Below are 53342 nucleotides of genomic sequence, written 5' to 3'. Positions count from 1 at the left end.
GCCGTCGACGATGTGCCCGCCCTCACAGCGGCAATACTGTGGCGCGGGCCACTTCCCCACCGTCTTCGATCTTGAAAAAACGGGCATTTGCCTTCAAAACCGCCCATTTCCTTGATCCTTACAGCCGGTAACACCACCCTGACGTGCCCAAACCTGCGAATCCTTGAAACCCCCACCACCACCCCCGTACCTTCGAACCCGTTGCACCGAGCACACCACCCCGGCCACACCGCCCAGGGCAGGAAGTGCCCCACCACACCAGCGACGCACCCCCGAAACCCACGGCCCCCCACGGCCTGGTTCCGCGCGCCCGCACCCCCTCCGAAAGGACCCCCATGACCTTCCGTCACGAGACCACCACCGCCACCACCGCCACCAAGCGCCGCAACCGCGTCCGGATGGCACTCATGGCCGGGGCCCTCACCGCCCTGCCGGTGGCCGGCCTCGTCACGGCCAACGCCGCCTCCGCCGCCCCCGCCACCGTCTGGGACAAGGTCGCCCAGTGCGAGGCCACCGGCAACTGGGCCATCAACTCCGGCAACGGCTTCTACGGCGGCCTCCAGTTCACCTCCAGCACCTGGGCCGCCTTCGGCGGCACCGCCTACGCCCCCCAGGCCCACCAGGCCACCAAGGCCCAGCAGATCGCCATCGGCGAGAAGGTCCTCGCCGCCCAGGGCCCCGGCGCCTGGCCCGTCTGCTCCGTCAAGGCCGGCCTCACCAAGTAACACCCCCAGAGGCGAGAACCCCCGGCAAACCACGCCCGGCACCCGCCACCACAACAACGCCGCCGCACCGACCGCCCCCACGGGCCGAGTCCGGCACGGCGGCGTCGTGGCATTCCCGGAGCCCGCCGCGAAACTCGTGGACGCTGCGGACGACCACCCCCTAGGGTGTCCCGATGATCATCTCTCATGACGTGACCGGCTCCGGCCCGGCGGTCCTCCTTCTGCACTCCACCGTGTGCGACCGGCGGATGTGGGACGCCCAGGTACCCGCCCTGGTCGCCGCCGGCCGTCGCGTGATCCGCTGCGACCTGCGCGGGTACGGCGAGACGCCGATGCCCGACGGCCCGCACAACAACGCCCAGGACGTCGTCGACCTCCTCGACCGGCTCGGGATCGAGCGGACGGCGCTGGTCGGCGCCTCCGGCGGCGGCCGGGTCGCCCTGGAGCTGGCCGCCCGGTGGCCGGACCGGGTCACCGCACTGGCTCTCCTCTGCACGGCCCTGGCCGGGCAGGAGACGAGCAGCGAGCTGAGGAAGTTCGGCGAGCTCGAGGACTCACTGCTGGAAGCCGGGGACATCGCCGGGGCGACCGACCTCAACGTCGACACCTGGCTCGGCCCCGACGCCACCCCCGCGGCGAGGGAGGCCGTACGTCGGATGCAGCGCCACGCCTTCGACGTCCAGCTCGCCGCCACCGAGGAGTACGAGCCGGTGCGGGTGGAGTTCGACCTCGCCGCGATCACCGCCCCGACCCTCCTGGTCTCCGGCAGCCACGACCTGCCGGACTTCCGCCGGATCGCCGACCACCTCGCCACCCGCCTCCCCGACGCCCGCCACCTCGAACTTCCCTGGGCCGGCCACCTCCCCAACCTCGAACGGCCCGACGCGGTCAACACGCTCCTCAGCGACTTCCTGCACGGCACGCCGGCCTGAGGCGGCGCGGCGCTCCGAGTCCGCCGGAGCACGTACGGGGCGCTGACGGCCCCGCAGCTGACGGAATTCGTGACCGGAGCCGGCTTCACCGACCTTCACCTGGCACAGTCCGGGCTCCAGCGGGTACTGCCAATCCGTGCTCACCGCACGGCGCGGTCCGCACTGCAGTCCGGACACCGGTTCCGCCCTGCCCGGCTTTCCGTTCAGAAGCCGCCCGTGTGCAGGTCGAGGGCGAGCGGCTCCGGCAGGCGCACCGGAGTACCGAACGGATGAGGGCCTTCGACCCGGGTGTATCCGAGTCGGCCCGGCCGGGAGAACAGGGTGCAGGTCCGTTCCTGCTGGTCCACCAGCAGGTAGACGGGAGCGCCGAACTGGGAGTAGCGCCTGCGCTTCGCCGTACGGTCGGTCTCCCCGTTCGAGGGCGACGTCACCTCCACCACCGGCACCGTCCGGTCCGGCAGGAGCGCCCCTTCGGTCTGCGCCAACCCGGCCGGCACCACTGCGAGGTCCGGCGCGTAGAGGTTCGACGTTCCCGGCAGGTCGAGGTACCCCGATCCCGCGCGCAGTCCGAGCTCCCGCACGCGGGGGCCGAGCTGCTCCCGGATCAGATCGATCGCGCTCTCATGGGCCCAGGACGGCGACACGGGGACGATGACGCCCTCGACGAGTTCGACGCGGTCAGCCGCAGTGTGCTGGACCGCGTACTTGAGCGCCCGCTCGGGATCGGCCTCCGGCATCGCCATACCCCCGCGAGTACCGGCGCGTCCGGCCTCGCCCGCCCCGCTGCGCCGGGCGGGCGAGGCGGGACGGCTACGGTGAGGTGTGGCCCGCTTCCTCCTGACCCGCTGTTCGCCCCTGCCCCCGGCCGTGTGCTGGGAGCGACTGACCGACTGGCCGCGGCACGGTGAGCGGGTGCCGTTCACCCGCGTGTCGGTCGGCTCGGGGACCGGGCTGCGGGTGGGTGACGTGATCGTGGCCCGGACCGCGCTCGGGCCGGTCCGGTTGTTCGACGATCCGATGGAGATCGTCGAGTTCGCCGCGCCCGCGCCGGGACGTGACGGGGTGTGCCGCCTCGAGAAGCGCGGCCGGCCGGTCCGCGGCGGAGCCGAGCTCCGGGTGCGGGCGGTGGGCGGCGCGCGGGGCGACCGGAGCGAGGTGACCTGGCAGGAGGAGGTGGTGCTCGCGGGGCTGCCGGGCGTGTTCGATCCGGTGGTGGCCGGCGTCGGGCGGTTCGTCTTCGGCCGGGTCCTGGACCGGCTGCTGGGCTGACCCGGCGTGGCCCGCCTCCCGTTTCGCGGGTCGCTCGTCGGTGGTGCCGGCGAGGATGCCGACCGTGACCGACGACTCCGCCGCCATCGCCGGCTACTGGGACGCTGCCGCGTCGACGTTCGAGGACGAGCCCGACCACGGGCTGAGGTCCGCGCCCACGCGGGCCGCGTGGGCGCGGCTGCTCGACGCGTGGATGCCGTCGGGTTCCGTCGACGTGCTCGACCTCGGGTGCGGGACGGGTTCGCTGTCGCTCCCCGTCTCGTCCACGATGCGTCCGCGCGTCTGAGCGTCTGCGCGTGAGTGCGGCCGCGTCCCGGCATTCTCCGCCCCCGCGGTGTCGGCGGGCGAGCCGGTTCCATTTCCCTTCGGCGCTTCCTCGGCCGTTCCTCGGCCCTTCCTCGGCCTCGCGTTCACCGGCCACCAGCCGCCGACCGGGACGCGGCCACCAAGGCCCTGGGGTCCCTGGCCGAGAAGGTCGCGGCCGAGCAGCAGGGCGACCTCTGCCACTGACCGGGCCGACCGGTCGCCCTGCCGGGGCGGTCCGGGCCCTGGTGCGACGGGCCAGCGGAAGCCACAATGCGGGCATGCGGAGACGGCTCGTGGTCGGTCTGGTCCTGGTCGCGTCGGCAGCCGGGTGCGCCGGCGGATCCACCGGCGGACCCACCGCCGCAGCACCGCGGACCGCCGTCACGACGACGCCGCCGACGACGATGCCCCAGAGCCCCTTGGCCGACTGCGTCCTGGCCCTCACACCCTGGCTGCAGACCTCCCTCGACGGCGGCACCGACCCCGGCGACTACCAGGAGATGGGCCTCTCCAGCGCCCAGGGCGGCGCGCTCCGCGAGCTCCAACGGCGGGCCGCCGCCCTCCGCGCCCAGGGGCCGCTGCCGTCCGGCTGGGTCGCCACGGAGGTGCAGCGCGCCTGCACCTCGATCATCGCCGCCAGGGCCACCGTCACAGCCGGACCGACCGGCTGGCCGTAGGGCGACCCGCCGCTCCGACCGCGCCGGGCCCGGGAACGCCGCCTCACCCGTGCTCGCCGGGTGGGGTGGCGTCGGGGCCGGGACGGTGTCCGCCCGGGGCACCCGGGCCCTCCGCGAGCAGCCGGGCGATGCAGTCGTCCCAGTCGAGGTGGCGGCCCTCGCTGCCGTACGGCACGGCCTGCTCGGTCCGGGTGAGGAAGTCGGCGAGGCGGCCGGTGGGGGCGGCGAGCAGGGCGACGTGCCCGTCGCCGTCCGACAGGGCGATGTAGGTGTGGCCCTGGCCAGCGGGGGTGATCCGGAGGTCCCCGTCGCCGACGCCGCGGGTCAGGCCCTCGGCGACGAGTTCCCGCCCGATCGTCCAGGTGGTGCCGGCGCCCGTGCCGCCGAAGACGAGGGTGACTTCCAGCGGACGTCGGCTGTCGTACCGGTACTCGACCGGGACGGGGATCTCGGTGTCCCCTCCGGTGATCAGGCGCATCGTCGTGCGGGTCATGATGGTGTCCACGCGTGGGCCTTCCCTGGTAGCGCTCTCCGGTGCTGTCGCGCCCTCGTCTGCCCGGCCGCGCGGAATCCATGTGCGGCGGTCGCCGGCCTGCCGGTGGCGCGCTCCACCGCCCTCCCGGCGGGTCGGGCGGCCGGCCCGCCACGAGCCGACCAGCGGTTCTCCACGAAAACACCACGTCACGGGGAGGCATCGGTCCGCCGGAAGCGGGTACCGGGGGACGGACCGGCCCGTACCGAGGAAAGGACCGCCGTGGCTGCGCCCAGTGATGAACTCCTCCGTTCCACGCACCCGTCCGCCGGCGGCGGGGTGTCCGCCGCCGCCCCCGGCTGGAGCCCGCCGACCGCGCCCGCGCCCGAGCCCCCGCCGACCGCGCCCTCGCCGACCGCGCCCGAGCCGATCGTGCCCGAGCTGACCGCCATCGAGGACCCCCGGGAGGTGGCGCCGGAGGACGCCCGCGCGCTCACCCGGGTCCTGCTGCGCCGACTGGCGGACCTGGAGGAGGGCACCCGCGAGTACTCCTACGTGCGGTCCACCCTGGTCGAGCTGAACGTCCCGCTGGTCCGGTACGCCGTCCGGCGTTTCGACACCCACCGGGAGCCCCAGGAGGACCTCATCCAGACCGGCGCCGTCGGCCTGATCAAGGCCATCGACCGGTTCGACCCCGAGCACGGCGTGGAGTTCACCAGCTTCGCCATGCCGACCGTCCTCGGCGAGATCCGCCGCCACTTCCGCGACACCACCTGGGCGGTGCACGTGCCGCGCAGGCTCCAGGAGCTGCGCATCACCCTCGCCCGGGCGCAGGAGCGGCTCGCCCAGCAGCTGGACCGGACGCCGACGGTGGCCGAGCTCGCCGACCACCTGTCGTTGCGGGAGGACGAGGTCCGCGAAGGGCTCGCCGCCGCCAACGGGCACGTCGCCGGCTCGCTCGACGCCGGCGGCCGCGCCGAGGAGGACGGCACCGGCCCGCTGGCCGCCCGGCTCGGCGCGGACGACCCGCTGCTGGAGCTGACCGAGGACATGGTGGTCCTCAAACCCCTGATCGCCGAACTCCCGGAACGCGACCGGCTCATCCTCTCCATGCGGTTCACCGAGGACCTGACGCAGTCCCAGATCGGCGCCCGGCTCGGACTGTCCCAGATGCACGTCTCGCGGCTGCTCGGCCGTACCCTGAAACGGCTGCGCGAGGGCCTCGCCGCGGCCTGACACGGGCCTGACCGAGGCCTGCGGGGGCCTGACCGAGGGCGCCTGGCCGAGGCCTCACCAGGGGCACCGGAGGAGTACGCACCGGAGGGGAACAGCACGATGCCGACCGACAACGAGCCGGGGACCGCCACCGCTCCGCCGTTCCCGCCGCCCGTGAGCGGGCTGACGGTGGAGACCCGGCGCCCGGACGCCCGGGCCGCCGTCTGCAGCCTCGCGGGAGACCTCGACATCGAGACCCTCGCGCCCGCCGAGGAGTCGCTCGCCGCGCTCGTCGGGCAGCGGCCGGCCGTCCTCGTGGTCGACCTCGCCGAGGTCGCCTTCTGCGACTCCTCCGGCCTGAACCTGCTGTTGAAGACCCGCCTGGCGGCCGCCGGAGCCGGCACCGAGCTCCGGCTCGCCGCGGTCCCACCGATGGTGATGCGCGTCCTGGAGCTGACCGGCGCCCACCTGGTGTTCTCGCTCCACAGCTCGGTCCGGGCCGCGCTCGCGGCCTGACACGGTCGGGGGAAGCGCGCTCCCACGAGCCCGGTTCCCCCGATCGGCGCAATACCGCCGGACAGACAGGCATGATCCGGCCAGGCCCGGGAACCCGGGCCTGGAACCGTCACCGCGTAGCCGAAGGGGTACCCGCACATGACGATCAGCCGGGGCACCCTGGGCGGTGACCGACCCGGAACCCGCGCCGCGCTGCCGCCCGGCGGCCAGCGGCGGCGCCTGCGCCTCGCCGGGCTGCCGGGGCCGGTCGCCCGTGCCCGGGCCTTCACCGCCGAGGCCCTCGGCGACTGGTCCTGGGACGCGTCCGCGCCCGGGGTCGACCCCGAGGTGGCGGACGACGTCGCCCTCCTCGTCGCCGAGCTCGTCGCCAACGCCATGCTGCACGGCGGCGGCCCGCTGGAGCTCGTGCTGGAGGTCTCCGAGTCCCGGCTGCGGATCGAGGTCAGCGACCCCAGCCCGACCCTGCCCGTGCCCCGCCACCCGCACGATCCGGGGCTGCCGGGCGGGCACGGTCTGTTCATCGTCCGGGGCACCGCCGACCGCTGGGGCGCCGAACCGCACGCCCTGGGCAAGACCATCTGGGCCGAGGTCGACGCGGCCCGGCTCGTCCCCGGCCGCTGACCGCGGACCCACTGCGGACCACGGACCCGGCCGCTGACCACGGACCCGGCCACTGACCCGCTGCGGACCGCGGCGCGCCCGGCATCGGTGCGAGCTGCCGCGCCGGCCTCGACGGCCTCGACGGCCCCGACGGCCCCGACCGCGCGGGGCTCGGTGATCCGGACCGGCTCCGGTACCCCGTTCGCGCGGGCGGCAGCGCTGGCGGGACCGTCACACCGGCCGGTGCATGACCACCCGCGGCCACCTGTCCAGGCCGTGGGCCGCCTCCCGCGTACGGATCTCCCGGAGTCCCGGGCTCAGCACCTCGTCGTCGAGCGGCTGGAAGCCGCAGCGTGCGTAGTAGGGGGCGTTCCACGGCACGCCGGCGAACGTCGTGAGGGTCAGCGCCGGAATGCCGTGGGCCGCCGCTCGACCGGCAAGGTGCTCCAGGAGCGACCGTCCGACGCCCCGGCGCGCGCTGTCCGGGTGCACCGAGACCTGTTCGACGTGCAGGTTGCCGTCGACGTGATCGGCGATGAGATAGGCCACCGGAGTGTCGGAACCGTCGACGGCCACCCAGGCCAGTCCCGCCCGCTCGTACCGGGCGAGTTCGTCCAGCGGCAGCGGCTCGTCGTCCGCGATCTCGGGCATGCCGATGTCGCGGAAGCACCGCCCGGCCGCCCGCTCGATCTCCTGGAGCAAGGGCAGTTCTTCGATCCGGACCTCTCGAATGCGCATGGGCCCCATTCTCCAGCGATCATGCTGCGGCTGGGGAGGTTTTCCCGGGGGGGCCGGACGCCGAAGGGGCTGGGCGCGATCGGGCAACGGCAGCCGGTCCGCCCCCGCGGGCCGCTTCAGTGCTGGGGTGTGCCGCCGACGAGCTCCTTCAGGGCGTCGAGGCGGGTCCGACGGTCGGGTGGGTACCGGCGCAGGGCGCGTTCGGCCTTGCGCGAGCCCGGGGCGTAGCGCCAACGCGCCCAGGGGGAGGTCGGTTTGGCCAGGCGCGCGCAGGCGACCGCCGAGACCAGGGGCACCAGCAGTCCGATCACGCCGAGGGCCGTCTTGCCCTTGAGGATGGCGCCGACGCACAACGCCAGGCTGACCAGCATGCCGGCGGCGAAGAGGACGCGGCCGGTGGCGCCCGGGCCGATGTCGGAGAACGGGTTGAACCCGGCGGCCAGCAGCAGGCCGACCGCCACCGCCAGGAACACCGCATCGACCGACTTGCGGCCCTCCTCCGCCCAGTAGACGTCCCTCAGGTGCAGCCAGAGCGCGAACTCGTCCAGGGTCAGCGCGGCACCCGCGCCGAACAGGACGGCCAGGATCTGCACCCCGGGGGTCCCCGGCCGGTAGGCGAACTCGAAGGCCCCCGCCACCAGCATCGCGAGGATGCCGTACACCTGGTGGTGGAGGTGGGTGCCGCCGACCTCGACGTTGCGGAAGGGGCCGCGGCCCGCCCGGATCAGTCTGGTGACCAGGCGGGTGCCCCCGAAGGTGAGCACGAAAGCGCCGACCATCCACAGGCCCACGCCGTGCTGCGGCCCGGTGACCACGATCTCGACCTCGGCTGCGACGTGGTCCACGGTCGCCCCGTTCCGTCAGGCCCGTTCCGACAGGCCCGCTCCGTCAGGCCCTCCACGCGGGCGGTACGAGCAGGTCGGGCATGGCCGAGGGCCTCGTGCCCAGCGTATCCGGATCCGCCGGCCGCGGCCGCGCGGACGCCAGGCACCGGGCGACGTGGGCCGCGCGCGGTGGCGGCGCTCCGTTATCCGTCGCGGCCGGCCGCCCAGGCGATGCCGATCACCACACAGAGCGCCAGGAGCACCAAACCGAGCCCGATGGACGTCCAGCCACCGCTGGTCAGGGCGTCCACCTGCTCCTGGTAGGTGGTGTCGCGCGGCGCCGGCATCCCGTCGGTGACCGGTCCGGTGACCCGGGCCTTGCAGACGTCGCCCGGGACCATCGGCCGGCCGTAGCAGGTGGGCACCTCGGCCTGCAGTTTGCCGACCCCGGACAGGACCAGACCGACGCCCGCGATCAGCAGCACCAGCAGAATCACCGCACCCATGACCGTGCAGACCCCCGTCCCCGACCCGACCGCCGCCCCTACCGCCAGGACGCCCGCCCCGCGACACACGGTTCCGGCCACGCTGCGCCCCGGCTCGGGGAACCGTGCTCGCGCCCGCCGGTGACCACCCGCCGACCGAACCGCCCACCGGGCGGTGGGGCGGGTTCGCCGGCCTTCGTTCCCGGGCAGCATGGTGGGCGTGACCCGGTCCGCGCCGAGCCTGCTCGCCGTCCACGGCCACCCGGACGACGAATCGCTGATGACCGGTGGTCTCCTCGCCCGGTCCCGGGCGGCCGGGGCGCGGACGGCCGTCGTCACGGCCACCTGGGCGCCGGGCACCGGGCGGGCCGCCGAGCTCGCCGAGGCGCTGCGGATCCTCGGCGCCGGGCCGCCGCGGCTGCTGGGGTACGCCGACGCCGGGGTCCCGGAGTCCGCGCCGGGGGCGCGCCGATGGTGTGACGTCCCGTTGGACGAGGCGGTCGGCCGCCTGGTGGCGCACCTGCGCGAGTTCCGGCCGGACATCGTGGTGGCACCCGACGCCTACGGCGGCCTGAGCGGTCACCCGGACCACGTGCGGACCCACCGCGTCACCGTCCTGGCGGTCCAGGCCGCCGCGCTCCCCGCCCTCTACCCGGACACCGGCGAGCCCTGGGGCCCGTCGGCGCTCTACCTGGCCACCCACCCGCACTCCTCGTTGCAGTCCGTCGCGGCGCGGTTGATCCGACCGGGGCGACCGGCGTTCACCGTGCCGGACGAGGCGGTCGACACGACCGTCGAGGTCACCCCCTGGCTGGACCGGAAGGTCGCGGCGATCCTCGCGCACCGCAGCGAGGTCACGCGCGGGGCCCTGCCGGGACGCCTCGCCGCCCTCCCGCCCGCCGCCCACGCGGAACTCCTCGGCACCGAGTGGTACGTCCGGCACCAACCCGGGCCGGGCCGGTTCGCTCTCTAGTCGACGAACGAACTCGCCGCCTCCTCGACCTCCGCCGGTGTCGGAACGGCCGTCGGCCCGGTGGGGGCGGGGTTGCTCCTCCACCACTTCTGGTGGGGGCTCGGTCGCCCTGGCCAATGTCCGGCGCGGTGGGGCCGGCGGAGGAGCCGCGTCAGCGGGGGCGCGCGGCGGCCGGGGTGAGGTGGCGGGCCAGGGTGTCGAGGGCGGCGGCCACCTCGTGGAGCAGTTGCGGGTCCGGGGCGGTGCCGTCGGGGGCGGTGAGGGCTGCGGCGAGGGCGTCGTCGATGGTGGTGGAGCGGACCTCCGCGACCCGGGCGGACGGGCTCGCGGCCGGGCGGACGAGCCGGCGGCGGCGGTCGGCCGGGTCGGGTTCGGTCTCGACCGAGCCCGCCTCGACCAGGCGGGCGACGGCGGTGGAGACCTGACTCTGCGGCAGGCCGGTGCGGGTGGCGATCTCCCCGACGGTCGCCCCCGGATGCGCGAGGACGTCGCCGAGCGTGACCAGGACCGAGCGGACGGAGCCGCGCGGGCCCGCGTCCGGCTGGTCGGAACGGTCCGACCGGTCCAACCGGTCCAACCGGTCCGGCTGGGGCATCGCCTGTTCGCCGATCTTCATGAGGGTGCGGCCCAGGAGGAAGAGCTCTACTCCGTTCATGCCCGAAAGAGTACATCGCGATAGATACATCGAGATTGATTCATCGAAAGAGATGCATCTATCTTGATGCATCCGTTTCGATGCTCTACGGTCGTAGGGCCGGACGGGAACCGCCGCCGGCAACCGATCGAGGGGGAACACACCATGAGCACCGACCCGACCGCAGCCACCGTCCGCACGCTCGCCGTCCCGGGCGCCACGCTCCACTACCGGTTCGAGGGCAGCGGGCCGGTGCTGCTGCTCTCGCAGAGCGGCGAGGGCGACGCGGACCGCACCGTCGACCTCGTTCCGCACCTGGTCGACAGCTACACCGTGGTCACCTACGACCGCCGGGGCCTGTCCCGCAGCACCCTCGACGACCCGGCCACCCCCGTCACCATGGCCGACCACGCCGACGACGTCGCCCGGCTGCTCGCCGAGGTGACCGACGAGCCGGCGCTGATGGCCGGATTCAGCATGGGCGCCGCGATCGGCCTCCAGGTCGCCGTCCGGCACCCGGGCGTGCTGGCCACGCTCATCGCGCACGAGCCCGTGGTGCCGAACCTGCTGCCGGCGGACGGACGGGCGGAGCACACCGGAGAGCTGATGCACATCCAGCAGACCTACACCGAAGGGGGCGCGGCGGCCGCCTTCCCGGCGATCGCCCGGCACCTCGGGATCGACCCGGCGCACGACCGCACCGAGGACGGCCTCACCCCGCAGCCGCTGACGCCCCGCCGACTGGCCAACTTCGGATTCTTCATCGGGACGGAGTTCACGGCGGTCACGACGGACGGCCTCGGCCCGGCGGAGATCGCCCGGGCCGCGGCAGCCGCCGGCGGCACCCGGATCGTCCCGGCGACGGGCGAGAGCACCCGGCCGACGGTGCACACCTACCGCTGCGCGCTCGCGCTGGCGGAGCTGCTGGAGACGGAGCCGGCCGTCTTCCCGGGCGGCCACAACGGGAACACCGCCTTCCCGCGCGCCACCGCGCGGACGCTGAAGGCCGTCCTGGCGCGGTGACCCCGGCGGCGGCGGGCGGTCGGCGACCGCTGCCGCCACCACCACCGCCACCCGCCGGGCACGCCGCCGGGTCAGCGCGGCCGCAGCCCGTCGAAGACGACCTCGAAGATCCGCTCCCGCGCCGCCGCGTCCGTCCCGAGCTGATCCATCGTCGCGCCGGTGCCGACCAGGAGGGCCACCAGCTCCGGCAGGCCCAGATCCGGGCGGACCACCCCGGCCCGCTGCGCCCCGGCCAGCAGCTCGGCCAGTCGCGCCCGGATCACCGCACTGGACTCCCGCAGGGCCTCGTGCGCGTCCACGCCGGCGGCAGCGAGTGCCTGGGTGAACTCGGTCTTGCCCGCGGACCGGTCGATCACCAGGCGGAAGCAGCCGAAGAAGGCCTCGGCGGGCTCGGCTTCGGCGGCGAGCCGGGTCACCTGCTCCGCGATCGTCTCCAGCCTGCGCACCAGCACCGCCTCCAGCAGCGCCTCCTTGGTCGGGAAGTGCCGGAAGAGCGTGCCGACCCCCACCCCGGCGGCCCGCGCGATCTCCTCGGTCGGCACACCGACGCCGCGCGTGGTGAACACCTCCGTGGCCACGTCCAGCAGCCTGGCCCGGTTCCGGGCCGCGTCCGCTCGCAACGGGCGCGCCTGAGCGCCGCTCATCCCTCCCACCCTTCCCCGCCGACGGCAGAGCAAGTAGCCCTGGACAACCGGAGTCGCCAGTCCGTATCGTTCAAAACCTGAGTCGCTAGTCCGATTCTAGCGACTGGACGGGTTGGGGGTTATTCATGCCTGAAGCACTGTCACCGCGCGAGGTCTTCCAGAAGCTGCTCGACGGGATCACCGCGGGGCGGTTCTCGGAGCTGGCCGAGCTCTACGCCGAGGACGCCGTGGTGGAGACCGTCCTCGCCCCCGTCGGACCGCGCCGGTTCGAGGGGCGGGCCGCGGTCGCCGAGCGCTTCGCGGAGGTCGCCGCGAACTCGCCCCTGAAGCTGACCGCGACGAACGTGGTGATCCGGGAGACCGACGACCCGGAGGTGATCGTCTCCGAATGGACCTACCAGGCGCACCACCGGGTGACCGGGCGGGACTTCGAGGCCGCGAACATCCAGGTCCTGCGGGCCCGCGACGGCCTGATCGTCAGCACCAGGGACTACCACGACCACCTGGCCCTCGCCGTGGCCGGCGGCAACCTGCCGGAGCTGGTCGAGGCGCTCAACGGCCAGTAGCAGCGGGTAACCGACCGCTGCGGGCCGGGGTTCCCCGTGGGGCCCCGGCCCGCAGCACGTCCTGCCGGCGGCGCGGACGCGACGTCCACTACCGGTCGAGCGGGACGGTCTCGATCGTGTCCCAGTCGACCGGCGCGGACGCGACGTCCACTACCGGTCGAGCGGGACGGTCTCGATCGTGTCCCAGTCGATCCGCCACACCGGCTCGTCCCCGCCGGACGGCACGACCCGCCGCCAGGACACCTCGACGAGCACGATCCGGCCCACCGTGAACGGGGCGTGGCCGGGCCGGACGCGGTGGACGATCTGCGCCAGTTCGTCGCTGTCGGTGTCGGCGATCGCGTACCCGGCGGTCATGTGCAGCACACCGAGCGGGTAGCCGGTGGACTCGGCGCCGCGGACCCGGTGGACGGCGGCGCGGACCCGGTGCTGGAGGACGGCGAGCCGGTCGTCGGGGTGGAGGTCGAGACGGACGCCGGTGCGGTAGGCGATCGGCGATCCGGCCTGGAGGGCGATCGGGCCGAGACCGGCCACCTCGGCCCGGAGCCGGTCGGCGAGTTCGGCCCGCTCGGCGGTGCCGATGGCGGCGGCCGGGGCGTCCGTGATCATGTCGAGGGTGATGTGGGCACGGTCGTCGGAGAGCGGCTCGACCGGCAGTCCGGCGAGGGCCTTGCGCAGGCCGACGAACAGGGTCCGCAGGGCCGAGCCCTCGGGCAGGTCCGGCAGGGCGTAGACCTGGAGGACCCGGAGGCCGTCGGGCCACGGCTTCGTGCCGAAGGTGGGGTGGAACGCTTTCACAGCGCCTCCTCGCTGACGGGCCGGACCCGGCTGGACCCGGGTGGACCGGGTGGACCGGGTGGACCCGGCTGGTTGGTCGGTTCGCCGGTCGGTCCGCCGATCCTGGCAGTCGGCAGGGCTTCGGGCGGGCGCATCTCCTCCGGATCACCCGTTCGGGAACGCGGCCGAGTCTCGTACCGCCGGCCAGGAGGAATCGCGGAACGTCGCACGGGCCTCGGCGGACGCGCCGTCCGTGTGCGCCCGTGCGCGGCTGCTGTGCTGACCGTGGCGGCTGGTGTCATAGGTGCCACGCCTGGCAACCGAGTCGCGGGGGGAACGGGTGGGAGCACGCAGGCCGCCGGCGCGGCGCAGGGGTTCGCGGAAGGGTGGCGGTGGGGAGGCCGCCGTCCTGGCGGTGGTCGGCACCGTGGTCGTGTTCGGCCTGGTGCTGACGCTGCTCCGCTGGCTGTTCGCCCACTGGTGGCTGCTGGTGCTTCTGCTCGCGGCCGGCGCCGGCGTCGCCGTGCTTCTGGTCAGGGCGCGGCTGGCCCGGGAGGCCGCGGCGCGCGAGCGGCAGCGCCGGCTGCGGCTGGCGCTGACCGGGCCCGGCGGCCTGGACCACCTGGGGCACCGGGACTTCGAGTACGCCGTGCGGGATCTGCTGCGCCGCGACGGCTGCCGCGCCGAGCAGGTCGGCGGCGGCGGGGACCAGAGCGCGGACGTCCTGGCGACGGACCCGATGGGCCGGCGCTGGGTGCTGCAGTGCAAGCACAAACAGGACCCGGCGGGCGGCGCGGCGGTCGGTGTCGGCGTGCTCTACGCGCTGGTGGGCACGAACGAACGGGTGCACCGGGCGCAGGTGCCGGTGGTCGTCACCAACGGCAAGTTCACCGGCCCGGCGGTGAAGTGGGGGCGGGAACAGGACGTCGTCCTGGTCGACCGCGAGCTCCTCGGCCGCTGGGCCTCGGGGGGTCGCCCGCTGTGGGAACTGCTCCCGCGCATCCCGGCGCCGCGCAGCGGCCGCGGCCACTGACCGTCCCCGTCGCTCGTCCCCGCCACTCGTCGCTGCCACTCGTCCCTGCCACTCGTCGCTGCCACTCGTCCCTGCCACTCCGTTCGCCCCCGGGCCGCCGCCGAACCTCCCGCCCCGAACCTCCCGCCCCGGACCGCCGCCCCATCTCCGACCCCATCGGCACACTCGACGCCACGTCAGACCACACCCAGGAACGGGGAATTCCGATGACCGTCAGCGCCTCGGCGGCCTTCGCCATCATCATCCTCATGCGGCTCGGCCGCCGTACCGAAGCCCGCAGCCGGACCGACGAGCGGTTCACCGCCCTCCTCTGCACCGTGTTCGGCGTTCTCATCGCCGCCACCCCCTGGGGTCAGGCGATCCTCCGCCTGGTCGGCGTGATCACGCAGGCGACCCACTGATGGCCGGCCCCTCGGGCCGCCCCCCGCCTGCTCAGATCGCGAGATCGCGGCGCTCCAGCAGGACGAAGGCGGCCGCCAGGCCGGCCAGGCCGACGGCGCAGAGGATCGCGAACGACGCCCAGGGAACACTGCCGTGGGCCAGGGCGTCGCCGGGCGTGTAGTAGTGGAAGGGGCTCAGGTAGCGCAGCGGTGCGGCGGGCGACCAGGCGAGGGCCACGAAGTTGAGGGCGAACCCGACCGCCCCGAAGGCGACCGTGGCACCGACCACGTGGGCCCGGCGCCGGCTCAGCGCCGAGACGGCCAGCACCGGACCGGTCACGCACAGGGTGAACGCGCACCCCAGCAGGCCCGCGGCGAACACCCCTCCGACGGGAACGGCGTCGCGCAGGTCCGGCGAGAGGGCGACACCGAGTGCGACCGTGACGGTGGCGGCGGCGTTGAGCAGGACGGACGCGGCGGCCAGCGCGGCCGCCCGCTCGGCCAGCAGCCGGCGGCGGGAGAGCGGACGGGTCATCAGCAGCTCGATGGTGCCGGACTCGACGTCGGCGGCGACAGCGGCCGCGCCCAGCGAGCCGATCGCGGTGAGCTGGAGGGCGATCCAGAACGGGTGCGTGAGTCCGGCACCGAGCAGCCCGGGGTAGCTGGCGATGGAGACGTCCCCGCTCGAACCGCTGAACGCCTTGAAGGCGCCCGGCGGCGTGCGGCCGCCGCCGAACAGCTCGGTGGGCGGGATGGTGCCGGTGATCACGACGATCAGCGTCTCGAAGACGACCATGCCGATCAGCAGCGCCGCCAGCATCCGGCGGCGGCGGTGCAGGGCGAGCCAGAGCAGCGGCAGACGGCGACTGACCGTGGCCTGGCTCATGAACCCTCCTCCGCTCCGTCGGCCGTCCCCGGTGCACCGGGGGGCGTCCCTGACGGACCGGGGGGCGTCCCCGATGGGCCGAGGACCGGCCCGGGGCCCGTCTCGGCGGCCGTCGGCCCGGTCGCGTAGGTGCGGTAGAGGTCGAGGAAGGCCTCGTCCAGGCCCGCCTCCTCGACCGTGAGGTCGCCGACCGGCAGCGCGGCGAGCAGTTCACGGACCGCCGCCACCACCTCGTCCGGCGGCACCAGCAGTTCCACCCGCGGACCGTCCCAGCGCGGCGACCAGCGCTCCGCCGCACCCAGGGACCGCGCGCCCCCGCCGTCCGCGAGGACGAGCCGGATCCGCCGGGCCCGGGCACGGCGCAGTCCGGCCACCGACTCGACGGTGACCAGCCGGCAGTCGCGGACGATCGCCACCCGGCCGCAGGCCCGCTGCACCTCGGGCAGGACATGGCTGGAGAGCAGCACCGTGCGGCCGGCCGCCGTCTCCTCGGCGAGGAGTTCGAAGAACGCCTCCTGGACCAACGGGTCCAGGCCCTCGGTCGGTTCGTCCAGCACCGTGAGCGCCGGCCGGTGCTGGAGGGCCTGGACGAGCCCGAGCTTCTGCTTCATGCCGCGCGAGTACTCCCCCACCGCCCGGTCCAGGTCGGCCGGCGAGAGGTCGAGCCGGTCGCAGAGTTCGGCCTGCCGCGGCACCGGTGCGCCCTGGAGGGCGGCGAGGAGGTCGAGCGTCTGGCGCCCGGTGAGTTCCGGGTAGAGCCGCAACTCGCCCGGGAGGTAGCCGATCGACGGCGCCAGCCGCCGGTGGTCGGCGACCGGGTCCAGCCCCAGGACGCGGACCTCCCCGGCACTCGGCCGCAGCAGCCCGACCAGGCAGCGCAGCGTGGTGGTCTTGCCCGCGCCGTTCGGGCCGAGCAGGCCGAAGACCTCCCCCGCACCGACCTCCAGGTCCAGACCGTCGATGCCGACGGTCCGCCCGTACCGCTTCGTCAGCGAGCTGAGCTCGACCACCGCCGCGCCGCTCTCGTGCATGCCGCACCTCCCGTGGTGACTGCTGCTCCATGGTGCCCGCACCGGACCACCGCGAACCTGCAGGCCCGTCGGTCGGGCCTCGCGCGGAACGACGGCTGCCGACGCCGGCCGGGAAGCCGGGTCGATCGGCCGATCCGTCGAACGGCCGAACGGTCGAACGAGCCTCGGTGATCGCTAGCATCGGGCCATGGAATCGATCGAACGCGCGGCCGGTGCCGTCATCGGGTCGGCGGTGGGCGACGCCCTCGGCGCGCCCTTCGAGTTCGGCCCCGCGGGCGCGTTCACCGCGCGGTTCCCGCCGTCCGCCGCCGGCGGCGAGATGTGCGGAGGCGGCGGCTGGGATCCGGGTGAGGCGACGGACGACACGCAGATGGCCGTGCTGGTCGCGGAGTCCCTGGTCGAGCGCGGCGGTCTCGACCTGCCGGACGTCTTCGCCCGCTTCCAGCGCTGGGCCGCCTCCCAGCCGAAGGACATCGGGCTGCAGACCGAGGACGTGCTGACCAACGGCCTGCCCTGGGACCTCGCGGCGGCCCTGCACTTCCGGACCAACCTCCGCGCCGCCGGGAACGGCTCGCTGATGCGGGCCTCGACCTCGGCGGTCCACTTCGCCGGGCAGGGCCGCGAGGCGACGATGGACGCGGCCCGTCGCATCGCCGCGCTCACCCACGGGGACCGCGCGGCCTGGGAGGGCACCGCCGTCTTCCACGAGCTGATCCGCCTCACCCTCGCCGGGGCCGATCCGCTCGACGCGCTCCCGGAGGTGCTGGACCTCGTGGCCCCGGACCACCGGCAGCGCTACGCCGCCGTGCTGTCCCCCGGCTGGCACCCCGACCGCGCCACCGAGGCCAACGGCGCGGTCTGGCCGTGCCTGGGCTCCGCGGTCTGGGCCCTGCGCACCACGGACGGCTACGAGGCGGCGGTGCGCGCCGCGATCGACCTCGGCGGCGACACGGACACCGTCGCCGCCGTCACCGGCGGTCTCGCCGGTGCCCGCTACGGCCTGGCCGCGGTCCCGGCCCGGTGGACGGAGCCACTGCACGTCCCGCTGCCGGGGCCCGGCAGCCGGGTCCTCCGTCTGCCCGACCTGCTCGCACTCGTGGAGCGGCTCGTCGGCTGACGCCTCCGGCGCGTCGTCACTTCGGCTCCGCCGCGGGCGCGGCCACGGCGACGCGCGGCGGCCGACGCCTACGGCGAGGCGGCGGCGACCAGCGCCGAGCGGCAGGTGGCACCGGGCCGACGTAGTGCCTGGAACTCATGGAGCGGGACCGCCCGCCCGTGCTCCGGCCGGTCCCGGCGCCGCCGCGGAACCGCCTTCCGTCCGGCCGCGACCGCGTGGCATGATCGGCCGCCGTGCCCAACTCCACCGCGACCGCCACCCGCCCGCGGACCTGCCCGCACTGCACGGCGTCCCTCGACCCCGACCCACGCTTCACCGTCTGGTGCCCGCAGTGCGAGTGGAACCTCGTACCGGAGCACGAGGCCGCCGGGCAGGCGGCCAAGGACGCGAGGACCACCGCACGCGAACGGGCCGCCGCCGAGCGGACCGAGCGGCTGTTCCGGGAGGTCGCCGCAGGATGCGCCGACACCACCCGCCAGGACTGGCTGGCTGCCTCCGCCGTCGCCACCGCCATCCACCTCAGCACCGCCGCGCTGGCCGGCTGGGGAGTCTGGCTGCTCGTCACGGGCAACACCCCGCTCCGTTGCCTCGGCGCCGTCGTCCTCACGGTCGTGTTCCTGCTGCGCCCCCGGCTCGGCCGGGCACCCCGCGGCACCGGGGTGCTGACTCGCGCCGAGGCCCCCGCCCTGTACGGGCTGACCGACCGGCTCGCCGAGCGGCTCGGGGCGCCGAAGACCGACGTCATCCAGGTCAACGGGGAGTTCAACGCGAGCATGGCGGTGGTCGGGCTGCGCCGCACGTCCGTCCTGACCATCGGACTGCCGCTCTGGGAGGCGGCGGACGACCGGCAACGCATCGCGCTGCTGGGGCACGAGCTCGCCCACCGCGTCAACGGCGACCAGCGCAGCGGCCTCTGGCTCGGCTCGGCGATCGGCGCGCTGGCGCACTGGTACGACCTCGCCGCGCCGCGGCGCCGCGCCGGGGGAGCCGGCATCGGCGTGATGAACCTGCTGTTCCTCTTCGCCGACTACCTCAGCAACGCCTTCCTGCACGTCGTCGCCTGGCTGCTGCTCCGGGTGCTCCGCCTGCTCCGGCGGCTCACGGCCCGGGCCGGTCAGCAGGCCGAGTACCGTGCCGACGAGCTCGCCGCCCGGGCGGCGTCCACCGAGGCGGCGAGCGGGATGCTCACGGCGTTGCTGTTCGACGAGGCCGTGGGCACGGCGGTGCTGCGGGTGCGCGCCAAGATCCAGTCCCGGCCCAGGAGCACCCGCCGCGAGCCCGCGTCCGCGCCGGACACCGACCTCCTCTGGCAGGAGCTGCGCGACCACCTGGCAGGCCTTCCGCCGCTGGAGCGCGACCGGCTGGTCAGCCGCTCCCGGGCCGAGGGGCATTGCGTGGACGCGACCCACCCGCCGACCCACCTCCGGCTCGCGCTGCTCGCCGAGCGCCCGCCCGTCCCGGCCGCCGTCACCGCGACACCCGAGGAGTCCGCCGCCATCCACGCCGAACTCGCCCCCCACCGCGCCCGGACGGCGCACGCCTTCCTGGCCGGCTGAGCCGGCCTCGGGCCCGCGGCATCACGACGTCCTGTCCACGGGGCTGGTGTCCGCGGGCCGCTCCGGTCGCCCCGGCTGCCCGCGTCTCTCCGGTCGCTCCGGTCGCGGGCGGGGGCGCCGGGCGGGCACCGCCCAGCTGCCCCGGACGGCGGCGGTGAGCCGGTCCCGCCCGAGCGCTTCGACCCCGACCACGGCGACCGCGCTCCAGCAGCTCCGCCCGACCGGGGCCAGTGCCTCCTCCGCCAACCGCCACCCCGGCGGGACGGCCGCCCCCGCCTCCAGGGCGGTGAGCAGCCGGCGCGCGCGATAGGACGGGCGCCGGACGTCTCCGTTCTCCCCGGTCTCCTGCCGCCGCCGGTGGCGCCGGGCCGGGAGCGCGGCCACCAGCAACGCGGCGATGCCGCCCAGGATCACGGCGGGGCCCCGGTCGGCGCCGAGCAGCACCACCGCCGCCCGGCCGGTGAGGACCGCGACAGCCGTCAGTGCGACGGTGACCAGGGCGGGGACGGCGAGCCGGGCCAGCGCCTCCGGGGAACGCCGGGCCTTCGACGCTCCGCGCGCCCCCGCCACTCCCGACGTCCCCGGCCGGCCCGACGTCTCCGGCCGGCCCGACGTCCACTGGCCGCCGACCAGTAGCCCCCGGCGCCGCAGTGCGGCCTCGAGCTCCGCGGCCGGCGCGCTCGAGCCGAACGCGGCCCGCGGACGGCCGAACCAGGCGGTACCGGACGGGCCGACCGCCGCCAGCAGCACGGCTTCGACCTCGTCCCGGGGCCGGGGGCGGATGACCCGCAGCATCCCGTTCCGGTCCATCTCCAGCCGGTTGGTGAGGACCATCCGCAGCAGCACGGTCTCGGCCACCCGCCACGCGCCGCCGGCCAGGAACGCCAGCTCGTACAGCGACAACTCCTCGTCGGCCGACGGCCGTTCGACGGCACTCCCGTCGCGCAGTCCGCGCACAACCACCACTCCCCCACGCCCCACCGGCCGGGGCCGATCGAACTCGACCGGCCGACCGGCCGAACCGGCCGGCCACCCCGGCACCGACCGCCCCGGTGCCGGCAAGACTACCGAGGCCGCAGCGGCCGTGCCTCGCACGGGCGGCCGCTCCGAGGAGCGGGCACCCGGCGGGCGCTCGGCCGGCACCCGGCGGGCGCGGCTACGATCGGCCGCGTGCTCCCCGTCTCCGTTCACGACCGGTCCGAACTCGCCGCCCTGCTGCAGCGTGATCCCGCGCTGCACGCCTACGAGTTGGGCGATCTCGACGACTTCTTCTGGCCCTGGACGGTCTGGTACCGCCACCGCGACAGCGTCGCGCTGGTCTACCACGGCAACGGGCACCCGACCCTGCTCGCCTTCGAACGGCCCGAACGCGTGGGCGCACTACGGGAGTTGCTCACCGGCCTGCGCCCGCTGCTCCCCCGGCGCTTCCACGCGCTGGTCACGGAGGGCGCCGAGGATGTGCTCGGCGACGGGCCGGACGTCGAGCCGCACGGACTGCACCTCCGGATGGCGCTGACCGACCGGGCCGGGGTGCTCGCCCGGGCGCCGCAGGCCGAACCGCTCACCCGGGCCGACCTGGCCGACCTGCTGGAACTGTACGGCGCCGCCTACCCGGACAACTGGTTCGACCCGCGCATGCTCGACACCGGCCAGTACGTCGGCATCCGGGACGAGGGCGAGCTCGTCGCCACCGCCGGCGTGCACGTGTGGTCGCCCGCCTACCGGATCGCCGTCCTGGGCAACGTCGCCACGCACCCGCGCGTCCGCGGCCGGGGCCTCGGCCGGGCCGTGGTCTCGACGCTCTGCGGCCGTCTCCTCGACACCGTCGACCACGTCGCCCTGAACGTCAGGGCGAACAACGCCGCGGCGGTCGGGCTCTACACGTCGCTCGGCTTCGACGCCGTCGGGCACTTCCACGAACTGACCGCCGGCCGCCAGTGAGGACGTTCCCGAGCGACTGAGCCCGCCCCGTGCCCGAAAGGGCAAGCGGAGGTGGGGTTGTCACCCGGTCGGACCGGGAGGCCTGCACCCGTGAATCCGCGCCACCCCGTTCCTAGCATCGACAGCATGCGTACTCATCAACTTCCTTGTACAGCAGGCTCGGTGGGCAGGAGCAGGGTCACCGGCCGCCGCCTCACGGCCGCCGGACTCGCGTTCGCGGCGGCCCTGGCCGTCGTGTCCGCCACCGCGGGACCGGCCCGGGCCGAGTCCGGCCTGGGCGCCGACGGCGCCGCGGCCGCCCCACGCGGGCTGGAGCGCTACTACCACCAGCGGCTCGACTGGCACAGCTGCGTACTCGGCCCCGACGACCAGGAGGGCGCCGAGTTGGAGCGGGCCGGTGCGCGGTGCACGGAGGTCACCGTGCCGCTCGACTACGGCGAGCCCGGGGGCCGCACCCTCGGCGTGGCGATCTCCCGGATCAAGGGGAGCGACACCGCACACCGGATCGGCGCACTGCTGCTCAACGACGGCGGCCCGGGCGGGGCGACGCTCGGCAGCCCGCCGCGCGTCCGGGCCGCGCTGAAGGACACCGCCGGCCGCTACGACATCATCGGCATGGACCCCCGCTTCGTCGGCCGCAGCAACCCGCTGGACTGCGGCTGGCCGGTCGGCAGCAGCCTGATGTCGGCGGGGCTGAGCCGGGCGAGCTTCGAGCGCCAGGTGGCCCTCCAGAAGGACCTGGCCGCCAAGTGCCGGGCCGCCGCCGGACCGCTGCTGCCGCACGCGAGCACCCGCAACACGGCCCGCGACATGGACGTCATCCGGGGCGCGCTCGGCGAGCGCAGGCTCAACTACCTCGGCGTCTCGTACGGCACCTACCTGGGCACGGTCTACACCCAGCTGTTCCCCGGCCGCACCGACCGGGTGGTGCTCGACGGCGCGCTCGACCCGCGCACGTACGGGCCGGGGCTGTTCCCGACCCTCGTGGACGCGAACGAGCACGCGCTCGCCGACTGGGCGGTGTGGGCGGCGGCCCGCGCGGACACCTACCACCTCGGCCGGACGGGCGAGGAGGTGATCGAAGGCGTCCGGCGCACCGTCGAGGCGGCCGGGCGGGCCCCGCTGACCGTCGGAACGGGCTCCGACGTGTTCCGGCTCGACGACACCCAGGTGCCGCTCGTGATCTTCGGCGGGCTCGCGGACGACACCGAGGAGTCGCGGGCGAGCACCGCCCTCGCCCTGGCGGCCCTGGCCGACGCCGCAGCCGGGCGGCCGGCGACGCCGCTGACGCCGGACTTCGTCGCGATGCTGCGGTTCGCCACCACCGGTCAGGACTCGGCGTCCGGCAGCGCCCAGATGGCGATCCTCTGCGCCGACGGCGCCGCCCCGCGCGACCCCGAGGTCTACTGGCGCGCGGTCGAACGCAGCCGCGCCGAGCACCCGTTGCTCGGCCCGCTGCTGAACAACGTGAGCACCTGCGCGTTCTGGGACCGCCCGCGCGAGCAGCGCACCGAGGTGCGGCACGACGTCCCGGCGCTGATCGTGGCCGCGACCGGCGATCCGCGCACCACCTACCGGGACAGCACGGCCCTGCACGGTCTGCTGCCCAGCTCCCGGCTGCTGACGCTCCGGGGCGCCAACCGGCACGCGCTGTACGGGATGTACGGCAACGCGTGCGTGGACGACGCCGTCAACGCCTACCTGGCGACCGGGCGGCTGCCGCAGTCCGACCGGACCTGCGACAAGTGACCGGGTGACAGCGGGCGGGACCGGGCGACCGGTCCCGCCCCGGCGTCCCGGCCCAGGGGGCAGGCGGCCCGGCCCAGGGGGCAGGCGTCCCGGCCCCGCCCGGTGTCCCGGTCGGCTGGGCCCGGCGTCCCGCCGGGAGGGCCTCGCGGTCGGGTCCCGGCGGCGGGGCGGCGGCCTCTGGGGCCCGGGCGCCGTTCCGCGCGACGGTGGAGTCCTCACCGAGGAGGTGCCCCGCGATGCGACGGATCAGGATCAGCAAGCAGCAGGCCCACCCGCGGCCGCGGCCGCCGCTCGACCTGCGGACGCCGTCCGGCCGCCCGCTGCCCTACTGAGCCCGTGGGGCCCGCCAGGAGAGCCGGCGGCCGCCCTACGCCCGCGGTGGAGCGGGCGGCGGCCCGGCCGGGGACGCCGGCGACGGAGCGGGGCGGGGCGCACCGGTGGCCGCCCGGGCCACCACCAGCAGGAACAGCCCGCAGACCGCGACCAGCGCCCAGCCCGGGCGGGTGGCACCGGCGAGGGCGGCCGGCGCGGTGTCCGCGACCAGGCCGCCGGCGGCGGCGATACCGACGGCCGCGCCGAGCTGACGGGCGGTGGAGGTGATCGCGCCGGCCACCCCGGCCCGGGACGGCGGCAGCCCGCTGACGGCGGTGTTGGTGAGCGGGGCGTTGGCGAAACCGAAGCCGATGCCGATCAGCAGGTAGGCCGTCAGGAGCAGCAGCACGCTCGTGTCCGGGCCGAGCCCGACCAGGCAGAGCCCGCCCGCCGCCAGGAACCCGCCGGCCGCCAGCAGCGGCCGGCGCGGCCCGAGGCGGCCCACCAGCCGGCCGGACAGCGGCGCGCAGACGGTCGCCCCGAGCGCCAGCGGCAGCGTCGCCACCCCGCTCGCCAGCGGCGACCAGCCGCGGGTGTGCTGGAGGTAGAAGGTGTTGAGCAGCAGCGTCACGTTGAGTGCGACGAACACCGCCACCGCCCCCAGGACGGCGGTCGTGAAGGCCGGGCGCCGGAAGAGCCGGAGGTCCATCAGCGGCGCGCTCCGGCGCGTCTCGACCCACCCGAAGCCGGCCGCCGCGAGGGCGGCGACGACGTACCCGGCCAGCACCGGGAGTGACGTCCACCCCAGGCGCGGGCCTTCGAGCAGGACGCCGACCGAGACACCGACGACCACCGTGAGCAGCGCCTGCCCGGGCAGGTCGAGCCGTTGCGCCTGCGCCGCCCGGGACTCCGGGACGAACACCGCGCTGAGCGCGAGCGCCACCACGACGACCGGCACGCCGGCCCAGAACACCGACTGCCAGCCGAGCGCGGCGACGAGCGCGCCGCCGGTGACCGGTCCGGCGGCCATGCTGAGCCCGAAGACCGACGCCCAGACGCCGATCGCCTGGGCCCGCTCCCGCGGGTCGGGCATGGCGTTGACCACGATCGCGAGCGCCACCGGGCTCAGCATGGAGGCGCCCACCCCCTGCGCCGCCCGGGCGGCGACCAGCATCCCCACGGAGGGGGCGAGCGCGCAGGCCAGCGAGGCCACCCCGAACACGGCCAGGCCGGTCTGGAAGATCCGGCGCCTCCCGAACCGGTCCGCCAGCGAGCCGGAGGTGATCAGCAGGCTCGCCAGGACGAGGGTGTAGGCGTCGACGATCCATTCCAGACCGCGCGTCCCCACCCCCAGGCCGTCTCCGATCGCGGGCAGCCCGACGTTGACGATGGTGGTGTCCAGCCCCACCAGGAACATGCTCAGGCAGCAGACGGCCAGCACCGTCCAGCGTCGGCGCGCGCTGAGCGCGGGTGGCGCAGTGGTCGGTATCGCGGTCGTGGTCACGACTCACCTCTCGGTCCGGAACGATCTCCCCGTCATGCTCGGACCGGCCGTGCGTCACCGCCCAGCGGATTTGCGGATCCCGCAAATCGGCGGACCGACCGGACTGGCAGACTGGCCGCATGGACAGCGACATCGAGGCGCTCCTCGACGCCATCGGCCCCCGGCTGCGGGCGCTCCGGCACGACCGCGGCCTCACCCTCAAGGAGCTGGCGGCCACCACCGGGCTCTCGCTCAGCACCCTGTCCCGGCTGGAGTCGGGCAAGCGGAGCCCCACGCTCGACCTGCTGATCCCGCTGGCCCGGGCGCACCGGATCGCCCTCGACCAGCTGGTCGCCGCCCCGGCCACCGGCGACCCGCGGGTCCACCTGACGCCCCTGCACAAGAGCCAGGGCAGCGTCCTCGTGCCGCTGACCCAGTACCCGGGCCGGGTCCAGGTGTTCAAGCAGGTGCTGGCACCGCGCGAGCCCAAGCTGGTCACCCACAACGGCTACGAGTGGCTCTACGTCCTCGCCGGCGAGCTCCGCCTGCTCCTCGGCGAGCGGGAGTTCACCCTCCGCCCGGGCGAGGTGGCCGAGTTCGACACCGCCGAGCCCCACTGGTTCGGCCCGGCCGGCCCCGCCGCCGTGGAGATCCTGCACCTCTTCGGCCCCCACGGCGACCAGGCCGTCACCACCGTCACCGCCGCCCACCCCGGCCCGGACGGGCCGGACGAGCCGGACGAGCCGGACGGACCGCCGCCCGCAGCCGCCGGCCGGTGACGTCCCCGGCCCCGCTCCCCGCGCGAACCGCAAGGCCGTCCTCATGGTGCACGGCAGGAGCAGCCCGGCGCTGGCGGGAAGGGCCGTTTCGAGAGGGACGGGACCGGCACCCTCAGCCCGGCGCCATAGCTCCCCGAACCCCGGACCCACCCTTGGTCCCGCGCCGGCGGCGTCCGTCGCTATCGTGCTGCTGTGACCGGCTCTTCGCAGCGTCCGCTGCTGTTCCTCGACGTCGACGGACCACTCATCCCGTTCGGCGGGCCGCCGGAGCAGTACCCGACCTACCCCGCAGCTCCCGAGGTGCTCGGCGCGTACGCGAATCCGCTCCTGGCCCGGATCGATCCCGAACACGGCCCCCGGCTGGCCGCGCTCCCCTGCGAGATCGTCTGGGCCACGACGTGGATGGCCGACGCGAACGAGTGCGTCGCTCCCCTGATCGGTCTGCGGCAACTGGCCGTGGTGGTCTGGCCGGAGCCGTCCGCCACCGATGCCCAGGACGAGCGCGACGGACTGCACTGGAAGACCCGCGCCCTCGTCACCTGGGCGGCAGGACGCCCCTTCGCCTGGGCCGACGACGAGATCACCGCCACCGACCGGGCCTGGGTCGCCGCCCACCACCCGGGCCCCGCCCTGCTCCACCGAGTCGACCCCCGCCTCGGCCTGACCGACGGCGACTACGCGGCCCTCGGCTCCTGGCTGCGACAGCAGTTCTGACACCCCGCGGGAGAACGCGCCATCAGCTGTCGTACGCCGAATCTCGATGACCGTCCTCGTCGATCTGCCCCGGGCAGGTCGGGCAGCTGGGGTAGGGCAGGGACAGGAAGATCTTCGGCTCCGGCCGGTGAGAAGGGGGCATTTCGAGGGGCTGGAACCGCAGGATTTCCTGCCGGACGGCTGTATCTGAGCCCTTCTTTGGGTGGCCACGGTGCCCGACCGAGGCCGACGGCGCGGCGCCCATCGTGCACAGCACTTCGATCCGATCGTGCAGCTGACCCACGGTCCGCAAACCGCTCCGCCTCGTTGGGCCTGGAAAGAAGTGGCCTCCGGGGGCGGGCGGAAAGTAGTTTGTCGCCGCCCTGCACCTCGCCCCCAAGGAGTTCACATGTTCGAGAACGTCCAGGGCCTCGCGCCGGAACGCGTGGCCCGACTCGCCTCCTTGGTCGAGCAGTGCGCGCCGTTGCTGGAGCAGAACGAGGGCATGGAACATGTCCAGCGACTGCTTCGAGACCTCGGGACCGGGGTCATGGACGCGGTCCTGGTCACGCGGGAGCTCCTGGGAGCCGGCCCGGGCGACCTCGGGGAGGCCAAGAGTGCCGTGCTGTCGAGCGCCGCACGGACCGCCGAGCTGCAGACGCATCAGCAACTCGTGGACGTGATCGAGAAGGCCGGGGACGTTGTCGACGGCCTCCATCGCCTGGCCCACGCCCAAGGGGGCACCCGGCTTGTCGCCATCGACGGCCCGGGAGGGTCAGGAAAGACGACGTTGGCTGCCGCGGTCTCCCTGCAAGTCGACGATGCGGTCATCGTCCACGTCGACGACTTCTACCGTCCCCTGCCGGACGAGGAGCGAGAGCGGCTGGACGCGGAGCAGGGCTACCACCGCTACTTCGACTGGGAGCGCCTCCGGGACGAGGTCCTGATCCCGCTGCGGGACGACCGGGCCGCCCGGTACCAGGTCTACGACTGGGCCACCGGACAACTCGGAGGCTGGCGCGAGATCGCCCCCGGCACCGCAGTGATCGTCGAAGGGGTCTACTCCGCCCGCCCGGAGCTCGCTCCCTACTACCACTTCACCGCCTACGTCGACGCTCCGCGAGACCTCTGTCTGCGCCGCGTGCGAGCACGCGGCGCAGACCCCGAGGAATGGATCGCGCGCTGGCGTGCCGCCGAGGACCACTACCTGCACACCACGTGGCCCCAGACCAGAGTCGACCTCCTCGTCCGTGGTTACTGAGGCGGAGAGAGCCGATCCCCGGCGCGGCTCTGACCAGAACGCGAAGGGCTCGGCAGTCGCCGGGAGTGCGGTCCGGGCGACGGACAGCAGCTCGGTGTTCATGAGCAGATGCTGGGCGGGGCTCCGACAACGGACGGCCCCGAGCCGGCCCGCCGCTGGTCGGCACACCCGGGGCAATCGCGCTCAGCGGGGCCAACGAGCTCAGTGTCGCCGCCGCCGGATTTGATCGCGTCGCCGTCCCTTCGGCCCTGTCGCCCCATCAGCCGGGCGCGGCTCGGCCGTGCCGTGCGTGCAGGACGACTCTTTCGCGCTCCGCCATCGATCCGCCCCGCGTCTGCTATGACTTGAACATGCCACCCGGGCGGGCGATGCCACGGCCGTCCGCCGAGGTGGCTACGGAGGGGCACACCGGGGGGAACGGGGGCTGGACGTGGAGTTGAGGGTGCTCGGGCCGATGGAGGCGGTCGACGGCGGCTGTCCCGTCGCCCTGCCGGGTGGCCGCGCCAGGGTGGTACTCGCCGTCCTCGCGCTGCACCCCGGGCGGCCGGTGTCCGTGGCCCGGCTGACCGACACCGCGTGGGACGCGAAACCGCCGGCCACCGCCCGGGCCCAGGTCCAGGCCATGGTGTCGACGCTCCGCCGTGCCCTCGCCGCGGGCGACCCCTCGGGTCCGACCCTCATCGACACCCAGGGCGCCGGCTACCGGCTCTGCGCCGACGCCGTGGAGACCGACCTCGGCATGTTCCAGCGGCTCGTTCGCGAAGGGCGGGCGGCGGCGGCCGGGCAGCGGCCGGCCGAGGCGGCGCCGCGGCTGCGGGCCGCGCTCGGGCTGTGGCGCGGGCCGGCCTTCGACGGGCTGCCGTCGGAGCCGCTGCAGGCCGAGGCGGCGCGTCTGGCCGAGGACCGGCTGGCGGTCCTGGAGGAGTGCCTGGACCTCGAACTCTCCATCGGGGCAAGGCCGGACCTGGTCGCCGAGATCCGCGCGGTGGTCCACGCCCACCCCCTGCGGGAGTCCGCGTACCGGCTGCTGATGCTCGCCCTCCACCGGGCGGGCCGCACCGCGGAGGCGCTGGCCGTCTTCCAGGACGCGCGGCGTGTGCTCGCCGCCGAGCTGGGCGTGGAGCCGGGCGCCGCGCTCCAGCAACTGCACCAGCGCATGCTGACCGAGGATCCCGCGCTGCTCCCGGTCGCGACGATCGACCCGGCCACGGCGGCGGTCCCTCCGGCCGGCCCGACGCCGGCCCCCGTACGCGCTCCGCTCTTCGGCCGGGACGCGGAACTGGCGGACCTGCAGGAGCTGCTCGCGGGACGACGGCTGGTGACCCTGGTCGGCCCGCCCGGCGTCGGCAAGACCCGGCTGGCGCTCGCCGCCGCCGAGGCGGTCGCCGTCGGAGTGCGGGACGGCGTCTGGCCGGTGGAGCTGGACGCCGTGACCGACCCCGGTCTCGTCCCCGCGGCCGTCGCCGCCGCGCTGGGGCTGCCCGCCGGACCCGGCCGACCGCTCCTCGACGCCGTGGCCGCGGGCCTGGCGACCCGGGACACCCTGCTGGTGCTCGACAACTGCGAACACGTGCTGGAGGCGTGCGCCGACCTGGTCGACTCCCTGCTGACCCGCTGCCGCGGGCTGCGCGTCCTCGCCACCAGCCGGGAGCCGCTGGCGGTGCCCGGCGAGACGGTGCGCCTGGTCGAGCCGCTGGACCTGCCCGCGACCGACTGCGCCGAGGAGGTCCTGCGGTCCGCGGCCGGCCGGATGCTCGCCGACCGGGCCGCCGCGCAGGTGCCGGCGTTCGCCGTCACCGCGGCGACCGCGCCCCCGGTGGCCCGGATCTGCCGGGCCACCGAGGGGCTGCCGTTGGCACTGGAACTCGTCGCCGCGCAACTGCGGACGCTGCCCGTCGCCGAGGTCGCCGCCCGGCTGGACCAGCAGCTGGAGCTCCTCGCGCGGCGCCGGGCCCGCCCGGCCCGGCACGCCTCGCTGCGGTCCGCGATCGAATGGAGCCACCGGCTGCTGACCGAGGAGGAGCGCGACGTCTTCGCCCGGCTGTCGGTGTTCGCGGGCGGCTTCACCGCGGAGGCCGCCCGGGCCGTGCTCGGCGGGCGTGACGCGCAGGAGCAGGACACGCAGGGCCAGGACGTCGACGGGCACGGCGCCGGTGCGGGCCGGGTGGGCCCGGTGCTGCGTGACCTCGTCGACCGCTCGCTGCTGGTGGCGGAGCCCGACGCCGACCCGGCGCGCTACCGGCTGCTGAGCGCCGTACGGGAGTTCGCGGCGGAGCGGCTGGCCGCCGCCGACGCGGACCGGCCCGAGAAGGTGCGACGCCGGCACGCCGGGTACTACCGGGACTTCGCCGCCCGGGTCGAGGAGAGGGTGTCCGACGGGAGCGACGTCAGGCTCCGGGCCGCGCTGCGGCGGGACCTGCCGAACCTGCGTGCCTGCCTCGACTGGGCCCTCGGGTCCCGTGAACCCGCCACCGCCGAGGCGGCGTTGGCCGCTTCGGTACCGAGCCATCCGGTGCCGGACCGTCCGATGCCGGGCGACCTGCAGCCGGGCGACCTACTGCCGGGCGACCTGCTGCTGGGCGCGGACCTGGTCGGCGCCACGGCGTGGCTGTGGGCCGCGCTTCCGCGCGAGGGACTGCACTGGGTCGGGCGGGCGCTGGCCCGGCTGGCGCCGCCCCTGCCTCCCGAGGCGTCCCGGCGCGTGCAGTACGCGGCGGGCATGATCTCCTTCGGCGTCGACCTGAACGACTCGGCGAGCAGGCTGGCCGAGGCCGCCCGTCTCGCCGAGGGCTGCGGCGACGCCCGCCTCCGGCTGGAGGCCCTGGCCCAACTCTCCGTCGTCCGCTGCCTCCAGGGCCGCGCGGCGGAGGCCGTCGCCATCGCGGAGGCCGTGCTGCCGCCGGTCCTGGAGCACGGCACCCGGTCCGCCGGGGCACAGGTCCGCACCGCGCTGGCGATCGCCCACTGCGGCCTCGGCGAGCTGGACCGCGCCCGTGCGCAGCTGGACCTGGCCGAGGAGGTGCTGGTGGCCGCCGGCGCCACCACGCCGACGGCGGTCGCGCGTTGGGCCCAGGCGGAGGTGGCCTACTACGCCGGTGACGCGGCGCGGGCCGTGGTTCTGTCCGAGGCCGCCCTGCGGGACACGGCCGGGGCGGACGACCTGTTCGCCTTGGTGTGCCGCCGGTCGCAGCACGCCCGGAACCTCGGTGCGGCGGGTGACCGCCGGGCGGGCGCGCGGTGGCTGGCCGCCGTCCTGCGGGAGTGCCTGGAGGCGGGACTGTGGATGCCCGCGGTGGACGCGCTCACCACCGCCGCACGTCAGGAGGCCGACGCCGGACGCCCGGAGCGGGCCGCGCTCCTGCTGGGCGGGGTGGAACCCCTGCGGGAGCGGACCGGACGACACCCCGCCCCCGTGGAGCTGCCGTCGCTGCACGCGCTCCGACAGAGGCTTCGGGCCGGGATGTCCGACGCGGAGCACGAGCACGCGCACGAGTCGGGTGCCATCATGACGGCGGAGGAGCTCATCCGCTACGCCCTCGCCGAGCCCTGAGCCGGTGCGGGCCGATGCGGGCGGGGCGGGCGGTAGGCGGTGAGGGTGCCCTGCGAACGGGGGTCGGGTCCGACGTCCAGGCCGGGGTGCTGAGGGTGGGCGAAGACGCCGTACCGGGCCTCCGGTACGGGCGCGCCCGAGGGCGGCCCGTCCAGGAGGCCCGGTACGGGTTCCGTGCTGACACGGCATCCGGGTGCCGCCGGGTCTCATCCCGGCCGCACCGGTGCTCTGCGCCCCACAGCACGAGCGGGCACGCCCCTACGTGGCGCCGGGCGTCGGGCCCGCGTCGGCCGCTCCTTCCGCTGCTACCGGTAGCGGTACCGGATCCGGCCGCGGGTGAGGTCGTAGGGGCTGAGCTCCACGAGCACCCGGTCCTCCGGGAGGATCTTGATGTAGTTCTTCCGGATCTTGCCGCTGATGTGGGCGAGCACGGTGTGCCCGTTCTGGAGCTCCACCTTGAAGGTGGCGTTGCGCAGGCACTCGGTGACGGTGCCTTCGACTTCGATGCCCCCTGCTGTTTTGGTCATGGTCTCTCACTTCTCCGTACGGTGACGGTGTGGTCGGTGGGAATAAGAAAGTGCCGTGTGGCGGAGCGTCAGCGGCGGACGAGCTCCAGGGTGCTGCCCGCGCGCCGGGCCCCGATGCCCTCGAACAGGGCGATGGCCGCCGGGTTGGACTCGTCCACCTCGGCCCACGCCGAGTCCGTCCCGGAGTGGTGCAGCGAACCCAGCACGTGGGCCAGCAGCGCCCGGGCGATGCCCCGGCGCTGCCGGTCGGCCCGGACGGCGATCAACCCGATCCGTGGCTGCCGGGGCAGCGGCGCCACCCGGACCAGTCCCAGGTACTCGTCCGACTGCCGCGCCACCACGTACCTCGACGGGTGGAGCACGGTGGTTCCCACCGGGCACGGCAGCACCTCGGCCGGCATCGACCGCCAGCCGACGGCGGCCTCGACCTCGTCCCGGACGACGCGGTCCAGGGCGCGCAGCGGCCCTTGCTCCGCCTCACCGGCGGGCACGATGGTCACCCCCGCCGGGGGTCGCACCGCGCCGAGCCCCGTGATTTGCGGGTCGGTGGGCACGAGGTAGCCCCGCTCGCGGCGCTCGGCCGTGAAGCCGGCCCGTTCCCAGGCGGACGTCGAGTCCTGGTCGGCCTCGTCGACCACGGTGTACAGCGGTGTCGGCAGGTCCGCCAGCACGGCGTCGGCGATGCGGTCGAAGACCGCGCCGTGCCACGCGTCGATGCTGACGAAGAGCCGCCCGTCGGGCCGGCGCGAGGCGTCGCCGCGGCCGATCAAGCGGTCGTCCTCCACGGCCTGCCACTGCGTGTCGGAAACCCGGGTGACGACGACCGCGTGCTCGCCGGTGCCCGAGGTGGAATGAACGGAGTTCATGGGTGTTGCCTCTCAGGAGTGCCTTGTCCGAGGCGCTCCCGGCGACACCTTCGTCAATCGCCCACCGTGACGGACAAGGGGGAGCACCCACCTGCGTACAGCGTCATGGGTCTCACCTCCTCGCGTTCTCTCACGGCTGCCCAGACGCTACCAGCCGGGTCTCGGCCGGCCAACCCCTTTAATCCAGCGACCGGTTCACACCCTTCGTCCCGCCCATCACTGACACCGATGCCGTCGCGCACTCGGCACGGCACCCCGGCCGTCCTTCTCCGGGTGGCCGGGACGGCAGTTCTCGGCCGCACGGGCCGCGTCCTTGGATCAGTGCTCCCGCCCTGCCTGCAGTCGGAACCCGCCCGCTCACGTTCACCGGGCAGCATCCGCAGAGCTGCCGGTCAGTGGCGTGCCATAGGGTCCACCCATGATCACGCGCCCCACTGGGCAAGCGGCGGGGCCGTACGACGCCGCCTTCCTGCCGCGCCAGCAGATGACCCTCAGGGTCGCCCAGCAGCCGATCTCCGATCCGGTGGCCAAGCTCGGCGGGCAGCCCGTATGGCTGGCCGAGCCCACTTGGCCAGTGGACCCGTCCACCGGGCGCCCGCTGGTGTTCATCGGACAGTTCCCGATCCCAGGAGACGAACTCCGCCTGGCCTACCTCTTCCTCGACGAGGAGGACCTGATCATGGGAGGGACCAACCCGGAGGCCGGCGACGCCATCCTGCTCGTCCAGCCCGACGGCCGCATCCCCTCCTTCGCTGCCGTCGGACCGCCGGGCACCCAGGGCCGGACGCTCTGGCGCTGGGGCCCGGACGAAACCGAGATCCCGGTCGAGTGGCATGTCGACCTGCAGTCCGTTCCCGCTGAGATCGACCGCTCGATCGACGAGCAGGCGGCGTTCGAGCGCAGCAGGCGGGGCGAGGGGCCCGACGTCGAGATGCCCGACGGCGAGGACCTGCACGACTACGTCGGCGGCACCGCCTGCTACTCCAACCACTACGCGCGGGTCGAGGCCCCCTGGCAGTTCCTCTTCAAGATCAGCGACGCACCCGATGACGAGGCTCCGTACTTCCTCAACTTCGGCTACGGCTACGGCTACGGCTTCGTCAGCCCCGACCATCGCGAAGGCCGTTTCTTCTGGGAGTGCTCGTAATCGCCCAACAGCGGCAAGTCGAGCGAGCATTCGCAGGTGGTTGCCGGAGGCATGACCACCTGAGGCCGACAAGCCTCCCCCGCCGACGCGAACCGGTCGTCCCGGACGATCACCGGTTTCTGCCGGCGCGGCACGAAGGCGGCATCGTACGGCCCCTCCCCTCGGCATCCCTTCGCCTCGCCGAACTCAAGGAAGTCATGCAGCGGATTCCTGACGAGGCAAGGAACCGGCGTTGTTCGGACGAGGCGCTGGCCGCGCTCGAGTGATCTCGCGACCGCCAAGGTGTGAGAATCGGCCCTCCTGCAGAGGTGCAGACTGATCTGATCGGCCCCAAGAGTGGAGGACACTCATCTCGTGGACGACCTCCTGAAGTTCCTTCACGCCCGTTATGAGGCGGACAACCATGCCTACGCCTACGTGGCAGACTGCTTCGGAGGTGATGCCCTGCTCGACAGTCACCTGCCGATGCTTGACCTGGTCGACATGTTGGCGCGGAACTACGAGGCGATGGACCCCTCCGACGCCCGCTTCCCCGGACTCGGGTACGCCCTCCGCGTGCTCGCGCAGTCGTACGCCGAACACCCTGACTACCGGGCGGAGTGGGCGGCCGGAACGTACTGACCACCAAGGGACCGAAAACCCATGGCGGCGTCGACGAGCGATGGCAGGATGGCTGCACCAACGCCTGGAAGCTGTGGGTGGAGATCAAAGAATAGGGCTACCCGGACGGCTACGGCCGTTCGCGCCTACGTCAGCCGGAATCTACGAGGCAAGCCCCAGCCGGTCGGCCCCCGGCCGCCAGCCGCTCGCGCCGTCACCCGCTGGATCCTTACCCACCCCGAGGCCCTGGCCGAGGGCGACCGACTCCAGCTCAAGGTCGTACTGGCAAACTGCCCCGAACTGGACGCACTCGCCGGGCACGTCCGTTCCTTCGCCCACATGCTGACTCAGCTGCAAGGCCACCAGCTTCCGGCATGGATCGAGGCTGCGACCAACGCCGACCCGCCCAGCCTCCAACGATTCGCCCGGCACCTGGAACGCGATCTCGATGCTGTCACTGCTGGACTCTCGCTGCCGTGGAACTCCGGGGTCGTCGAAGGCCATGTCAATCGGATCAAGATGCTGAAGCGCCAGATGTTCGGTCGCGCAGGCTTTGAGCTCCTCCGCAAACGTGTCCAGCTTTACACGTGACACCTGCGTCCAACACTGACTTGTCGACGCAATAGCCTCAGCCTGTGACCCACAGCAGCAGCCACCACCAGCAGCCTCACCCCGCCACCCTCCCTTCCTTTCAAACACTGCTGGACAGCACGAACTGGGCGTCGCTCGCCACAGCCTGCGGAACGGGCGAGGCGCTGCCAGCGGCACTGACACTCCTTATCGACGCCGACCCGGTCATCAGGAAGTCTGCTCTCCACGATGCGCTGAGGCCCGTGACTCACCAGAACAGCATCTACGAGGCCACCGTCCCAGTGGCGCTCTACGTCGCTGCGATCCTCAACCATCCGGCCATCACGGCGGGCGACGACAACCCCGACGCCGAGACACCGAACCGCCCGACTCTCGTGCAGCTGCTCGACTGGCTCGGCGACACCGCCTACGACGCCAACGACGAGTGCGTGGCCATCGACGAACGCCTCTACGGTGAGGGAATCCACGACGAGCAGATGCGGGCGTTTCGGGACGCGCGCCCGGCAATCCACTCCGCTGTTCACCCCTTCCTCGGTCATGACGACGCCAACGTGCGCCACACCGCCCTTGTCGCTGCCATCCCCCTCACAGAGCACCCCCTCCTCACCCAACACCAGGCCGATCTGGCCGAACACGCCCGACGTCTACTGGCCACCAGCACCGACCGATACCACCGAGACCGCGTCCTGGACGCACTGAACGCTTGGGGTCACGACACCAGCAGCCTGGAGAACGCGTCCGACATCGCAGCCCGCGAGCACTACGCCCGCCTCAGAGCCGCACGCGAGTTTTGGGAAGGCGGCTACAGCGAAGACCCGCCGTTCTGACTCAAGATTCAAACCCTCCGGATCATCCAATGGCTACCCTGCGCGGCCGCACTACAAGAAGTGGACCAGAGCCGGATCTGCCGCTGACAGACGCGCGGTCAAGATCACCACACTTGCAGCGCCGTCAACGCCTTCCGCAACGGCCGGAGCTTGCGCCGGCGGTCAACCTCCGGGACGACGATCAGCATGGTGACCCTTCAACCAGGGCACGCGGCGGGTTGAGCAAGGCAGGACAGGTGACCCAACGACGCTCTGGTCGGTCGGCATCCGGTTGATGAACTCCGCCGAGCAGCACTCGTGAGCTCCCAGGGGGCTCCACTGTCGAGGCGTGCGAAGACCGGCCACTCATCCGGGGAGGGAAGCGCATGGCGCGGAGAATCCTGCGGATCGGTCAGGGGTGTCGGAATGTCGGCGGAGCGTTCAGTGCTTCCACCGCCTCGACCAGGGGGGCCAGTTCGGGGTTCTTGGCGGCTTCGTCGAGCGCCTCGCGGAGGGCGGTGTCGTTGGTCGGCCGGGCTTCGGCGAGGAGCTTCAGGCCGGCGTCGCTGACGTCGGTGTAGATGCCGCGGCGGTCGGTGGGGCAGAGGTAGCGGGCGAGCAGGCCGCGGTCCTCCAGGCGGGTGACCAGGCGGGTGGTGGCGCTCTGGCTGAGGACGACCGCGTCGGCGACCTGCTTCATCTGCAGGTGCCCGCCCACCCCGTCGTGCTGGCGGCTGAGCACGTCGAGCAGCGAGTACTCGCGCACGCTCAGGTCGTGCTTGGACTGCAGCGCCCGTTCGATGTGCGCCTCGATCCGGCCGTGGAGGAGGGAGAGGGCGGCCCATCCGTTGGCGAGGGCGGTCAGCGCGGGGTCCGTGGCGGTCATGGGCGCGGGCTCTCCTTCCGGGGGCGATGGGTACCAGGGTAAGCCCTCTCCGGAAATACCACCTAAAGCGCACATAGCGCGCATGCAAGCGCAGCGTGGGGAGCGGGGCAGGCCCAAGCCCACGGACGGCGCCATCGAGGCCCCCAGCCCCGGCCAACCAAGGACGGCGATGAATGAATGCCCGCATTTGCACATATCCCGCGCACGCAACTATTGTCGAAGCTTGTAAGACGCACTGACAACGCTACGCACGAAGGACTGCGCCATGCCTCTCGCGCTCCTCGCCCTGGCCATCGGGGCCTTCGGGATCGGCACCACCGAGTTCGTGGTCATGGGCCTGCTGCCCGAGATCGCCGGTGACTACGGGGTGTCCATCCCCACCGCCGGGCTGCTCGTCACCGGCTACGCCGTCGGCGTCGTCCTCGGCGCGCCGCTGATGACGGTGCTCGGCACCAGAACCGGCCGCAAGACGATGCTGATGCTGCTGATGGGCCTGTTCACCGTCGGCAACCTGCTCTCCGCGCTGGCGCCGAGCTTCGGCGTGATGCTCGCCGGACGCATCGTGGCCTCGCTCGCCCACGGCGCGTTCTTCGGCATCGGCTCCGTGGTCGCCGCCGACCTGGTCGCCCCGGACCGGAAGGCCGGTGCCATCGCCACCATGTTCACCGGGCTGACCGTCGCCAACATCGTCGGCGTGCCGCTGGGCACGTTCATCGGCCAGGCCGTCGGCTGGCGCACCACCTTCGGGGTGGTCGCCGTGCTCGGCGTGGTCGGCCTGCTCGGGATCGCCCGGCTGGTGCCCGACCTGCCCCGCCCCGAGGGCGCCCACCTGCGCCGGGAGCTGGCCGCCTTCCGCAACGTCCAGGTCGTCCTGGCCATGGCCATGACGGTGCTCGGCTTCGGCGGCGTCTTCGCCGCGATCACCTACATCGCCCCGATGATGACCCACGTCGCCGGCTACTCGGACGGCGCGGTCACCTGGCTGCTGGTGCTGTTCGGCGTCGGCATGTTCCTCGGCAACCTGGTCGGCGGCAGGTTCGCCGACCGCAGGCTGATGCCGATGCTGTACGCCAGCCTCGGCGGCCTCGCGGTGGTGCTGGCGCTGTTCACCTTCACCGCGCACCACAAGATCCTCGCCGCCGTGACCATCCTGCTCGTCGGGGCCCTCGGCTTCGCCACCGTCCCGCCGCTGCAGAAGCGGGTGCTGGACCAAGCGCACGGCGCCCCCACGCTGGCCTCGGCGGTCAACATCGGTGCCTTCAACCTCGGCAACGCCCTGTCGGCCTGGCTGGGCGGGATCGTGATCGCCGCCGGCCTCGGCTACACCGCCCCGAACTGGGTCGGCGCCGTCCTCGCCGCCGCGGCCCTCGCCCTCGCCCTCTGGTCCGCCGCCCTCGAACGCCGCTCCCCCGCGCGCGAGCCCGTGGTCGCCGCCGTGCCCGCCCCCGTCCACCAGTGAGCCCCGACCACCCCTGAGCCCCGACCACCCCTGAGTCCTGAGAAGAGGCGGCACCAGCCGGCGGCACCGTCGTCCTGCCCCGTTCCGGGCGGCAGCGCGACGGTGCCGCCGTCACCGTTCGGCGCGCTGTCGGCGCCTTCCGCAGTGGCGCGCCGCGCGCCGGCGGTCGTCCGCCGGGCCGGGCTCGGGGGGCGCGGGCGCCGGGTTTGCCGGCCGGGCCGGCGGGCAGCCGCCCAGGAGCGGAGCCGTCGAACGGAGGTCACGATGAAGCGTCCCGATCGAGGGAGCAGCAAGTCGGGTCCGATGCTGGACGACGCACGGAAGAAGGAGGTCGAAGGGCAGGTCAGGTCGGGTCATCCGACCCGGGCCGAGGAGTGGCACGATCCCGAGCCACCCGCGGACGACCCGCCGTACGAGCGCGGCGACGAAGAGCAGCGGTGAGCACCGTGGACAGCGAGATCACCATCGCGGCCATCCGGTCCACCCCATGGTGATCGCCTACCCGGTCGCGGCCTACACCGGGACGGTGGGCCTGACGCCGCGCCAGGCGCAGGACCGGGCCGCCTGACGTCCCGTGACGACCCAGGACGTCGCAGCAGGTCCCGCGCGCCGGGTGACCGTACTTTCCGGGAGGGGAAGGGGAGGGACCGCGGCCGGACGCCACGACACTCCGTGTCCGGCGTCCGGCCGCTCGCCTGCGTGCGTCGGACCGTGTGTCGTCGGATTGCGTGTCGTCGGACGCCGTGTCGTCGGACGCATGGGGGCGGCGGTGTCCGCACGCCTCCGCGCCGCGGGTGTCGTGGCGGCCGATCAGGGTAGACGCCGGGCTCCGGAGCCGACCACGAGCGTCTGGGGGCAGTGATGGTTGTTCAGCGCAGACCGGGCTGGAGGCACGGTGCCCGCCGCGGGGGCGAGCGCCACGACTTCCCGCACACCCCGGAGGGACCGGGCAGGACGATGCCCCAGGTGCGCCCGCAGGAGACGGTGCGTCGCGGTACCGAGCCGGTGACCGCGCGCACGGATCTGGAGCTGCGCAGACTGCTGTCCCGGATCTTCCTGGCACTGTTCGTGTGCGGGGCGGTGGCCTTCGCCGTGCTGGCCGCGGCGGCCGGTCCGGGACCGGCGCCGAACGGGGACACGTACGCCGTCTTCGCCGCCGTGTGCACCGGGTTCGCCGGGATCGCCGCGCTCGACCTCATGGTGATCCACCGGCGTCTGGCCGCGGGGCAGGGCCGCCCGGCGCGACCTCGAAGTCGAAGCCGCCGCCGCTGAGGCCGCCGGGGCCGATGAGGCCGATCCACACGGCTGCGAGAAGGTGAGGCGCACCGGACGGCCCGCCACGGGCGGGCTGCCACCGGCCGGTGCGTTGGCGGAGCAAGCCCGCGCATGGATCAGGCCCGCGCATGGACCGGGCCCGCGTATGGACCGGGCAGGAGTGGGCACACGCCGGATCCGAACATCCCGCCACCCATGGAGGCTGATCCCCGTGGTCCTTCTCGTACTCGTCCTGCTGCTCGCCCTCATCCTCGGCGGTGCGGGCTTCGCCTTCCACGTGCTGTGGTGGGTCGCGCTCGCCGTCCTGGTGCTGTGGCTCCTGGGCTTCGTCTTCACCACGGGCGGTCGCGGCGCCCGCAGCCGGTGGTACCGCTGGTGACGGCGGCCCCCGTACCTCCACGCGGCCGGCCATGACCGCCCCGCTGACGGGCCTTCGAACGCTCACCGAGTGACCCCGCACGCCGATGCGTCGCCCGCACCGGCGGCGGGACCCGTCAGATGCTGCCGAGCAGTTGCGGGGCGAGGGTCTTGACCAGCGTGTTGGTCCAGCGCAGCTGGCGCAGCGTCTCGGGGTGGCAGTCGCCGGCGAGGGCGAGCAGCGCGGTGTCGCCGGTGGCCTGTGCGACCTGGGCGAGCATCTCCCAGTGGAGGGAGTTCGCGGTGGCGGCGAGGTGGAGGTCCCGCAGGTCGTTCAGCAGGAGCAGGCCGGGTTCGGGCCGGTGGCCGAGCGCGCCGAGCGCCGGGGCGGGCTCCTCCCCCGGCAGGTGGGCCGGGCCGGGGGCGGAGGCGGCGGCGAGGGCGCCGGCGGGGGCGGGGGCAGGGTCGGACAGGTCGAGCCCGTGGTCCCGGGCGGCCTCGGCGATCCGGCGGGCATGTTCGCCGGACCAGCGCGCGACGTCGACGGCCACGTGATGGACCTCGTGGTCGGCGCGGTGCCGTTCGGCCACGGCGAGGAGTTCCTGTTCCAGACGGCGCTCGCCGTCGTGGAGGGCGCGGAGGGTGGCGGCGACGCCTCTCACCGTTCGTCTCCTTCCGGGGCTTCGGCGGTCTGGGTGGCCAGGGCGTCCGGGCCGCCGGTGGTGGGTGGTACGGAGGCCGGGTCGGCGGGGGCGGAGGCCGTGGTGGTCGGCGCCGGGGCGTGGTCGCCGTCGGCGCGGGCGACGAGGGCGATCCGGGCGGCGGCGGTCTTGAACAGCGGCTGTTTGGAGGCCGGATCCCAGTCGGTGATGGTGGTCTCGTTGGCGGCCCGTCCGCCGTCCTCGCCCGGACGGTGCCCCGCCGGTGTGTCCCAGTAGCCGTAGTGGAAGGGCAGGAACACCATGCCGTCGCGGATGCCGGTGACCCTGAGCCGGCCCCGCACCGATCCGCGGGGTGTCCGCACCTCCACCAGGTCGCCCTCGCCGAGGTGCCGGGCCCGGGCCTCGGCTGCGGAGAGTTCCACCCACACGTCGGGGGCGGCGGCGTCCAGTTGCGGCGTGCGGCCGGTCTTGGTGCGGGTGTGGAAGTGGTAGAGGGTGCGGCCGGTGGTGAGTTGGAGCGGGTGCTCGTCGCTGGTGTCCTCGTGGGGCGGCAGGTACTCGGCGGCCTTCAACACGGCCTTCCCGTCGGGGTTGAGGGCGCGGTACTCCGTCTCGGACACGGAGGCGCCGGTGACCAGGTCCCTGCCGTAGGTCTCGCAGGTGTCCGGCGTGGCCCAGGCGGGGCCGTCGGGGTAGAGCCGTTCGGTGCCGTCGGGCGCCTCGTCGGTGCACGGCCACTGGATGCCGCTCGCACCGCGCAGTTTCGCGTAGCCGAGGCCGGTGTAGTCGCACGGCCGGCCGCGGCTGCACTCCTGCCACGCCCTGAAGGCCGACTCCGCGTCGTGCCAGTGCACCAGCGGGCGGCCGTCCTGGTCGCGGAAGTCCATGCGGCGGGCGTAGTCGAGGAAGACGTCCAGGTCCGGCCGGGCCTCGCCGGGCGGGTGGACGGCCTGCTCGGAGAGGTGGACGGTGCGGTCGGCGTTGGTGAAGGTGCCGGTCTTCTCGCCCCAGGTGGCGGCGGGCAGCACCACGTCCGCGAGCTGCGCGGTCTCGGTGAGGAAGAGGTCCTGGACGACGGTGAACAGGCTCTCCCGGGCGAGGATGTCGCGGATGCGGTGGAGTTCCGGGAGCGAGACGGCGGGGTTGGTGCCGGCGATCCACAACAGGCGGACGGAGCCCTGCTCGGCGTACCGGAAGATCTGCATCGCGGGGGTGGGCGGCGCGTAGTGCGGAATCCTGGACGGTTCGACGTTCCACACCCGGGCGAGGTCGGCGACGTGCCGGTCGTTCTCCCAGTTGCGGAAGCCGGGCAGGTCTCCGTCGGCACCGCACTCGCGGGTGTTCTGGGCGGTGGGCTGGCCGTTCATCTGCAGCACGCCGCACCCGGGTCTGCCGAGCATGCCGCGGATCAGCTGGAGGTTGTTGACCTGGCAGGCGGCGGCGGTGGCCTGGTGGGACTGGTAGACGCCCTGGAGCACGGTGGACAGCAACCGCTCGGCACCGCCAAGGAGTTCGGCCGCCTGCTCGATCCGGCGGGCCGGTACGTCACAGATCCGGGCGGCCCAGTCCGGCGTGCAGCCGGCGACCCGTTCGGCCAGCTCGTCGAAGCCGACGGTGTGCCGCTCGATGAAGTCGCGGTCGACGCGGTCGGTGCGGATGACCTCGTGCAGCAGCCCGTTCAGCAGAGCGACGTTCGTCCCGGCGCGCGGGGCGAGGTGGACGTCGGCCCGGCGGGCGACCGGGGTGGGGCGCGGGTCGACGCAGAGCAGGCGGGGAGGGCCCGCGCCCTCCAGCCGGTCCAGGACGCGCATCCACAGCACCGGCTGGGTCTCGGCCATGTTGTGGCCGAACAGCGCGAGCGTGTCGCAGTGGTCGACGTCGGTGTAGGAGGCGGGCTGGCCGTCGCAGCCGAAGGTCTCCTTCAGCGCCTCGGCGGCGGTGGCGGTGCACAGCCGGGTGTTGCCGTCCAGGTGGTTGGTGCCGATGCCGGCCCGGGCGATCACCGCCAGGGTGTAGTACTCCTCCAGGAACAGCTGCCCGCTCGTGTAGAAGGCGATCGAACCCGGTCCGCGTTCGCCCAGCAGGTGCCGCGACCGCTCGACCACCGCGCTCATCGCGGTGTCCCAGTCGGTCTCGACCAGTCGGCCGCCGCGGCGCACGAGCGGGCGGGTGAGGCGGTCGGCGGAGCGGTTGGCCTGCCAGCCGAACAGGTCCTTGGGCCCCAGCCGCCCCCGGTTCACCCGGTCCCCGGCCCGCCCCCGGACCCCGACGATCCGGCCGTCGTGGACGGCGATGTCCATCGCGTCGCCGTTGGAGTGCAGCAGCGACGCCGTGCGCACCCACCGCTCCACCCGGTCGGCGTCGAGGCCGGGTTCCAGGAAGGCGTCGACCCGCACCGGCCACGGCTCACCGGGGCCGTAGGGGGTGCGGTCACCCCAGGGGTCGGCGATCCGGTCGACTCGTTCCCGCACAGCGCACCTCCGCGATCGCGGTGGGCCCGTTCCCGGGCCCGACACCGCTCGGCTGCCCCGCTCGCCCGGCGGGAAACCGGGGTTCACGTTCCGGGCGGCGGGCCGGACACCAGGTGGAACAGGCCGCCCTCGCGGTCGTGGACGGCGGCGACCCGCCCGTAGGCGGAATCGGCGGGTGGGGCGGCGATCCGGCCGCCCAGCCGGACGGCCGCCTCGGTGGAGCGGTCCACGTCCGCGGTCTCGAAGTACACGTGCCAGCGCGGTCGCAGCGCCGGCTCCGGTGCGCCCTCGACGCCGCCGCCGCGTACCGCCGCCGCGGCCCGTCCGTCGATCCGCAGGACGACCCGGTCGTGCTCGTAGCGCACCTCGTACCGGTTCGGGTCCCGGGCGTCCCAGTCGAAGACGCGGCCGTAGAAGAGCGCGGCGGCGAACGGGTCGTACGTGCGCAGTTCGGTCCAGACCGGGGCCCCGGGGCCGCACAGCCGCCGGGGCGGGCGGGCCGGCGCCTGCCAGAGCCCGAAGGCGGCGTTCTGGCCGTCGGCGGCGAGGACGATCCGGCCGCCGTCGAGGGTGAGCGGTCCGACGGCGACGGTCCCGCCGCCGGAGCGCACCCGCTCGGCGGCGTCGTCGACGTCCTCGGTGCCGAAGTAGGTGGTCCAGGCGACGGGGAACTCCCAGCGGCGGGCGACTTCGGCCAGGCCCGCGACGACCGTGCCGTCGAGCACGCCGTGCACCAGGCGTCCCCAGGGGCTGGGTACCGCGCGGAAGGTCCAGCCCAGCAGCGGGCCGTAGAAGGCCTCGGCGGCGAGCACGTCCCGGCTGAGCAGGCTCACCCAGCAGGGTGCGGCCGGTACGCAGCAGGGGTTCGCCGAGGGCTCCGGTGTCATGGCCGTCCTCCTCGGTCGGCGTGCGCGGTTCGTCCGGTCCGCGGGCGCCGCCGCACCCCTGCGGTGGCGGGCGGACGGCCTGTCGGGTGGCGGACGGTGGGCCCTTCCGCCGCCGGGGTGCACCCCTCCACGGCCGCGGTGCGCCCCTCCACGGCCGCGGCGCGCCCCTCGGCCGCCGGGGTGGGCCGTTCCGCCGGGTGGGTGGTTCGGGCTCTCATCGGGTGCTGACCGTTCCGCCGGGGTCAGTGCGGACCGCCCGGGGTCAGGAAGTCGCGCAGCCGCTGGCCGAGCGAGCGTTCGGGCGGCGGCAGGTGGTCGGCGCGGCGGGCGGCCGGGAGCTGGTGCTCGGGGCGCCCGGACGAGAGCTGCTTGGTCTCGCGGGCACGGACGGCCAGCAGGCTCCGCTCGGACTCGGTGGTGACCTCGCGCACGGCCGGGAAGAGCCGCGCCTCCTCCTCGCCGGCGTGCCGGGTGACCTCCTCGACGAGGCGGGCCATCAGGCGGTCGAAGCCGGGCCAGTCGGCCTTGGCCGGGCGGAGCTCCTCCAGCAGTGCCTCCACGGCACGGTGGTCGGCGAGTTCGCGCTCCACCACGGCCGGTCCGTCGGCCAGCCGGTCGCGGGCGAGGGGGTAGAGGTGTTCTTCCTCCGCGCGGGCGTGGCGGACGAGTTGGTCGGTGACGAGGTCGGCCAGGTCCTTGCGCTGGGGGTCCCCGCTGGGGAGGCCGCTGAGTTCGCTGAAGTGGACCAGCACCGACCGGTGGTCGGCGGTGAGCTGGTCCAACAGGTCTTGGTCCTGGTGCACGGTGGTGTCCCTTCCTGGGGGCCGGAGCCCGGGTGGGGCCGGGGCTGCCGGCGGGCCGGAGCCCGGGGGGCGGGCCGGGCAGCCCGGGGCGCCGGCGTCGTCCGACCCCGTCCGTCCGCGGCGGCCTTTCCCCGCCGGCCGGGCGTGTCCCCGTGTGGTCCGCGGCCAAACGCGCCGCCGCCAGGACTGCACTCGGCGATCCGGGGCATCCGTGCGGTACGTCCCGGTTCCGGAACGACCGCCGGGACGGCCAACGTCCCCCGGCCGGGGGCGGCGGGGCGCGCGGCGGCCGCCCCCCCCCCCCCCCCCCCCCCCGCCGGCCCGGGGGGCGCCCGCCGGCCCCGCCGCCCGCCCGTCGTCCTGCCGGGTGCGCGCACGGGCCTGACCAGCCGGCCGGTCGGGCCGGTCCGGCCGAGTTTCCGGGCACCGCGTCCGGGCAGCCGCCCGGCATGGACCACTCACACGCACCCGTCCTCGAAGCGCTCGCCGACTACCACGAGGAGGGCCGGCTGTCGTTCACACCGCCCGGCCACAAGCAGGGCCGGGGCGCCGATCCCCGGGTCAGGGCCGTCCTCGGCGACGACCTGTTCCGGGCCGACGTCCTCGCCACCGCGGGGCTCGACGACCGGCGGTCGACCGGCAAGGTGCTCCAGCAGGCCGAGGAGCTGATGGCCGACGCCGTCCACGCGGACCGCACCTACTTCTCCACCTGCGGCAGTTCACTCTCCGTCAAGGCCGCCATGCTCGCCGTGGCCGGGCCCGGGGAGAGCCTGCTGATCGGTCGTGACGTGCACAAGTCGGTCGCCTCCGGGCTCATCCTCTCCGGCGTCCGCCCCGTCTGGGTCGACCCGGAGTGGGACCCGGAGCTGCACTTCGCCCATCCGCCGTCGGCGCGCGCCTTCGCCAAGGCCCTCGCCGGGCATCCGGAGGCGGCCGGCGCCCTCATCACCAGCCCGACCCCGTACGGCGGCTGCGCGGACCTCGCCGGCGCCGTCCAGGTCTGCCACGAACGCGGACTGCCGCTGATCGTGGACGAGGCCTGGGGTGCCCATCTGCCGTTCCACCCGCGGTTGCCGGCCTGGGCGATGGACGTCGGCGCCGACCTGTGCGTGACCTCGGTGCACAAGATGGGCGCCGGGCTGGAGCAGAGCTCGGTCTACCACCTGCAGGGCGAGCTCGTCGACCCGGCGAAGCTGAAGGCGCGGGCCGACCTGCTCGGCACCACCAGCCCGTCCGTGCTGGTGTACGCCGCCCTGGACGGCTGGCGGCGCCAGATGGTCGAGCACGGCCGTGAACTGTACGACCACGCCCTGCGGATGGCCGCCACCACCCGGCAGCGGATCGACCTGATCCCCGGACTGCGGCTCTACGGCCGGTCCGAGTTCTGCGCGCTGCACCGCGCGGCGGACTTCGACCCCCTCCAGCTGGTGATCGACCTGGCCGCGCTGGGCACCGACGGCTACCAGGCCGCCGACTGGCTGCTCGCCCACCACCGGATGGACCTGCACTTGGCCGACCACCGCCGGATCAGCGCGCAGCTGAGCCACGCCGACGACCGTGCCACGCTGGGCGCCCTCGTCGCGGGGCTCCGGGACCTCGTCGACCACATCGGCGAGCTCCGGCCCACGGCCGTGATCGACGTCCCCGACCCGGCCGAGCTGCGGCTGGAGCAGGTGCTGGCGCCGCGTGAGGCCTTCTTCGCCGCCACCGAGGCGGTGCCGGTGGCGCGGGCGGTCGGCCGGATCGCCGCCGAGATCCTCACCCCCTACCCGCCGGGGGTGCCGGCGGCGCTGCCCGGCGAGCGGCTCGACCACGCGGTCGTCGACTACCTGCGCTCGGGCGTCGCGGCCGGGATGGTCGTCCCGGACGCCGCGGACGGCTCCCTGGAGACCCTGCGCGTCATGGCGGCCTGAGCGGCCCTGGCGGCCGGACGGTTGGCCCGGCGCGGAGCGGGAAGACGCCTGCGTTCAACCGCTTCCCGCACCTTGGAGCGACGGAGACCGAGATGAACGGTGCCGAAGGCTTCCCGAGCCGGCTGTTCGCCGAGCACCGGGCCATCGAGGCGCTGCTGCGGCAGCTGGACGGCGTCGCCGCGCGCGGCGGCACCGCGAACGGCGGCACCGCCGGGGACGAGGGGGTGCGGCTGGTGGCCCTGCTGCGGCAGTTGCTCGAACCCCACATGGTGGCCGAGGAGGCGTACCTGTACCCGCTGGTCCGTCGGTGCCTCCCGGCCGGTGCCGCGCTGGCGGTGGCCGCCGGCCGCACCCACGCGGCGATCCGCCGGCTGCTCGACCGGGCGGACGACACCCGGCTGTCCGCCGCCGAGCGCCGGCGGGCGACGGCCGCGATGGTCGTCGTGCTCCGCGCCCACCTGCGCGGTGAGGAGGAACAGCTGTTCCCCGCCCTCCGCGCCCGGGGTGCGCCCGAGGAGCTGCGACGGTGCGACCGCCGCATGGGCGAGGCCCGGGCGAGGCGGCCGGGTGCGCAGGCCCCGGGTGCGCAGGCGGCGGGCGCGCAGGCGGCGGGCGCGGAGGTCTGGGGGCTGCCTCCCGGCGCCGGGGCGATCGCCGCCCTGCGGGACCACGTCACCGGCCACGACACGTCCGGGCACCGGCACTCCCCCTGAGCCCGTCCGCCCCGCGGCCCGCCCGTACGGGTCGGCGCCGGGTGCGGATCAGCGCGGGCCGACGGCCTCGGCCCTGGAGCGCAGCGCGCCGTCGATGCCGTGCAGGAAGTGTTCGAGGTCGTCCGGGTTGCGGGAGGTGACGAGCCGCCAGCCGTTGGCGTCGTCGGTCACCAGTGGCTCGTCCGCCCAGGTCGCGCCGGCGTTGGCGAGGTCGGTGCGCAGCGAGGGGAACGACGTGAGCCGCTTGCCGTACGCGACGCCGGCCTCGGCCAGCAGCCACGGGCCGTGGCAGATGGCGGCGACCGGGCGGCCGGACGTGGTGAAGGCGAGCACCGTGTCGACGGCCTCCTGGCGGAGCCGGAGGGTGTCGGCGTTGACGGTGCCGCCCGGGATGAGCAGCAGCTCGTACTCGGAGGCGTCCACCTCGTCGAGGGTGTGGGTCGGGCGGACCGTCTCGCCGGGTTCCTTGTCCCGGACGAGCGTGCGGATCTCGTCCCGGTCGGGCGCGGCGATGTCGGCCTGCACGCCGTTCTCCCGCAGGTGCCGTACGGGGACGAGGAGTTCGTCCTGTTCGACGCCGTAGTTCGTGACGATCGCGAGGACCTTGGTGTGGTGGGTCATGGTCTCCTCCGGGGTACCGGGGTTGTCGGCTCGGGTCCGGGGGCGCGGGCGCCCGCGCCCCCGGACGTCGGCGGGTACCCGGTGTCCCCGGGGCCATGCCGGATCGTCCGCCCTGATCCGGCGCCCCATCGGCACGGGCGCGCCGCGGCCGTCGCCCGGCACTGCGGGGAGCCCGCCGCGGGCGCGCGCCCGGCACCGCGGGGAGCCCGCCGCGGGCCTGCGGAGAGCCCGGGCCGGCACTCGGGTTGAGGCCCGGCCGGCCGCGCACACGGCGGCTCGGTGTCACGCCCGGAACGGCGCGGGAGAGGGCGGGCAACGATGCGTGCGGTGACCTGGCACGGGAGGCGGGACGCGCGGGTGGACGAGGGTCCTCCTCCCAGCCGTGACGCGGTCCTCGCCCCGCGGGCGGCGAGGCCCACGGGGCGAGGACGACCGGGTCGGGGGGTGCTCAGTCCAGCGGTTCGGCGCGGACCGGGCGGCCCAGGGCGAGGGTGGTGGTGATCGTCCGGATCTCGCCGTCGCCGTCGATCTCGGCCCGGACGGCGCCGGAGTCGTCCACGTAGACCTGGGTGTCCTGGCTGCCCATCGCCCCGGTGGCGGTGAGCACGATGTCGCCGTACGGGTCGGCGGCGACCAGGCGGTAGCGCTTCGCTGTCTTCACGGCTTCTTCCTTCCGTCGGCGGCCGTTCCGGGCGGCTCCGGACGCCCTGGCGTGGCTGCCGCTCCCGCGGCTCCGCGCCGACGGCGGCGCGATCGCCCGCTCGGGGTCCGAGTCGTCCGTGCCGCGCGCCTACCCCGCACGGGCGGCGCCAAGCGGTCGGTGCGGGCGGCCTGCCGCCCGCGGAGCCGGTCGGACGGGGACGATGATCATGCCGCCCGGCATCGCCGACACCGCCGGCGCCACCAGCACGACCACGACGGCGGGACCGGGCCCCACACGCGCGGGCCCACTGGGGGCCGCGCTCAGGCGGCTGCCCGTACCCAGGCCTGGCCCGGGAAACGGGCGGCCCGGGCGCCGTGGCCGACGCCCGGCCAGCGGCGGCCGGGCCGGTGGTGGGCCGGTCGCCGGGCGGCACGCGAGGGCTGTGCGCAGGCACCGAGGGCGGCACCCGCTGCCCGCTCAGTCGTCGCCGAGGACGGCGTAGGTCTCCGCATCGTCCTGCTCCCCGCTGTCGTCGTCCGGTGCGCCCGGCGGGCGGGAGGCAGCCGGGCCGCCGCCCTCGGACCGCTCGGGTGTGCGGAGGGCGTCGGCCGGATCGCGGCCTTCGCGCGCATCCATGGTGGCCACCTTCTGGGATCGGAGGCACCCGGCGGGGCGCCTGGGACTCCACCGGCTACCCCGGTGCCGCGCCCGCCAAACGACGCCGGACCTTGCCCCGCCCCCGTCCAAGGTGCACCTGCCCCCGGCCCCGGTGACACCTCCCCTCGGCCCGCCGGACGTCGGCCCCCTGCCGGCCGGCCCGCCGCCCATCACCCGCCGGATCCCGGGCATGAACCCGCCGCAGCGGGGCAGACGCAGCAGGGAAGACCGAGCTGGTGAGGAGGACGACATGGGCGCGGGCAAGAAGATCAAACACACCGCGGAAACCGTGAAGGGCAAGGCGAAGGAAGCCACCGGGAAGGCCGTTGGCAACGAGAGCCTGACGATGAAGGGCAAGGCGGAACAGGTCAAGGGGGACACGCTCCAGGCCGGCCGCAAGGCCAAGGACGCCCTGAAGCACTGACCGCCGCCCCGCCACCGAGGGAGGACCGCCTCCCGGCCGACCGGCATCGGCCGGGAGGCGGCTTGCGGCCGAGGGTCATGGCTGACGGCTGACCGTGACCGTCGCCGCCGATGCCGGTGCGTCAGTCGGACGACAGCAACCGACCGAGCGGGCCGAGGTCGAGGTTGAGGTCGTCGAGGGTGACGCCGAACCGGTCCCGCAGCTCCGTCATGCGGTCGTCGAGCGCCATCAGGGTCAGGCCGATCCGCTCGATCTGCTCCTCGCTGAGGTCACCCTGGTCGATCCGCCGCAGGGCCTGGCGTTCCATCAGCTGTCTGATCAGTTCCACGACCGCCAGGACCAGGGACGCGAGGTCACGCCCGACCGTCTCCGGGTCCAGGGGGACCCGGCGCCCCGCCGTGGGGTCCGGCCGGGGGGCTCCGGGCGTCCGGTCGTGCGGCGGGCCGTTCACGGCAGGGCCCCGTCCGGGGCTGCGGTGGCGGAGCGGACCGAGGCGATCAGCGCGCGCAGACTGATCCGCACCAGATCGACGTCGGCGATCGACAGGGTGATCTCGCCCGCGATGACGACGCCGCCGGCCAGCACCCGGTCGAGCAGGTCGACCAGGGCCACGTTGCGCTGTTGGAGGACCGTGGAAGGCTCGACGGGGTACGACACGGCGCTCACTCCTCATCCGCGGCGATCGGGAGGTCGACGAAGGAGTACGGGGGCCAGGGCCCGGTGAGCTCCACCCGCAGCACCCCGGCGTGGGTGTCCCGGAGGTCGGCGACGAGGCGGGCCAGCTCGTCCGCGCGGGACCGGTCCACCAGGTAGGCGCCGTTGAGGAGCATCGGATCGCGGATGCCGGTCGCCTCCGGTGGCTGGAGCGGGTGCTCGGCGGCCTCGCCGGCGAAGGCGCTCAGTGCCTGATGGACCCGCCGGGCGCGTTCCACCGCGTCCTCCAGCACCTGCGCCGTACGGTCGCGGGCCGCCCTCCGCCGCAGCAGGTAGGCGGTGCCGGGCCGGTCGGGTGCGGGGTCGTCCCCGGCGTCGTCCTCCTGCCGGTCGTGGTCGTGGGCGGCGTCGAGGTAGGCCTTGACGCCCCACTCCGTACGGTCGGCGACGCGCTCGATGGCGGCGCGGAACGCGCGGCGGTGCTCCTCCAGCAGGCCGAGGACGCGCCGGTCGTCGCGGTAGAGGGTGGCGAAGCGCACGGGCAGGGTGTGCCCGGCGCGGGCGAGGGTGTCGATGACCCGGTGGTGGGCGCGGACCGCTTGCTCCAGCCAGCGTGGGTCTTCGAGGTGGCGCTGCAGGGCGGGGGCGTCGAAGTCGGAGCCCGGAACCGTGCCCACGACCGCGGCGAGGCCCCCGCCGTCGATCAGCCGGGGGTGCTCACCGGCGACGCCGCCGAGGCCCGTCAGGGCGGCCGGGTCGGCGTCGCCCGGGGCCACCGCGTACAGCCAGGTGTGGGAGCGGGCGGTCATGGCGGCGTCCTCCTGCGGCGGGCCGGTGCCGCGTCGGCGGCCCTCGCGGTGGACGAGCGGGCGGCGGAGGAACGGCCGGCGGAGGAGCGGGCGGCGGGACGCCGGGCAGGCCGCCTCGGACGCTCGGCCTCCGGTGCCGCCTCCTCGTCGGCCTCGGTGTCCTCCTCGGCCTCGGCGTCCTCGTCGGCTCCGGTCTGCTCGTCGGCTTCCAGCGCCGCCTCGGTGCGGGCGGCTTCGAGTTCTCCCAGGCGCTCGCGCAGGCGCCGGTTCTCCGCCGCGAGGTCGCGGCCGCCGGAGGACAGCGACGGGTCGTGTTCCCACCAGTCGATGCCCATCTCCCGGGCCCGGTCGACCGAGGCGACCAGCAGCCTGATCTTGATGGTCAGCAGTTCGATGTCCAGCAGGTTGATGCGGATGTCACCGGCGATGACGATGCCCTTGTCCAGGACGCGTTCGAGCAGGTCGGCGAGGTTCGCCGACTGGGGCGGCCCGGCGGTCCGGGGCGCCGTCGGCAGGGCTCCGCCGCCCTGCCAGGGGGTCAGATCGCTCACGGCTGGTCCTCCCGTTCGACGCGGCCGCGGTGGTGGCGACCCCTTCGGCCGCAGGAGACGACGACGAGGGCGCTCAGCTCCCGCCCGGCCTGCTCGTCCAGCTGCTCGGCCACCCGCACGACGCCGCGGACGGGGGCGAGCGGCGGGGCCAGCGGTACGGTGATCAGTCCCATGATTCCTGCCCCGGCGCGTCGACGATCCCGGAGGCGAAGTCGTACGGGGCCAGCGGGCCGAGCAGGCGCACGTCGATCCGCCCGCGCCAGGCGGCGGCGAGGTCCTCGGTGGCGTGTTCGAACTCCTTCCAGCGGTCGTCGGCGACGAGGAAGGAGGCGTGGACGGGCTGATCGGGCGTGGCGGCGGAGTGCGAGGCCTTCGCGGCCAGGGGCCCCAGAGCCTCCATCAGGTGCTCCGTGTCGGCCTGGGCACGGGCGGTCAGCTCCTGGGAGACGAGTTCGCCGAGTTGGATCCGCTGGTTGCCGCCGGCGTCCTCGGGCAGGCCCGCGACGTCCTCGCGCAGACGGGCGATGTCCGCGCGCTCCGCGAGGATCTCCCGCAGCACCCCGTCCTGCCGGTAGGTCCCCCGGACGGTGAACTGCGCGAGGCCGGAGAGGTCCTCCAGCGCGGCGAGGAACCGCTGCTCGTGCGGTTCGAGCAGGCCGTCGGCGACCGCGTCGACACCGCTCAGCACCGCGCCGAAGCGCAGCGGCAGGACGGGGGTGCGCGCGGCCGCCAACGAGTCCAGGACCCGCGCGTGGCCGAGCAGGTCCTCGGGCGTGCCCAGCGGCCGGCCGCCGTCGATCTCGCTGACCACGGCGGCGATCCGGCGGTGCCGCACCAGGGTCACCGGTGACGGCGGGTCGCCGACGCCCTCGACGTCGCGCGGTTCGGCGGTGCCGGCCGGGACGACGCCGTACACGTAGCACACCGGTGCGGCCCGGTCCGGCGGACCGGTGGCGTTCATGAGTCACGCTCCCTCCGGGTCGCGGCGGGCCGCGGCCGCCGTTCGGGCCGCCGCTGCGCCGCCTCCTCCGCTTCCTCCTGCTCGTCGCCGCGTCCGCGGACGCGGTCCCCCACGTCGGTGGTCGTGTCCTTCACATCTTCGAGCGCGCCGCGGGTCCTGTGCCGGGCACCGTCCCGGCGCGCGTCCTGCACGGGCTCCGGCAGTCCCTTCCTCGTGTCCTCCGCCAGTTCCAGCCGGTTGACGGCCTCGGCGAAGCGCAGGTAGGTGTCCACGCTGGCCACCACGATGCGTGCGTCGATGGTCAGCAGTTCGATGCCCACCAGGGAGACCCGCACGTAGGCGTCGATGATCAGGCCCTTGTCCAGGACGAGGTCGATGACGTCCACCAGGCCGCCCGACGAAGGCCGGTCGAGGTAGTGGCCGGTACGCGGGGCAACGGTCACGGTCTCACCTGCTCCGTGCTAGCTCGCGCCGGGAGCCGCGCCGGGCGGGCTCCTCGTCGTTCTCGTTCTCGTACTCGTCGTCGTCGTACTCGTCGTCGTACTCGTCCTGGGGCTCCTCGTCGCTGTCCTCCTCCTCGCGGTCCTCCTCGTCGCTGTCCTCGTCGTCGCGGTCCTCGTCGTCCCGGTCCTCCTCGTCCCAGTCCGCCTCGTCCTCCTCCGCGGGGAGCTCCTCCCCGTCGGCGTACGCGTCCTCGCCGTAGTCCTCCTCGTCCGCTTCGCGGTCCTCCTCCTCCTCGCCCCCGTCGTCGTACTCCTCCTCGTCGTCCTCGTCCTGCGGCTGCTCCTCGTCGTCCTCGTCCTGCGGCTGCTCCTCGTCGTCCTCCGGCTGCTCCTCGTCGTACTCGTCCTCCGGCTCCTGCGACTCTTCGCCGCCCTCGCCCTGCTCCTCCTCCATGGCCTCCTCGTGGGA

General features: G+C 74.5%; 63 protein-coding genes (1 of these 63 only partly in view). 32 read left to right on the top strand and 31 right to left on the bottom strand.

Going from position 1 to position 53342, the window contains the following annotated elements; translation table 11 throughout:
* Nucleotides 1-335: 335 nt before the first annotated feature.
* Nucleotides 336-725 carry a transglycosylase family protein gene (locus tag ACFVHB_RS06215; protein ID WP_380315886.1) on the top strand — a complete coding sequence of 130 codons (390 nt, stop codon included), beginning with the start codon at nt 336-338 and terminating at the stop codon, nt 723-725.
* A 173-nt stretch (nt 726-898) separates the two neighbouring features.
* Entirely contained in the window at nt 899-1657 is a 759-nt protein-coding gene (locus tag ACFVHB_RS06210; protein ID WP_380315883.1) for an alpha/beta fold hydrolase, read from the top strand.
* Between the two features lie 203 nt (nt 1658-1860).
* Here the strand turns inward: ACFVHB_RS06210 and ACFVHB_RS06205 are convergent, their stop codons facing one another.
* Nucleotides 1861-2400: a Uma2 family endonuclease gene (locus tag ACFVHB_RS06205; RefSeq protein WP_380315881.1), complete on the bottom strand. Its 540-nt coding sequence runs from the start codon at nt 2398-2400 to the stop codon at nt 1861-1863.
* A gap of 169 nt (nt 2401-2569) precedes the next feature.
* On the opposite strand from ACFVHB_RS06205, the gene ACFVHB_RS06200 reads away from it, so the two are divergent.
* The 3 genes from ACFVHB_RS06200 to ACFVHB_RS06190 all read left to right on the top strand — a co-directional run bounded on the left by ACFVHB_RS06200 (nt 2570) and on the right by ACFVHB_RS06190 (nt 3909).
* Nucleotides 2570-2926 (top strand): SRPBCC family protein, encoded by a 357-nt coding sequence (locus ACFVHB_RS06200; RefSeq protein WP_380315879.1) that lies wholly within the window; start codon nt 2570-2572, stop codon nt 2924-2926.
* Between the two features lie 64 nt (nt 2927-2990).
* Nucleotides 2991-3212, top strand: coding sequence for a hypothetical protein (locus ACFVHB_RS06195; protein WP_380315877.1), 222 nt, complete (start codon nt 2991-2993; stop codon nt 3210-3212).
* Between the two features lie 298 nt (nt 3213-3510).
* Complete coding sequence (locus tag ACFVHB_RS06190) at nt 3511-3909, top strand: hypothetical protein (protein ID WP_380315875.1); 399 nt, start codon at nt 3511-3513, stop codon at nt 3907-3909.
* 43 nt (nt 3910-3952) lie between these two features.
* Here ACFVHB_RS06190 and ACFVHB_RS06185 read toward each other — a convergent pair whose 3' ends face one another.
* Entirely contained in the window at nt 3953-4414 is a 462-nt protein-coding gene (locus tag ACFVHB_RS06185; protein WP_380315872.1) for an SsgA family sporulation/cell division regulator, read from the bottom strand.
* Between the two features lie 306 nt (nt 4415-4720).
* Between ACFVHB_RS06185 and ACFVHB_RS06180 the strand changes: the two genes are divergently transcribed.
* The 3 genes from ACFVHB_RS06180 to ACFVHB_RS06170 all read left to right on the top strand — a co-directional run bounded on the left by ACFVHB_RS06180 (nt 4721) and on the right by ACFVHB_RS06170 (nt 6733).
* Complete coding sequence (locus ACFVHB_RS06180) at nt 4721-5617, top strand: SigB/SigF/SigG family RNA polymerase sigma factor (RefSeq protein ID WP_380316109.1); 897 nt, start codon at nt 4721-4723, stop codon at nt 5615-5617.
* A 99-nt stretch (nt 5618-5716) separates the two neighbouring features.
* The gene (locus ACFVHB_RS06175; RefSeq protein ID WP_380315869.1) at nt 5717-6112 is read left to right on the top strand and encodes an STAS domain-containing protein; all 396 of its coding nucleotides are present in this window, start codon (nt 5717-5719) and stop codon (nt 6110-6112) included.
* 138 nt (nt 6113-6250) lie between these two features.
* The gene (locus ACFVHB_RS06170; protein ID WP_380315866.1) at nt 6251-6733 is read left to right on the top strand and encodes an ATP-binding protein; all 483 of its coding nucleotides are present in this window, start codon (nt 6251-6253) and stop codon (nt 6731-6733) included.
* Nucleotides 6734-6943: 210 nt separating this feature from the next.
* On the opposite strand, the gene ACFVHB_RS06165 is transcribed toward ACFVHB_RS06170, so the two are convergent.
* From ACFVHB_RS06165 to ACFVHB_RS06155, 3 genes are all read right to left on the bottom strand, one after another.
* On the bottom strand, nt 6944-7450 hold the full coding sequence (locus ACFVHB_RS06165) for a GNAT family N-acetyltransferase (RefSeq protein ID WP_380315863.1): 507 nt from the start codon (nt 7448-7450) through the stop codon (nt 6944-6946).
* A gap of 116 nt (nt 7451-7566) precedes the next feature.
* Nucleotides 7567-8295 (bottom strand): hypothetical protein, encoded by a 729-nt coding sequence (locus tag ACFVHB_RS06160; RefSeq protein WP_380315860.1) that lies wholly within the window; start codon nt 8293-8295, stop codon nt 7567-7569.
* 182 nt (nt 8296-8477) lie between these two features.
* Complete coding sequence (locus ACFVHB_RS06155; RefSeq protein ID WP_380315857.1) at nt 8478-8780, bottom strand: hypothetical protein; 303 nt, start codon at nt 8778-8780, stop codon at nt 8478-8480.
* A gap of 259 nt (nt 8781-9039) precedes the next feature.
* Between ACFVHB_RS06155 and ACFVHB_RS06150 the strand changes: the two genes are divergently transcribed.
* Complete coding sequence (locus ACFVHB_RS06150; protein WP_380316106.1) at nt 9040-9732, top strand: PIG-L family deacetylase; 693 nt, start codon at nt 9040-9042, stop codon at nt 9730-9732.
* Nucleotides 9733-9883: 151 nt separating this feature from the next.
* Here the strand turns inward: ACFVHB_RS06150 and ACFVHB_RS06145 are convergent, their stop codons facing one another.
* Nucleotides 9884-10387 carry a MarR family transcriptional regulator gene (locus ACFVHB_RS06145; protein ID WP_380315854.1) on the bottom strand — a complete coding sequence of 168 codons (504 nt, stop codon included), beginning with the start codon at nt 10385-10387 and terminating at the stop codon, nt 9884-9886.
* Nucleotides 10388-10531: 144 nt separating this feature from the next.
* Here ACFVHB_RS06145 and ACFVHB_RS06140 point away from each other — a divergent pair, with 144 nt between their 5' ends.
* Nucleotides 10532-11389, top strand: coding sequence for an alpha/beta fold hydrolase (locus tag ACFVHB_RS06140; protein WP_380315851.1), 858 nt, complete (start codon nt 10532-10534; stop codon nt 11387-11389).
* Nucleotides 11390-11460: 71 nt separating this feature from the next.
* On the opposite strand, the gene ACFVHB_RS06135 is transcribed toward ACFVHB_RS06140, so the two are convergent.
* On the bottom strand, nt 11461-12033 hold the full coding sequence (locus ACFVHB_RS06135) for a TetR/AcrR family transcriptional regulator (RefSeq protein WP_380315848.1): 573 nt from the start codon (nt 12031-12033) through the stop codon (nt 11461-11463).
* 125 nt (nt 12034-12158) lie between these two features.
* Between ACFVHB_RS06135 and ACFVHB_RS06130 the strand changes: the two genes are divergently transcribed.
* The gene (locus ACFVHB_RS06130; protein ID WP_380315846.1) at nt 12159-12599 is read left to right on the top strand and encodes a nuclear transport factor 2 family protein; all 441 of its coding nucleotides are present in this window, start codon (nt 12159-12161) and stop codon (nt 12597-12599) included.
* Nucleotides 12600-12749: 150 nt separating this feature from the next.
* Here ACFVHB_RS06130 and ACFVHB_RS06125 read toward each other — a convergent pair whose 3' ends face one another.
* Nucleotides 12750-13397: a 2'-5' RNA ligase family protein gene (locus ACFVHB_RS06125; protein ID WP_380315843.1), complete on the bottom strand. Its 648-nt coding sequence runs from the start codon at nt 13395-13397 to the stop codon at nt 12750-12752.
* Nucleotides 13398-13791: 394 nt separating this feature from the next.
* Here ACFVHB_RS06125 and ACFVHB_RS06120 point away from each other — a divergent pair, with 394 nt between their 5' ends.
* Both ACFVHB_RS06120 and ACFVHB_RS06115 read left to right on the top strand, forming a co-directional pair.
* The gene (locus ACFVHB_RS06120; protein ID WP_380315840.1) at nt 13792-14409 is read left to right on the top strand and encodes a restriction endonuclease; all 618 of its coding nucleotides are present in this window, start codon (nt 13792-13794) and stop codon (nt 14407-14409) included.
* Between the two features lie 206 nt (nt 14410-14615).
* On the top strand, nt 14616-14810 hold the full coding sequence (locus ACFVHB_RS06115; protein ID WP_380315837.1) for a hypothetical protein: 195 nt from the start codon (nt 14616-14618) through the stop codon (nt 14808-14810).
* A gap of 31 nt (nt 14811-14841) precedes the next feature.
* Here ACFVHB_RS06115 and ACFVHB_RS06110 read toward each other — a convergent pair whose 3' ends face one another.
* Together ACFVHB_RS06110 and ACFVHB_RS06105 are read right to left on the bottom strand one after the other, a co-directional pair.
* Nucleotides 14842-15675 carry an ABC transporter permease subunit gene (locus tag ACFVHB_RS06110; protein WP_380315834.1) on the bottom strand — a complete coding sequence of 278 codons (834 nt, stop codon included), beginning with the start codon at nt 15673-15675 and terminating at the stop codon, nt 14842-14844.
* A complete protein-coding gene (locus ACFVHB_RS06105) occupies nt 15672-16706 on the bottom strand; it encodes an ABC transporter ATP-binding protein (protein ID WP_380315831.1) in 1035 nt (344 codons plus the stop codon). Before ACFVHB_RS06105 ends, ACFVHB_RS06110 begins: the two co-directional genes overlap by 4 nt.
* Nucleotides 16707-16893: 187 nt before the next feature.
* On the opposite strand from ACFVHB_RS06105, the gene ACFVHB_RS06100 reads away from it, so the two are divergent.
* Both ACFVHB_RS06100 and ACFVHB_RS06095 read left to right on the top strand, forming a co-directional pair.
* Nucleotides 16894-17823, top strand: a complete 930-nt coding sequence (locus ACFVHB_RS06100) for an ADP-ribosylglycohydrolase family protein (RefSeq protein WP_380315828.1) — start codon at nt 16894-16896, stop codon at nt 17821-17823.
* A 233-nt stretch (nt 17824-18056) separates the two neighbouring features.
* Entirely contained in the window at nt 18057-19379 is a 1323-nt protein-coding gene (locus ACFVHB_RS06095; RefSeq protein ID WP_380315826.1) for a M48 family metallopeptidase, read from the top strand.
* Between the two features lie 21 nt (nt 19380-19400).
* On the opposite strand, the gene ACFVHB_RS06090 is transcribed toward ACFVHB_RS06095, so the two are convergent.
* Nucleotides 19401-20336, bottom strand: a complete 936-nt coding sequence (locus tag ACFVHB_RS06090; protein WP_380315823.1) for a TIGR04222 domain-containing membrane protein — start codon at nt 20334-20336, stop codon at nt 19401-19403.
* 213 nt (nt 20337-20549) lie between these two features.
* On the opposite strand from ACFVHB_RS06090, the gene ACFVHB_RS06085 reads away from it, so the two are divergent.
* Nucleotides 20550-21320 (top strand): GNAT family N-acetyltransferase, encoded by a 771-nt coding sequence (locus ACFVHB_RS06085; protein ID WP_380315820.1) that lies wholly within the window; start codon nt 20550-20552, stop codon nt 21318-21320.
* 126 nt (nt 21321-21446) lie between these two features.
* A complete protein-coding gene (locus ACFVHB_RS06080) occupies nt 21447-23069 on the top strand; it encodes an alpha/beta fold hydrolase (RefSeq protein ID WP_380315818.1) in 1623 nt (540 codons plus the stop codon).
* Between the two features lie 367 nt (nt 23070-23436).
* Here the strand turns inward: ACFVHB_RS06080 and ACFVHB_RS06075 are convergent, their stop codons facing one another.
* A complete protein-coding gene (locus ACFVHB_RS06075; protein ID WP_380315815.1) occupies nt 23437-24885 on the bottom strand; it encodes an MFS transporter in 1449 nt (482 codons plus the stop codon).
* Between the two features lie 119 nt (nt 24886-25004).
* Between ACFVHB_RS06075 and ACFVHB_RS06070 the strand changes: the two genes are divergently transcribed.
* Both ACFVHB_RS06070 and ACFVHB_RS06065 read left to right on the top strand, forming a co-directional pair.
* A complete protein-coding gene (locus tag ACFVHB_RS06070; protein WP_380315812.1) occupies nt 25005-25643 on the top strand; it encodes a helix-turn-helix domain-containing protein in 639 nt (212 codons plus the stop codon).
* Nucleotides 25644-25835: 192 nt separating this feature from the next.
* A complete protein-coding gene (locus ACFVHB_RS06065) occupies nt 25836-26357 on the top strand; it encodes an HAD domain-containing protein (protein ID WP_380315809.1) in 522 nt (173 codons plus the stop codon).
* A gap of 22 nt (nt 26358-26379) precedes the next feature.
* On the opposite strand, the gene ACFVHB_RS06060 is transcribed toward ACFVHB_RS06065, so the two are convergent.
* Entirely contained in the window at nt 26380-26640 is a 261-nt protein-coding gene (locus ACFVHB_RS06060) for a hypothetical protein (RefSeq protein ID WP_380315806.1), read from the bottom strand.
* 105 nt (nt 26641-26745) lie between these two features.
* Here ACFVHB_RS06060 and ACFVHB_RS06055 point away from each other — a divergent pair, with 105 nt between their 5' ends.
* Entirely contained in the window at nt 26746-27597 is an 852-nt protein-coding gene (locus tag ACFVHB_RS06055; protein WP_380315803.1) for a uridine kinase, read from the top strand.
* Between the two features lie 442 nt (nt 27598-28039).
* Nucleotides 28040-31147: a BTAD domain-containing putative transcriptional regulator gene (locus tag ACFVHB_RS06050; protein ID WP_380315800.1), complete on the top strand. Its 3108-nt coding sequence runs from the start codon at nt 28040-28042 to the stop codon at nt 31145-31147.
* Nucleotides 31148-31452: 305 nt separating this feature from the next.
* Here the strand turns inward: ACFVHB_RS06050 and infA are convergent, their stop codons facing one another.
* Together infA and ACFVHB_RS06040 are read right to left on the bottom strand one after the other, a co-directional pair.
* Entirely contained in the window at nt 31453-31674 is a 222-nt protein-coding gene (gene infA, locus ACFVHB_RS06045) for a translation initiation factor IF-1 (protein ID WP_380315797.1), read from the bottom strand.
* A gap of 68 nt (nt 31675-31742) precedes the next feature.
* The gene (locus ACFVHB_RS06040) at nt 31743-32540 is read right to left on the bottom strand and encodes a GNAT family N-acetyltransferase (RefSeq protein WP_380315794.1); all 798 of its coding nucleotides are present in this window, start codon (nt 32538-32540) and stop codon (nt 31743-31745) included.
* Between the two features lie 418 nt (nt 32541-32958).
* On the opposite strand from ACFVHB_RS06040, the gene ACFVHB_RS06035 reads away from it, so the two are divergent.
* The 4 genes from ACFVHB_RS06035 (at nt 32959) to ACFVHB_RS06020 (ending at nt 35705) form a co-directional block, all read left to right on the top strand.
* Nucleotides 32959-33687 (top strand): hypothetical protein, encoded by a 729-nt coding sequence (locus tag ACFVHB_RS06035; protein ID WP_380315791.1) that lies wholly within the window; start codon nt 32959-32961, stop codon nt 33685-33687.
* Nucleotides 33688-34041: 354 nt separating this feature from the next.
* The gene (locus tag ACFVHB_RS06030) at nt 34042-34308 is read left to right on the top strand and encodes a DUF6221 family protein (RefSeq protein ID WP_380315788.1); all 267 of its coding nucleotides are present in this window, start codon (nt 34042-34044) and stop codon (nt 34306-34308) included.
* 21 nt (nt 34309-34329) lie between these two features.
* On the top strand, nt 34330-34878 hold the full coding sequence (locus tag ACFVHB_RS06025; protein ID WP_380315785.1) for a transposase: 549 nt from the start codon (nt 34330-34332) through the stop codon (nt 34876-34878).
* A gap of 44 nt (nt 34879-34922) precedes the next feature.
* Nucleotides 34923-35705, top strand: a complete 783-nt coding sequence (locus tag ACFVHB_RS06020; RefSeq protein ID WP_380315783.1) for a hypothetical protein — start codon at nt 34923-34925, stop codon at nt 35703-35705.
* Nucleotides 35706-36096: 391 nt separating this feature from the next.
* Here the strand turns inward: ACFVHB_RS06020 and ACFVHB_RS06015 are convergent, their stop codons facing one another.
* Nucleotides 36097-36570, bottom strand: coding sequence for a MarR family winged helix-turn-helix transcriptional regulator (locus ACFVHB_RS06015; RefSeq protein WP_380315781.1), 474 nt, complete (start codon nt 36568-36570; stop codon nt 36097-36099).
* 265 nt (nt 36571-36835) lie between these two features.
* Between ACFVHB_RS06015 and ACFVHB_RS06010 the strand changes: the two genes are divergently transcribed.
* The 4 genes from ACFVHB_RS06010 (at nt 36836) to ACFVHB_RS05995 (ending at nt 39683) form a co-directional block, all read left to right on the top strand.
* The gene (locus ACFVHB_RS06010) at nt 36836-38029 is read left to right on the top strand and encodes an MFS transporter (RefSeq protein ID WP_380315779.1); all 1194 of its coding nucleotides are present in this window, start codon (nt 36836-36838) and stop codon (nt 38027-38029) included.
* A gap of 264 nt (nt 38030-38293) precedes the next feature.
* Nucleotides 38294-38470, top strand: coding sequence for a hypothetical protein (locus tag ACFVHB_RS06005; RefSeq protein WP_380315777.1), 177 nt, complete (start codon nt 38294-38296; stop codon nt 38468-38470).
* Between the two features lie 525 nt (nt 38471-38995).
* Complete coding sequence (locus tag ACFVHB_RS06000; protein WP_380315774.1) at nt 38996-39301, top strand: DUF6343 family protein; 306 nt, start codon at nt 38996-38998, stop codon at nt 39299-39301.
* Nucleotides 39302-39515: 214 nt separating this feature from the next.
* Complete coding sequence (locus ACFVHB_RS05995) at nt 39516-39683, top strand: hydrophobic protein (RefSeq protein ID WP_380315771.1); 168 nt, start codon at nt 39516-39518, stop codon at nt 39681-39683.
* A 115-nt stretch (nt 39684-39798) separates the two neighbouring features.
* On the opposite strand, the gene ACFVHB_RS05990 is transcribed toward ACFVHB_RS05995, so the two are convergent.
* From ACFVHB_RS05990 to ACFVHB_RS05975, 4 genes are all read right to left on the bottom strand, one after another.
* A complete protein-coding gene (locus tag ACFVHB_RS05990; RefSeq protein ID WP_380315768.1) occupies nt 39799-40323 on the bottom strand; it encodes a hypothetical protein in 525 nt (174 codons plus the stop codon).
* Complete coding sequence (locus ACFVHB_RS05985; RefSeq protein ID WP_380315765.1) at nt 40320-42794, bottom strand: molybdopterin oxidoreductase family protein; 2475 nt, start codon at nt 42792-42794, stop codon at nt 40320-40322. Before ACFVHB_RS05985 ends, ACFVHB_RS05990 begins: the two co-directional genes overlap by 4 nt.
* 83 nt (nt 42795-42877) lie before the next feature.
* A complete protein-coding gene (locus ACFVHB_RS05980; RefSeq protein WP_380315762.1) occupies nt 42878-43681 on the bottom strand; it encodes a VOC family protein in 804 nt (267 codons plus the stop codon).
* Between the two features lie 242 nt (nt 43682-43923).
* Nucleotides 43924-44484: a hemerythrin domain-containing protein gene (locus ACFVHB_RS05975; RefSeq protein WP_380315759.1), complete on the bottom strand. Its 561-nt coding sequence runs from the start codon at nt 44482-44484 to the stop codon at nt 43924-43926.
* A 449-nt stretch (nt 44485-44933) separates the two neighbouring features.
* On the opposite strand from ACFVHB_RS05975, the gene ACFVHB_RS05970 reads away from it, so the two are divergent.
* A complete protein-coding gene (locus tag ACFVHB_RS05970; RefSeq protein WP_380315756.1) occupies nt 44934-46397 on the top strand; it encodes an aminotransferase class I/II-fold pyridoxal phosphate-dependent enzyme in 1464 nt (487 codons plus the stop codon).
* Between the two features lie 92 nt (nt 46398-46489).
* Entirely contained in the window at nt 46490-47110 is a 621-nt protein-coding gene (locus ACFVHB_RS05965) for a hemerythrin domain-containing protein (protein WP_380315753.1), read from the top strand.
* Between the two features lie 48 nt (nt 47111-47158).
* Here the strand turns inward: ACFVHB_RS05965 and ACFVHB_RS05960 are convergent, their stop codons facing one another.
* The 3 genes from ACFVHB_RS05960 to ACFVHB_RS05950 all read right to left on the bottom strand — a co-directional run bounded on the left by ACFVHB_RS05960 (nt 47159) and on the right by ACFVHB_RS05950 (nt 49010).
* The gene (locus tag ACFVHB_RS05960) at nt 47159-47731 is read right to left on the bottom strand and encodes a DJ-1/PfpI/YhbO family deglycase/protease (protein WP_380315750.1); all 573 of its coding nucleotides are present in this window, start codon (nt 47729-47731) and stop codon (nt 47159-47161) included.
* A 448-nt stretch (nt 47732-48179) separates the two neighbouring features.
* The gene (locus tag ACFVHB_RS05955; RefSeq protein WP_380315747.1) at nt 48180-48392 is read right to left on the bottom strand and encodes a DUF6296 family protein; all 213 of its coding nucleotides are present in this window, start codon (nt 48390-48392) and stop codon (nt 48180-48182) included.
* Nucleotides 48393-48851: 459 nt separating this feature from the next.
* Nucleotides 48852-49010 carry a hypothetical protein gene (locus tag ACFVHB_RS05950; protein WP_380315744.1) on the bottom strand — a complete coding sequence of 53 codons (159 nt, stop codon included), beginning with the start codon at nt 49008-49010 and terminating at the stop codon, nt 48852-48854.
* A 271-nt stretch (nt 49011-49281) separates the two neighbouring features.
* Between ACFVHB_RS05950 and ACFVHB_RS05945 the strand changes: the two genes are divergently transcribed.
* Nucleotides 49282-49455, top strand: a complete 174-nt coding sequence (locus ACFVHB_RS05945; RefSeq protein ID WP_380315741.1) for a CsbD family protein — start codon at nt 49282-49284, stop codon at nt 49453-49455.
* A 121-nt stretch (nt 49456-49576) separates the two neighbouring features.
* Here the strand turns inward: ACFVHB_RS05945 and ACFVHB_RS05940 are convergent, their stop codons facing one another.
* The 8 genes in view from ACFVHB_RS05940 to ACFVHB_RS05905 are tightly spaced (at most 5 nt apart) and all read right to left on the bottom strand, a layout consistent with a single transcriptional unit that may run on beyond the window.
* Nucleotides 49577-49906, bottom strand: coding sequence for a gas vesicle protein K (locus tag ACFVHB_RS05940; protein WP_380315738.1), 330 nt, complete (start codon nt 49904-49906; stop codon nt 49577-49579).
* Nucleotides 49903-50112, bottom strand: coding sequence for a gas vesicle protein (locus ACFVHB_RS05935; RefSeq protein WP_380315735.1), 210 nt, complete (start codon nt 50110-50112; stop codon nt 49903-49905). Before ACFVHB_RS05935 ends, ACFVHB_RS05940 begins: the two co-directional genes overlap by 4 nt.
* A 5-nt stretch (nt 50113-50117) precedes the next feature.
* Nucleotides 50118-50918 (bottom strand): GvpL/GvpF family gas vesicle protein, encoded by an 801-nt coding sequence (locus ACFVHB_RS05930; RefSeq protein ID WP_380315733.1) that lies wholly within the window; start codon nt 50916-50918, stop codon nt 50118-50120.
* The gene (locus tag ACFVHB_RS05925; RefSeq protein WP_380315730.1) at nt 50915-51469 is read right to left on the bottom strand and encodes a gas vesicle protein; all 555 of its coding nucleotides are present in this window, start codon (nt 51467-51469) and stop codon (nt 50915-50917) included. The genes ACFVHB_RS05930 and ACFVHB_RS05925 overlap by 4 nt, the downstream gene beginning before the upstream one ends.
* Nucleotides 51466-51642: a gas vesicle protein GvpG gene (locus ACFVHB_RS05920; RefSeq protein ID WP_380315727.1), complete on the bottom strand. Its 177-nt coding sequence runs from the start codon at nt 51640-51642 to the stop codon at nt 51466-51468. The genes ACFVHB_RS05925 and ACFVHB_RS05920 overlap by 4 nt, the downstream gene beginning before the upstream one ends.
* The gene (locus ACFVHB_RS05915) at nt 51633-52430 is read right to left on the bottom strand and encodes a GvpL/GvpF family gas vesicle protein (protein WP_380315723.1); all 798 of its coding nucleotides are present in this window, start codon (nt 52428-52430) and stop codon (nt 51633-51635) included. The genes ACFVHB_RS05920 and ACFVHB_RS05915 overlap by 10 nt, the downstream gene beginning before the upstream one ends.
* Nucleotides 52427-52873, bottom strand: a complete 447-nt coding sequence (gvpJ, locus tag ACFVHB_RS05910; RefSeq protein ID WP_380315720.1) for a gas vesicle protein GvpJ — start codon at nt 52871-52873, stop codon at nt 52427-52429. Before gvpJ ends, ACFVHB_RS05915 begins: the two co-directional genes overlap by 4 nt.
* A gap of 4 nt (nt 52874-52877) precedes the next feature.
* Nucleotides 52878-53342, bottom strand: the 3' portion of a protein-coding gene (locus ACFVHB_RS05905; protein ID WP_380315717.1) for an SRPBCC family protein. The gene runs 807 nt beyond the window's last position; only the last 465 of its 1272 coding nucleotides appear in the window; its start codon lies beyond the right edge, outside the window; the stop codon is at nt 52878-52880.

Origin of the sequence: Kitasatospora sp. NPDC127111 (assembly GCF_042677465.1) — a bacterium.
Taxonomy (GTDB): domain Bacteria; phylum Actinomycetota; class Actinomycetes; order Streptomycetales; family Streptomycetaceae; genus Kitasatospora.
The sequence above is the reverse complement of the archived record's forward strand: the minus strand, read 5'-3'. Positions and strand labels throughout refer to the sequence as shown.

What these genes read in the sequence shown, in the direction of transcription:
- ACFVHB_RS05980 (WP_380315762.1), bottom strand. Translation starts at nt 43,681, where the DNA reads ATGACACCGGAGCCCTCGGCGAACCCCTGCTGCGTACCGGCCGCACCC.
- ACFVHB_RS06140 (WP_380315851.1), top strand. Translation starts at nt 10,532, where the DNA reads ATGAGCACCGACCCGACCGCAGCCACCGTCCGCACGCTCGCCGTCCCG.
- ACFVHB_RS06205 (WP_380315881.1), bottom strand. Translation starts at nt 2,400, where the DNA reads ATGGCGATGCCGGAGGCCGATCCCGAGCGGGCGCTCAAGTACGCGGTC.
- ACFVHB_RS06110 (WP_380315834.1), bottom strand. Translation starts at nt 15,675, where the DNA reads ATGAGCCAGGCCACGGTCAGTCGCCGTCTGCCGCTGCTCTGGCTCGCC.
- ACFVHB_RS06070 (WP_380315812.1), top strand. Translation starts at nt 25,005, where the DNA reads ATGGACAGCGACATCGAGGCGCTCCTCGACGCCATCGGCCCCCGGCTG.
- ACFVHB_RS05965 (WP_380315753.1), top strand. Translation starts at nt 46,490, where the DNA reads ATGAACGGTGCCGAAGGCTTCCCGAGCCGGCTGTTCGCCGAGCACCGG.
- ACFVHB_RS06025 (WP_380315785.1), top strand. Translation starts at nt 34,330, where the DNA reads ATGGCGGCGTCGACGAGCGATGGCAGGATGGCTGCACCAACGCCTGGA.
- ACFVHB_RS06040 (WP_380315794.1), bottom strand. Translation starts at nt 32,540, where the DNA reads ATGAACTCCGTTCATTCCACCTCGGGCACCGGCGAGCACGCGGTCGTC.
- ACFVHB_RS06015 (WP_380315781.1), bottom strand. Translation starts at nt 36,570, where the DNA reads ATGACCGCCACGGACCCCGCGCTGACCGCCCTCGCCAACGGATGGGCC.
- ACFVHB_RS06210 (WP_380315883.1), top strand. Translation starts at nt 899, where the DNA reads ATGATCATCTCTCATGACGTGACCGGCTCCGGCCCGGCGGTCCTCCTT.
- ACFVHB_RS05920 (WP_380315727.1), bottom strand. Translation starts at nt 51,642, where the DNA reads ATGGGACTGATCACCGTACCGCTGGCCCCGCCGCTCGCCCCCGTCCGC.
- ACFVHB_RS06105 (WP_380315831.1), bottom strand. Translation starts at nt 16,706, where the DNA reads ATGCACGAGAGCGGCGCGGCGGTGGTCGAGCTCAGCTCGCTGACGAAG.
- infA (WP_380315797.1), bottom strand. Translation starts at nt 31,674, where the DNA reads ATGACCAAAACAGCAGGGGGCATCGAAGTCGAAGGCACCGTCACCGAG.
- ACFVHB_RS06135 (WP_380315848.1), bottom strand. Translation starts at nt 12,033, where the DNA reads ATGAGCGGCGCTCAGGCGCGCCCGTTGCGAGCGGACGCGGCCCGGAAC.
- ACFVHB_RS06170 (WP_380315866.1), top strand. Translation starts at nt 6,251, where the DNA reads ATGACGATCAGCCGGGGCACCCTGGGCGGTGACCGACCCGGAACCCGC.
- ACFVHB_RS06005 (WP_380315777.1), top strand. Translation starts at nt 38,294, where the DNA reads ATGAAGCGTCCCGATCGAGGGAGCAGCAAGTCGGGTCCGATGCTGGAC.
- ACFVHB_RS06035 (WP_380315791.1), top strand. Translation starts at nt 32,959, where the DNA reads ATGATCACGCGCCCCACTGGGCAAGCGGCGGGGCCGTACGACGCCGCC.
- ACFVHB_RS06130 (WP_380315846.1), top strand. Translation starts at nt 12,159, where the DNA reads ATGCCTGAAGCACTGTCACCGCGCGAGGTCTTCCAGAAGCTGCTCGAC.
- ACFVHB_RS06055 (WP_380315803.1), top strand. Translation starts at nt 26,746, where the DNA reads ATGTTCGAGAACGTCCAGGGCCTCGCGCCGGAACGCGTGGCCCGACTC.
- ACFVHB_RS06010 (WP_380315779.1), top strand. Translation starts at nt 36,836, where the DNA reads ATGCCTCTCGCGCTCCTCGCCCTGGCCATCGGGGCCTTCGGGATCGGC.
- ACFVHB_RS06215 (WP_380315886.1), top strand. Translation starts at nt 336, where the DNA reads ATGACCTTCCGTCACGAGACCACCACCGCCACCACCGCCACCAAGCGC.
- ACFVHB_RS05950 (WP_380315744.1), bottom strand. Translation starts at nt 49,010, where the DNA reads ATGGATGCGCGCGAAGGCCGCGATCCGGCCGACGCCCTCCGCACACCC.
- ACFVHB_RS05960 (WP_380315750.1), bottom strand. Translation starts at nt 47,731, where the DNA reads ATGACCCACCACACCAAGGTCCTCGCGATCGTCACGAACTACGGCGTC.
- ACFVHB_RS05970 (WP_380315756.1), top strand. Translation starts at nt 44,934, where the DNA reads ATGGACCACTCACACGCACCCGTCCTCGAAGCGCTCGCCGACTACCAC.
- ACFVHB_RS06115 (WP_380315837.1), top strand. Translation starts at nt 14,616, where the DNA reads ATGACCGTCAGCGCCTCGGCGGCCTTCGCCATCATCATCCTCATGCGG.
- ACFVHB_RS06145 (WP_380315854.1), bottom strand. Translation starts at nt 10,387, where the DNA reads ATGAACGGAGTAGAGCTCTTCCTCCTGGGCCGCACCCTCATGAAGATC.
- ACFVHB_RS06190 (WP_380315875.1), top strand. Translation starts at nt 3,511, where the DNA reads ATGCGGAGACGGCTCGTGGTCGGTCTGGTCCTGGTCGCGTCGGCAGCC.
- ACFVHB_RS06175 (WP_380315869.1), top strand. Translation starts at nt 5,717, where the DNA reads ATGCCGACCGACAACGAGCCGGGGACCGCCACCGCTCCGCCGTTCCCG.
- ACFVHB_RS06080 (WP_380315818.1), top strand. Translation starts at nt 21,447, where the DNA reads ATGCGTACTCATCAACTTCCTTGTACAGCAGGCTCGGTGGGCAGGAGC.
- ACFVHB_RS06100 (WP_380315828.1), top strand. Translation starts at nt 16,894, where the DNA reads ATGGAATCGATCGAACGCGCGGCCGGTGCCGTCATCGGGTCGGCGGTG.
- ACFVHB_RS06150 (WP_380316106.1), top strand. Translation starts at nt 9,040, where the DNA reads ATGACCGGTGGTCTCCTCGCCCGGTCCCGGGCGGCCGGGGCGCGGACG.
- ACFVHB_RS05945 (WP_380315741.1), top strand. Translation starts at nt 49,282, where the DNA reads ATGGGCGCGGGCAAGAAGATCAAACACACCGCGGAAACCGTGAAGGGC.
- ACFVHB_RS06165 (WP_380315863.1), bottom strand. Translation starts at nt 7,450, where the DNA reads ATGCGCATTCGAGAGGTCCGGATCGAAGAACTGCCCTTGCTCCAGGAG.
- ACFVHB_RS06155 (WP_380315857.1), bottom strand. Translation starts at nt 8,780, where the DNA reads ATGGGTGCGGTGATTCTGCTGGTGCTGCTGATCGCGGGCGTCGGTCTG.
- ACFVHB_RS05930 (WP_380315733.1), bottom strand. Translation starts at nt 50,918, where the DNA reads ATGACCGCCCGCTCCCACACCTGGCTGTACGCGGTGGCCCCGGGCGAC.
- ACFVHB_RS05915 (WP_380315723.1), bottom strand. Translation starts at nt 52,430, where the DNA reads ATGAACGCCACCGGTCCGCCGGACCGGGCCGCACCGGTGTGCTACGTG.